This window comes from Pseudomonas sp. MS15a(2019), assembly GCF_013277805.1.
In the GTDB taxonomy this organism is placed as follows: Bacteria; Pseudomonadota; Gammaproteobacteria; order Pseudomonadales; family Pseudomonadaceae; genus Chryseomonas; species Chryseomonas benzopyrenica.
Genome location: NZ_VBTN01000015.1, coordinates 1 through 42,073, shown reverse-complemented (window position 1 = coordinate 42,073; position 42,073 = coordinate 1). Strand labels below are relative to the sequence as shown.

40 protein-coding genes and 4 pseudogenes are annotated in these 42,073 nt (G+C 57.0%); 16 read left to right on the top strand and 28 right to left on the bottom strand.

All coding sequences use genetic code 11. From position 1 onward, the window contains the following. Nucleotides 1–61: 61 nt before the first annotated feature. The 6 genes from FEZ61_RS21455 to FEZ61_RS21430 form a co-directional block, all read right to left on the bottom strand. Nucleotides 62–622, bottom strand: coding sequence for a hypothetical protein (locus FEZ61_RS21455; protein WP_064306882.1), 561 nt, complete (start codon nucleotides 620–622; stop codon nucleotides 62–64). Nucleotides 623–624: 2 nt separating this feature from the next. Next, entirely contained in the window at nucleotides 625–867 is a 243-nt protein-coding gene (locus tag FEZ61_RS21450) for a hypothetical protein (RefSeq protein WP_007163063.1), read from the bottom strand. Nucleotides 868–1,048: 181 nt separating this feature from the next. Further along, nucleotides 1,049–1,495: a hypothetical protein gene (locus FEZ61_RS21445; RefSeq protein WP_064306881.1), complete on the bottom strand. Its 447-nt coding sequence runs from the start codon at nucleotides 1,493–1,495 to the stop codon at nucleotides 1,049–1,051. Between the two features lie 41 nt (nucleotides 1,496–1,536). Beyond that, a complete protein-coding gene (locus FEZ61_RS21440; RefSeq protein ID WP_064306880.1) occupies nucleotides 1,537–1,800 on the bottom strand; it encodes a hypothetical protein in 264 nt (87 codons plus the stop codon). 204 nt (nucleotides 1,801–2,004) lie between these two features. Beyond that, nucleotides 2,005–2,337 (bottom strand): hypothetical protein, encoded by a 333-nt coding sequence (locus FEZ61_RS21435; protein WP_064306879.1) that lies wholly within the window; start codon nucleotides 2,335–2,337, stop codon nucleotides 2,005–2,007. Next, complete coding sequence (locus FEZ61_RS21430) at nucleotides 2,322–2,588, bottom strand: hypothetical protein (RefSeq protein WP_156522258.1); 267 nt, start codon at nucleotides 2,586–2,588, stop codon at nucleotides 2,322–2,324. The genes FEZ61_RS21435 and FEZ61_RS21430 overlap by 16 nt, the downstream gene beginning before the upstream one ends. A gap of 238 nt (nucleotides 2,589–2,826) precedes the next feature. Here FEZ61_RS21430 and FEZ61_RS21425 point away from each other — a divergent pair, with 238 nt between their 5' ends. Further along, the gene (locus FEZ61_RS21425; protein WP_064306878.1) at nucleotides 2,827–3,042 is read left to right on the top strand and encodes an Imm31 family immunity protein; all 216 of its coding nucleotides are present in this window, start codon (nucleotides 2,827–2,829) and stop codon (nucleotides 3,040–3,042) included. A 123-nt stretch (nucleotides 3,043–3,165) separates the two neighbouring features. Here the strand turns inward: FEZ61_RS21425 and FEZ61_RS21420 are convergent, their stop codons facing one another. The 4 genes from FEZ61_RS21420 to FEZ61_RS21410 all read right to left on the bottom strand — a co-directional run bounded on the left by FEZ61_RS21420 (nucleotide 3,166) and on the right by FEZ61_RS21410 (nucleotide 9,711). Beyond that, on the bottom strand, nucleotides 3,166–5,031 hold the full coding sequence (locus FEZ61_RS21420; RefSeq protein ID WP_173150407.1) for a phosphoadenosine phosphosulfate reductase family protein: 1,866 nt from the start codon (nucleotides 5,029–5,031) through the stop codon (nucleotides 3,166–3,168). 300 nt (nucleotides 5,032–5,331) lie between these two features. Beyond that, nucleotides 5,332–5,622: a response regulator gene (locus tag FEZ61_RS24280; protein ID WP_256326438.1), complete on the bottom strand. Its 291-nt coding sequence runs from the start codon at nucleotides 5,620–5,622 to the stop codon at nucleotides 5,332–5,334. Between the two features lie 18 nt (nucleotides 5,623–5,640). Next, a complete protein-coding gene (locus tag FEZ61_RS21415; protein ID WP_201973644.1) occupies nucleotides 5,641–9,102 on the bottom strand; it encodes an ATP-binding protein in 3,462 nt (1,153 codons plus the stop codon). Between the two features lie 234 nt (nucleotides 9,103–9,336). After that, nucleotides 9,337–9,711, bottom strand: coding sequence for a response regulator (locus tag FEZ61_RS21410; RefSeq protein WP_074584842.1), 375 nt, complete (start codon nucleotides 9,709–9,711; stop codon nucleotides 9,337–9,339). Nucleotides 9,712–10,117: 406 nt separating this feature from the next. On the opposite strand from FEZ61_RS21410, the gene FEZ61_RS21405 reads away from it, so the two are divergent. The 3 genes and pseudogenes from FEZ61_RS21405 (at nucleotide 10,118) to FEZ61_RS21395 (ending at nucleotide 12,524) form a co-directional block, all read left to right on the top strand. Continuing rightward, nucleotides 10,118–10,486 (top strand): response regulator, encoded by a 369-nt coding sequence (locus FEZ61_RS21405; protein ID WP_074584843.1) that lies wholly within the window; start codon nucleotides 10,118–10,120, stop codon nucleotides 10,484–10,486. Nucleotides 10,487–10,527: 41 nt separating this feature from the next. Further along, the gene (locus tag FEZ61_RS21400) at nucleotides 10,528–10,821 is read left to right on the top strand and encodes a hypothetical protein (protein WP_074584844.1); all 294 of its coding nucleotides are present in this window, start codon (nucleotides 10,528–10,530) and stop codon (nucleotides 10,819–10,821) included. Nucleotides 10,822–10,884: 63 nt separating this feature from the next. After that, a pseudogene (locus FEZ61_RS21395) lies at nucleotides 10,885–12,524 on the top strand (methyl-accepting chemotaxis protein). 569 nt (nucleotides 12,525–13,093) lie between these two features. Here FEZ61_RS21395 and FEZ61_RS21390 read toward each other — a convergent pair. The 4 genes and pseudogenes from FEZ61_RS21390 to FEZ61_RS21375 form a co-directional block, all read right to left on the bottom strand. Continuing rightward, the gene (locus tag FEZ61_RS21390; RefSeq protein ID WP_143008544.1) at nucleotides 13,094–13,447 is read right to left on the bottom strand and encodes a hypothetical protein; all 354 of its coding nucleotides are present in this window, start codon (nucleotides 13,445–13,447) and stop codon (nucleotides 13,094–13,096) included. Between the two features lie 225 nt (nucleotides 13,448–13,672). Beyond that, a pseudogene (locus FEZ61_RS21385) lies at nucleotides 13,673–14,292 on the bottom strand (tyrosine-type recombinase/integrase). Nucleotides 14,293–16,601: 2,309 nt separating this feature from the next. Continuing rightward, nucleotides 16,602–16,880 (bottom strand): hypothetical protein, encoded by a 279-nt coding sequence (locus tag FEZ61_RS21380; protein ID WP_143008545.1) that lies wholly within the window; start codon nucleotides 16,878–16,880, stop codon nucleotides 16,602–16,604. Nucleotides 16,881–17,525: 645 nt separating this feature from the next. Then, nucleotides 17,526–18,626, bottom strand: a complete 1,101-nt coding sequence (locus tag FEZ61_RS21375; protein WP_256326430.1) for a DUF1173 family protein — start codon at nucleotides 18,624–18,626, stop codon at nucleotides 17,526–17,528. Nucleotides 18,627–19,980: 1,354 nt separating this feature from the next. On the opposite strand from FEZ61_RS21375, the gene FEZ61_RS21370 reads away from it, so the two are divergent. Next, nucleotides 19,981–20,220 (top strand): hypothetical protein, encoded by a 240-nt coding sequence (locus tag FEZ61_RS21370; RefSeq protein WP_074584847.1) that lies wholly within the window; start codon nucleotides 19,981–19,983, stop codon nucleotides 20,218–20,220. 68 nt (nucleotides 20,221–20,288) lie between these two features. Here FEZ61_RS21370 and FEZ61_RS21365 read toward each other — a convergent pair whose 3' ends face one another. After that, a complete protein-coding gene (locus FEZ61_RS21365) occupies nucleotides 20,289–20,477 on the bottom strand; it encodes a hypothetical protein (protein ID WP_074584848.1) in 189 nt (62 codons plus the stop codon). 228 nt (nucleotides 20,478–20,705) lie between these two features. Here FEZ61_RS21365 and FEZ61_RS21360 point away from each other — a divergent pair, with 228 nt between their 5' ends. Further along, nucleotides 20,706–20,939, top strand: a complete 234-nt coding sequence (locus tag FEZ61_RS21360) for a hypothetical protein (RefSeq protein WP_074584915.1) — start codon at nucleotides 20,706–20,708, stop codon at nucleotides 20,937–20,939. Between the two features lie 11 nt (nucleotides 20,940–20,950). Continuing rightward, complete coding sequence (locus FEZ61_RS21355; RefSeq protein ID WP_074584849.1) at nucleotides 20,951–21,502, top strand: hypothetical protein; 552 nt, start codon at nucleotides 20,951–20,953, stop codon at nucleotides 21,500–21,502. A 7-nt stretch (nucleotides 21,503–21,509) separates the two neighbouring features. Here FEZ61_RS21355 and FEZ61_RS21350 read toward each other — a convergent pair whose 3' ends face one another. Then, entirely contained in the window at nucleotides 21,510–22,202 is a 693-nt protein-coding gene (locus tag FEZ61_RS21350) for a thermonuclease family protein (RefSeq protein WP_242455213.1), read from the bottom strand. 209 nt (nucleotides 22,203–22,411) lie between these two features. Beyond that, on the bottom strand, nucleotides 22,412–23,047 hold the full coding sequence (locus tag FEZ61_RS21345) for a hypothetical protein (protein WP_074584851.1): 636 nt from the start codon (nucleotides 23,045–23,047) through the stop codon (nucleotides 22,412–22,414). A gap of 121 nt (nucleotides 23,048–23,168) precedes the next feature. Between FEZ61_RS21345 and FEZ61_RS21340 the strand changes: the two genes are divergently transcribed. The 4 genes from FEZ61_RS21340 (at nucleotide 23,169) to FEZ61_RS21325 (ending at nucleotide 25,988) form a co-directional block, all read left to right on the top strand. Continuing rightward, nucleotides 23,169–23,651 (top strand): hypothetical protein, encoded by a 483-nt coding sequence (locus tag FEZ61_RS21340; protein WP_074584852.1) that lies wholly within the window; start codon nucleotides 23,169–23,171, stop codon nucleotides 23,649–23,651. A 171-nt stretch (nucleotides 23,652–23,822) separates the two neighbouring features. Further along, nucleotides 23,823–24,089 (top strand): hypothetical protein, encoded by a 267-nt coding sequence (locus FEZ61_RS21335; RefSeq protein ID WP_074584853.1) that lies wholly within the window; start codon nucleotides 23,823–23,825, stop codon nucleotides 24,087–24,089. Nucleotides 24,090–24,215: 126 nt separating this feature from the next. After that, on the top strand, nucleotides 24,216–24,680 hold the full coding sequence (locus FEZ61_RS21330; RefSeq protein ID WP_074584854.1) for a hypothetical protein: 465 nt from the start codon (nucleotides 24,216–24,218) through the stop codon (nucleotides 24,678–24,680). A gap of 141 nt (nucleotides 24,681–24,821) precedes the next feature. Beyond that, nucleotides 24,822–25,988 carry a hypothetical protein gene (locus FEZ61_RS21325; RefSeq protein ID WP_074584855.1) on the top strand — a complete coding sequence of 389 codons (1,167 nt, stop codon included), beginning with the start codon at nucleotides 24,822–24,824 and terminating at the stop codon, nucleotides 25,986–25,988. A 62-nt stretch (nucleotides 25,989–26,050) separates the two neighbouring features. On the opposite strand, the pseudogene dnaE2 reads toward FEZ61_RS21325, so the two are convergent. Next, a pseudogene (gene dnaE2, locus FEZ61_RS21320) lies at nucleotides 26,051–26,440 on the bottom strand (error-prone DNA polymerase); the annotation flags it as partial. Nucleotides 26,441–26,638: 198 nt separating this feature from the next. Here dnaE2 and FEZ61_RS21315 point away from each other — a divergent pair. Further along, complete coding sequence (locus tag FEZ61_RS21315; RefSeq protein WP_169886981.1) at nucleotides 26,639–26,791, top strand: hypothetical protein; 153 nt, start codon at nucleotides 26,639–26,641, stop codon at nucleotides 26,789–26,791. A gap of 2 nt (nucleotides 26,792–26,793) precedes the next feature. On the opposite strand, the pseudogene FEZ61_RS24655 reads toward FEZ61_RS21315, so the two are convergent. Further along, nucleotides 26,794–27,633, bottom strand: a pseudogene (locus FEZ61_RS24655) (methyl-accepting chemotaxis protein); the annotation flags it as partial. Between FEZ61_RS24655 and FEZ61_RS21305 the strand changes: the two are divergent. Next, nucleotides 27,547–28,311: an ATP-binding protein gene (locus FEZ61_RS21305; RefSeq protein ID WP_081347984.1), complete on the top strand. Its 765-nt coding sequence runs from the start codon at nucleotides 27,547–27,549 to the stop codon at nucleotides 28,309–28,311. The pseudogene FEZ61_RS24655 and the gene FEZ61_RS21305 overlap by 87 nt on opposite strands. An 898-nt stretch (nucleotides 28,312–29,209) precedes the next feature. On the opposite strand, the gene FEZ61_RS21300 is transcribed toward FEZ61_RS21305, so the two are convergent. From FEZ61_RS21300 to FEZ61_RS21285, 4 genes are all read right to left on the bottom strand, one after another. Beyond that, entirely contained in the window at nucleotides 29,210–29,911 is a 702-nt protein-coding gene (locus FEZ61_RS21300) for an SOS response-associated peptidase family protein (RefSeq protein WP_074584858.1), read from the bottom strand. 213 nt (nucleotides 29,912–30,124) lie between these two features. Beyond that, a complete protein-coding gene (locus FEZ61_RS21295) occupies nucleotides 30,125–31,351 on the bottom strand; it encodes an HD-GYP domain-containing protein (protein ID WP_074584859.1) in 1,227 nt (408 codons plus the stop codon). 85 nt (nucleotides 31,352–31,436) lie between these two features. Continuing rightward, the gene (locus FEZ61_RS21290) at nucleotides 31,437–33,062 is read right to left on the bottom strand and encodes a methyl-accepting chemotaxis protein (RefSeq protein WP_074584860.1); all 1,626 of its coding nucleotides are present in this window, start codon (nucleotides 33,060–33,062) and stop codon (nucleotides 31,437–31,439) included. Nucleotides 33,063–33,106: 44 nt separating this feature from the next. Further along, the gene (locus tag FEZ61_RS21285) at nucleotides 33,107–33,367 is read right to left on the bottom strand and encodes a hypothetical protein (protein WP_143008548.1); all 261 of its coding nucleotides are present in this window, start codon (nucleotides 33,365–33,367) and stop codon (nucleotides 33,107–33,109) included. Nucleotides 33,368–33,725: 358 nt separating this feature from the next. Between FEZ61_RS21285 and FEZ61_RS24650 the strand changes: the two genes are divergently transcribed. Continuing rightward, a complete protein-coding gene (locus tag FEZ61_RS24650) occupies nucleotides 33,726–35,039 on the top strand; it encodes a methyl-accepting chemotaxis protein (protein ID WP_173150405.1) in 1,314 nt (437 codons plus the stop codon). Between the two features lie 58 nt (nucleotides 35,040–35,097). On the opposite strand, the gene FEZ61_RS21275 is transcribed toward FEZ61_RS24650, so the two are convergent. Continuing rightward, the gene (locus FEZ61_RS21275) at nucleotides 35,098–35,667 is read right to left on the bottom strand and encodes a hypothetical protein (RefSeq protein ID WP_173150402.1); all 570 of its coding nucleotides are present in this window, start codon (nucleotides 35,665–35,667) and stop codon (nucleotides 35,098–35,100) included. A 481-nt stretch (nucleotides 35,668–36,148) separates the two neighbouring features. Here FEZ61_RS21275 and FEZ61_RS21265 point away from each other — a divergent pair, with 481 nt between their 5' ends. Both FEZ61_RS21265 and FEZ61_RS21260 read left to right on the top strand, forming a co-directional pair. After that, a complete protein-coding gene (locus tag FEZ61_RS21265) occupies nucleotides 36,149–36,790 on the top strand; it encodes a chemotaxis protein CheB (RefSeq protein ID WP_173150400.1) in 642 nt (213 codons plus the stop codon). Nucleotides 36,791–37,512: 722 nt separating this feature from the next. After that, the gene (locus FEZ61_RS21260) at nucleotides 37,513–39,381 is read left to right on the top strand and encodes a diguanylate cyclase (protein ID WP_173150398.1); all 1,869 of its coding nucleotides are present in this window, start codon (nucleotides 37,513–37,515) and stop codon (nucleotides 39,379–39,381) included. A gap of 455 nt (nucleotides 39,382–39,836) precedes the next feature. Here the strand turns inward: FEZ61_RS21260 and FEZ61_RS21255 are convergent, their stop codons facing one another. The 4 genes from FEZ61_RS21255 to FEZ61_RS21240 form a co-directional block, all read right to left on the bottom strand. Continuing rightward, complete coding sequence (locus FEZ61_RS21255) at nucleotides 39,837–40,106, bottom strand: hypothetical protein (protein WP_064309075.1); 270 nt, start codon at nucleotides 40,104–40,106, stop codon at nucleotides 39,837–39,839. Nucleotides 40,107–40,198: 92 nt separating this feature from the next. Then, the gene (locus FEZ61_RS21250) at nucleotides 40,199–40,567 is read right to left on the bottom strand and encodes a response regulator (protein WP_064309076.1); all 369 of its coding nucleotides are present in this window, start codon (nucleotides 40,565–40,567) and stop codon (nucleotides 40,199–40,201) included. Nucleotides 40,568–40,746: 179 nt separating this feature from the next. Next, on the bottom strand, nucleotides 40,747–41,124 hold the full coding sequence (locus FEZ61_RS21245) for a response regulator (protein ID WP_064309077.1): 378 nt from the start codon (nucleotides 41,122–41,124) through the stop codon (nucleotides 40,747–40,749). After that, a complete protein-coding gene (locus FEZ61_RS21240) occupies nucleotides 41,121–42,014 on the bottom strand; it encodes an ATP-binding protein (RefSeq protein WP_064309078.1) in 894 nt (297 codons plus the stop codon). The genes FEZ61_RS21245 and FEZ61_RS21240 overlap by 4 nt, the downstream gene beginning before the upstream one ends. Between the last annotated feature and the right edge of the window lie 59 nt (nucleotides 42,015–42,073).

Below are 42,073 nucleotides of genomic sequence, written 5' to 3'. Positions count from 1 at the left end.
TCGCGCTTCTCTTTCCAGGTCAGCATCGGGGCGTTCGACGCTGGGCGCGCAGGACGGCTCTTCACGGTTGGAGCCAGAACGCGAGGTCGGGGTAGGTAGGCAACGGACGGTAAGGGGTAGCGCGGACGACGCAGAAACCGGCGTGCATCAAGCCATGTATGCCGATGTAGCGACGTGCCGCCAAAGCAAGACGGATGTCGCGGCCGCCACCGCTGTATTCCCCATCCAGGATGATGAGCTCATCCGGTACGCCCAGATGGCGGCCGGCAGCCCAGGCCCAGGCGGTGGCTTCTGGGTCGCTCGCCTGCAGAAGCGCTCGAAGTGTCGGGTGATCCGGAGGCAGCTCCGATACCGACGGATCGTGGAACACCTTGCCGATCGCGCGGTGGACGTCTCCGGACAGCATCGCGCGGTAGGGGGTCGGCACTAGCGCCAGGTGGCCAGCCTCGTGCAGCAGTGCCGAGATCGAGCACCGCGGATCCAGGTGCAGCGCCCCGGCAACGACCTCGATATGGTCGATGAAGCCCGATGCGCCCGGGCGCCACAGAACGGTGAGGCCGATATCTGCCAGGAATTCAGCGGCCTTCAGAACGTAGGGGCACCCAGCCGAAAGGGAGGTCATCGTTACTGCACGACGTGCAAGCCGAGGGCCTCAGCTTCGCGCTGCGCCACTTCCGCACTGTCCCAGCAGCCAATCCAGAATTCGATGTCGTCCTTTGGCGCGACTGCAAACGCAGGAACATCGGGCGTGCATTCGGTCTGGTGATAGATCACCACATCGACGCCAGCGAGGAGGTATTGAGCCATCTGCTCGCGAGATTCTGGGAACACCTTGGCTACATGTCTTTTCTGCACTGAATTGAGCATTGGTACCTCGTCCACCATCGCTGGTTTTAGTGATAGGAGCTGGCTTGGGAGTTGAAACGTCCGACCAACCTACTAAGTCGCCTGGCGCGCAGTGAGCCGCCCAAGCAGGCATCCTTGCATTGTGTTATTTCATCGCCGAAATGTCGCGCGACCTCACGCCAGCGATTCACCAGCCTGGCGCTCAGGGCGGCGCCGGGTGATCAGGTAGTTCCCAGCCAGGGAAGAGATCACCAGACCAGCGAACAGTCCGACACCGGTCAGATTGCGTAGAGCCGATCGCTAGGTCGGTGACGGTGCCAAGCAAGGCGTCCATCTCTGATCGATCCGGTACATGCCGAGGGATGCCAAGCCGCGTGCGCACCTGTTGGATCTGGAAGTCGCTGAACCCGAACTCGCGCGCCAGCTCGCCATCCGAGCGCTTTCCGAGTTGCGCTACCTGGTCAGGGCTCAAGACCGCCGGCGCCACGGTAGCGCGTGGAGGTGACGGGATCTCACGCTCCGTGCGCCATTTCCAGATCAAGCGTCGGTTGACCCCCAGTCTCTTGGCCAACTCGGCATCGGGTAGCGTTCCGAGAAGCTCGGCCACCTCGGCGGGCGGGCCATCGCGCTTCTCTTTCCAGGTCAACATTGCGTGGCCTTCAGCATTGGAAGGAGAACGCTCGGCCGGCTTCACGAAGAGCCGAGGCGTGCCATGACATCCTGTTCTATATGCACGAGATACCCACCCAGCAGGCTTGCCGCGGGCTCATCAATGGCCTCTGCATCCAGCAAGCCAACCAGATAGCCTTTGGCGATTAGCGCAGCCTCAGTGGCTGCGGCTGGCGTTGGGCTCGCCGATACCGCGGTAAGCTGGCGGTACCAATTTGCCTTGATACGCTTACTTAGCTCAGGAATCTGGGCTTGCCACGTAGCTTTAAACCCTTCAATGCCCATTTTTCTCTCCATTACGTCTGCAGATGCGGGTTCGCATCTTGATAGAGTTAACGGCCCATTAAGGCCTGTGGTAGGTACCTACATCGCGGAGATCTCGGCCAGGCATCAATGCCCTGCGCAACTAGGTCCCCAAACCGCCGCTGGCTTCATACCGGTGACTCGCCAACCTGGCGCTCGGGGTGGCGCCGGGTGATCAGGTAGTTCCTAGCCAGGGAAGATCATCAGACCAGCGAACAGTCCGACACCGGTCAGGTTGCCCCCCTGCAGACGCCAATGCGGCTGCTGATAGGCCATGGGACCGTCTGGCATCTGGATCGTCAGTGGCGGCTCGGGCAGCGTGATGGTCCAGGTACCGTCGAGGTTGCCCTCGGCTCTGCCTCTGACCTTGCAGCTAGACGCACCGTACGACTTCACGACCGCGCAGCGTTCCTTGTCCAGAAACACATCCACCGGATCCATGATCTGCATGGCGAAGCCGAGCCTCATGAAGAAGGCTAAGCACATGGCCGTCCAGACGATGCTCAGGAGAAAACGCATATCAAATCCGCCGTCGTGGCAGCAACGCGAGCTGCGAGAGCTGGTCGGTCGGTCGAACGCGCGAGGTTCCAGAGCAGTGCAATGCGCTCGGCGACCAGGTGGCGCGTCTCGTCGTCATGGCTGTAATTGTACGTTGATGTGCACAGTGCGACGTGCCCATTGTCCAGTCGTACGGTCCGGCCCTGGAATCCTGTCGTGCCCGCTGATAGGCGGATCAGATGCTCGATTTTCTGGCGGGGATCGATGGACATGACAGTTCCTACGTTCGATTGGCTGAGCTTGTCTTTAGAGGGCTAATGGCGACCCGCGAAGGCTGTGTCGGTATGGCTAAAGCATGGCACGAGCGCCCAGAATGCAAGGGGTGAATCCACGCCCCCAGACGGACTAGACTCCTGGGTCACTCGACCGGTCGGTGACACGTGCCAGAGCCCTTCGAATCGGTGAGTCGCGTTCCTGCGGCCGACTTTCTTCTGCGAGAGAATCAACCAGATGGCGGAAACCATAGGCTTTTTTCAGGAGGTCGAAATCTGCAACGCTGATCACGAACACTATGGGAAAAGGGGCGTGATCTTGGGTATCAGCGAAGAAGGCGAAAGGCTGTTCGGCTACGCTATTTTGATTCACGGCATGAAAACCACGACCTACTTCGAGCCGACCGATTTGGCGGTCACAGGAACAGAGTTCCCCCGAGAGCAATTCTATTGACGGGCCTCTCTGTCCTGCCGCAGCACTTCGGGCACCAGTCCACTTCGCCGCTGACTCCGACCCTTTGTTCACCCTGGGCGCCTCCTGAGCTGCCGTTTGACGTTTGTAGGAGAAGCGCCAAGCCTAGAAAGCCATCAGGTACTGGCCAGAGTCTGTCACCGCGGGCGCCGGCCGTTCGGCCGCCTGCGGCCGGGCAGCTGCAGCAAGCCTTTCGGCGGACGCCGCATACGCGCGCAGCCGCGCAGCCAGCGCTTCTGGATCGTTGAGTACGTCGCGCACGCCCGCGCGATGCAGCTGATTGCCAATCCGCAACATGCGATCCCAGGAAGAGTGCCCACCCTTCTTGAAAGAGACCACACCGAAGCGCGCCAGGTAGTGAACGACCTCTGAGGGATAGACGTCCGTGTGCGGGCCGTAATACTCGAGCGCGCGGTCGAGCTCGAATTCGTAGAACAGCTCCACCCCCTCGTCGTCGATATCGAATTCCTGGGTCTCGTTGACGTGGGTGTAGTAGACCCCGCCCTTGTTGATCACATGCTCGGCGCCAGCGGCTGCAGCGCTTACCGAACGCAGGCCATCATGGAAGCCGGTGAAATGGCGATCCGCGAAAGGCACCTGGATCGCCTGGCCGACCTTCAGCGCAGACCGCGGGTGCTCCTCGTAGGCCTCAGGAATCGTGTACCGGCGGCCGCGCTCGCAGATCTCGCGGTATTCGTTGAGCGCGGTGAACGGGCGCTGGTAGGCGTAGCGCCCCCAGTACAGGTCGATCGTAAGGATCTCCTTCATGCCCAGCAGCGTGAAGCGCCGCGGCTTGCGGTTGGCCATAGCCCAGTCGGCCTCATCGGCATCGATCGTCAGGGCATAGCGCAGCAGCTCCAGGCAGAAGTCCGGCGAATAGGCGTTGGCGGCGATCGTCAGGTAGCCGGTATCCGGATCGACAGTGCGCGACGCCCAGTTGCGGGCCGCTGGATCATAGTGGCGGGCCTTGAGGTAGTTGCGGAAGTCGTTCAGGGGCTTCATCCAACGATGCTTGCCCGACTCCTCGGCCAGCATGTTCTCCATGCTGCGATCGGTGCTCACGCGCAGGCAGCCCCAGCACCCATGACGGCTTCCGCACGAGGTCTTGCGCTCGGCGCCGCCGTCACGGATGAACACGTTGATCATGCATTCGCCGGCCGCGTCCCGGTAAACATCAGTGAGGCGCTTGAAGTCGGAATAGGTTTGAAAGCGCTCGTTGGTGACTTCAGCCAGGAAGCAGAAGATGTCCTCGGTGGTGAAGTCGGCGATCGGACTCAGCACCCAAGTCGGGGTCTCGCCAGGCTTGGCCGTGTTGACAGGGACATCGGCGCGCTCGCCGCGGGCTTCCATGTTCCGCTCGCGGGCCGCCGATTCGTCCCGGCGGGTGCCGATCAGCAGGACCAGGTCCTCGTCCCGGAAAGCCTTGCCCAGTTCGGCCTTGATCTTGGCGCGGATCTGGCGTTTGGTGCGCTCCAGCGGCGCCTTCTTCAACTGCTGCTGGCATTTGGCGCTGTTGCCCGGAAGGCTGGCCACCGTACGGCCGCCGATCATCGACACCAGCCAATTTTCGGTGAGGTTCGGCCGGCAGATCCACACCCGTACCGGCAGCGCTTTGGCCTTGGCATAGGCGCGAAGGGCCTTGATCTCGCCCTGGGCATAGGCGTGCACCACCGGGTTTTCCATCAGGGTGTCGCTGTTCATGACGTGCAGCTCGGGGACGGCGAACCCCTCGGCCTGCAGCTCTTCCATCGCTCGCAGGGCTAGCGCGACCATGACGCTGCTGTCCTTGCCGAAGGACGATGCGGCCACCAGGTGCTTGCCCGCCTGCAGCAGACTTTTCACTACCGCGACCGCGGCCCGCACCTTCTCTGCCAGGGAGGCCTCCACCAGCCGCGCCGGCGCCGTGATATCCAGGAGGCTGATGGCCTGTTTGTCAGCGGGGCGGAAGAGGGTAGGGGCGACGTGCTGCATGGCGGTAGCTCGAAAGTCTTGAGGTACCTTCAAGCTACCGGCGATCTCCAGAATGCAAGTCTGGTGTCAGTTTCCGACCCAAAGCAGCCGCTCAGGAGCAAAGTCTTTTGCCCCAAAGCTGTTGGCGTAGTGCAGCTAGCGGCTAGAAAGTGCCTCCACCTTCGGCTTCGGATAGCGAAGGGTATCTGTGCCATTTAACGCAGCAACAGACCTCTGTTACATCGTTCAGCTTCAATGATTACCGTCGATGAAAACAATTTTCTGACGCCTCTAGATCTGTGGTGGCCGCATCCCATAGCATCAGCCTTGGTCCTGATTTTCCAATATATCTCTGATACGCGCGCCCAGTACCTCAATCGCGAATGGCTTCTGCAATAGGTGCATATCCTGGCCTAAGAAGCGCTGCACATTTGTAGCGTCCTCTGCATAACCCGTGATCAGTAGTACACCGATACCCGGCCGCTGACGTCGAATCTCTTCGACCAACTCTCTTCCACCTATGCCGGGTAGGCCTACGTCAGATATCACCAGATCAAGTCGAGGCTCGCGTTGCACAACCTCTAAAGCGCTCTGTGCATCCTCAGCCTCAATAGCGCTGTATCCCAGGTCCTACAGAACTTCCATCACAAGCAGGCGAACACCAGGCTCATCCTCAACCACCAGCACGCGCTCGCCATGCCCAGGCAACGTTCTATTGCTGACTTTGGCGGTGTCGGCTGCCTCGCCCTGATAGCGAGGTAGCAGCAGAGAGATCTTCGTTCCCTTGCCTAGCTCACTGTGGATGTCGATGTAGCCGCCGCTTTGCTTCACAAAGCCATACACCATCGACAGGCCCAGCCCTGTTCCTTTGCCTTGCGGCTTGGTGGTGAAGAACGGCTCGAAGACCTTCAATAAAACATCAGGTGCAATGCCGGTGCCCGTATCTATAACGGACAACTCGACGAACTCACCGACCAAACGCTCCCCCGCAATAGATAGCTGCGGATTACGTACATTGGCTGTACAGACCTCAAGGACTCCGCCCTGAGGCATGGCGTCCCGTGCATTGATACAGAGATTGAGCAGGGCATTTTCCAGCTGATTGACATCGCTACAGGTCGGCCACGCCTCAGTACTCAGGTTCAAACGCAATGGCGTATTTTCATTCACAGTGCGCTGAATCAGGTACTCCATACCTGTCACCAGCCGGTTCATATCGATGCGCTGCATATCAAGGGCCTGGCGACGGCCGAAACTCAGCAGCCTATGAGTCAATGCGGCCGCGCGCTGGGCAGAGGCAATAGCGATACCGATGTAGCGCTCGGCGCGCGGTTGGTGACCTTCAAGGCGCCGCTGCAGCAATTCCAACGAGCCCATGATCCCCGTGAGCAGGTTGTTGAAGTCGTGAGCGATGCCACCAGTCAGTTGGCCGATTGCTTCCATTTTTTGGCTCTGTCGCAGAGCTTCCTTTGCTTGCTCAAGCTCGACACTGCGCTCTCGCTCCGCGGTGACATCCCGGGCGACGCAGTACAACAAACCGCCTTCCGGCACCGCAGTCCAGGACAGGGTACGATAGGTGCCGCTACGAGTACGAAATCTGTTCTCGAAATTGAAGGTGGGAGCACCAGCCGCTAATGTTGCGACCTCACTGCGCGTACGCTCTTTATCGTCGGGGTGTTCCAGCCACTCGGACGTCTTGCCGACGATTTCATCGACTCTCCAGCCTAACAGCCGCGTCCAGGCTGGGTTGATACTGACCCAGATACCCTGACTATCGGCGATACCGATCAGATCGTGACTGTAAGCCCACATCTGATCCCGCTCACGGGTCCGCTCGCGGACGCGAATTTCCAGCACCTCATTGGCCTGACGCAGTGCATTAGCGGTCTCCCGGCGCAACCGGGCGAGGCGCATGGCACCCTCTACACGAGCGATGAGTTCGCGCGCACTAAAGGGCTTGACCAGATAATCGTCGGCGCCGGCGGCAATGCCCTCGATAGACGCTTCCTCTCCTGCTCGAGCGGACAGCAGGATGATGGGCACTTCGCTGGTAAGCTCATCGGTTCGTAACGCCCTGATCACGCCGAAACCGTCCAACACCGGCATCATCACATCAGAGAGGATAAGATCAGGCAGAGACTCTTGGGCGGCATCGACGGCCGCACGACCGTCTGCAACGGCTAACACCTGATAGCCCGCTTCACGCAGCAGCCGCTCGACGTAGGCGCGCATGTCGCTGTTGTCATCGGCCAGAATGATCCGCTCGCCCTGTCCTACACCGTTACCTTGGCTATCACCAAGACTCGGCGATGTCAGATCAGTGCCCTCCGAGTCCGGTAGCCAACGAAGCGCTTCGGCTACAAAGGTATCGGCACGGGTCGCGGTCGAGACTTGCGCACGCGCAGGAACACGGCTTCCATCTGGCAAGTGACCATAGCCGAAAGGCATCAAGACTTCGAAGGTAGTGCCTACGCCAATCTGGCTTGATACCCGAACCTCACCGCCATGTAACTCGGTCAGATCTTTAACCAGGGCCAGCCCGATACCCGTTCCTTCGTGAGTCCGCCCGATTTGACCTTCGATACGGTGGAAGCGATCAAACACTTTACCGAGTTCGCTATAGGGAATGCCCACACCGCTATCAATCACGCTCAGTACGGCCAGATCCCCCTTTCGCTCCAAGCGAACCCTTACGCCGCCTTCCAGCGTGTACTTAAAGGCGTTGGAAATCAGATTCAGGACGACTTTCTCCCAGAGCTCCTGATCGATCCAGACCGGCTCGCCAAGGCTTTCGCAATCGATACGGAAATCGAGCCCGGCGCGGCTCATGGCGGAGCGAAAACTGCTGGCCAGCTCTGCCGTATAAACCGCCAGATCCACCGGTGCGAAGCTTGCTCGCATGCGTCCAGCTTCTATGCGCGAAAAGTCGAGTAGCGAGTTGACCAAACGCAGTAGGCGCTGCCCATTACGTTGAATAAGTTCGAGCTCATGCCGTCCTACCGCCGGGCTACCCCTTGCCTCATCCGGCCGTGCCAGCATGTCTTCCAAAGGCCCCAGCATCAGGGTCAAAGGCGTGCGAAACTCGTGGCTGGCATTGGAAAAGAATGCGGTTTTCGCGCGGTCCAGCTCCGCCAGTTGCTCAGCACGTCTACGCTCTTCTTCATAGCGTTTAGCGTTGCTGATCGCCGTACTCAAATGCCCCGCCGCGCGGACAAGCAGGCTTTCGTAATCGGCATCAAATCGGCGTCGCGGACTCAGGCCGGAAACGAGGTAGCCATAAGGCTCTTCGCCAAGCGGGCCCACGATCGGTATAACGAGAGCTTCTTCTACTGGTTCTGGCCACGGCAAACCTGCCAGCCGCCCATCGTGTTTACCGTTGAGGTCCCCGTCCAGGCAGGGTCCGGTACGAGCATCCGCAAAAGGCCAAGGCGTCTCCGTTTCATTGGCAGAGACGTGAAGCGGCGCCAGTTTGTCATCTTCTGCAAGACCGGCTACCGCCACTCGCCTGAGATCGCCGGTGGCGGCATCGCGCAGATAGGCCAGGCAGAATGGAGATTCCTCAGGCAAACCGTGCAGTGCCTGCACGGCCGCAATGCAAGCTTCGCTAGCGTCCCGCGTGCTTGAAGTAACCTCAGACACATGACGAAGCAGGCGCTCACGTCGCTCCGCTAATACCCGATAGGTCGTCTCGGTCACGGCCGTGAATATGCCCTCTACCTCTCCACTCTCACCGCGCACCGGACTGTAGCTGTAGTAGAAATAGCACTCTTCCACATAGCCAAACCGATTCAGCGGTAGCAGCTGATCCTCGGACCAAGTCGCCTCACCGGTTTCCATCACGTGGTCGAACATGGGTCCAATGATGTCCCAGATCTCGGCCCAGACCTCTGCACCGGGTCGTCCTAGCGCCCAGGGGTGCTTGCGACCTGGGACGGGACTCCAGGCATCGTTATAGATCAGCGCCCTTGTCTCACCCCAGTAAAGGACGATCGGAAAGCGCGAGCCAAGACAGATGCTTACCGCCGAGCGAAGCGCCGTCGACCACGTCTCGATGGGTCCAAAAGGCGTTTGCGACCAGTCTTTTTCGCGCATGAGCGCAGCCATTTCGCCTGGTACGTTTAGAAAAGCCAGGCGAGAAGGAGAGGTAGGCAAGGGAGAGACCTGCTGGAAATGGGGGAGTCGGAATTAGATGCTTATCACGATAAAGAGATAGATTTTAGTCTGGGCCTACGGCTTTGTCTGACCAATCGGACAGGCTGTGGCAGCTAGGCGATCGCTATCTCGTAGCGTCCTTTCAGCAAGTCCGTCTGAGCAAATCTCAAGAAGCTATAGCCGGGGTAGCTGCTCTTTGACAGCCGTTTCCATTTGCTGGAACGTCCAAGGCTTTGCGATAAACGACGCGTTTGTCGGCATCGGCTGGTTCTGCAGGGGGGAGTACCCGGAAGTGACAAGGACCGGCAAGCCTGGCCACCGATTCGCAACGGCTACCGCGAGGTCATGGCCATTGAGTCGACCCGGCATCATGACGTCAGTAACGACCAATCCCAGCTCGCTGGCATGCCCTTCCAGGTAACTCAGACCTGCATCAGCACGATCAACCGCAACAACGTTGGCCCCAAGATCGCGCAGCAACTCAGTCAAGAGCTCTAACAGCAGCGGTTCGTCCTCTACAACGAGAACGGCAACCTGAGGGCTTGTCATGGAAAACACCAGAAATTATGGGGGCAGCCAATAGAGTGCTAGCAGGCGACAACGTTTTCACTCAGGTGACGGGTGGAGCCGGTCACCTGACCCACTGCGATCAGCGGTCTGGCGGCTGATTCTAAGCTCGTCTTGGCTGGCTGAGAAGATAGCTCCAACAGCCGACGACCGCAGGCCCCATTCTCGCCGCTTCGCTCAATCACCTCCGGCGAAAAATCCCGAAATAAGCAGAAACATCCAGCGTCCAGAACCGCTGCGGAGTATTGTGCGCGTCTTCAGCGCGGCAAGCGGGTTGCGGCTATCCCCCGAGGGCATCCATGAGGGGGATAGGAGCCAAGGCGGGCCGCCCCCGATAGAGGCCGTCCTATTGGCATCGGCTCAACTTCCTTAAAATCGCGGCGGTCACATGCTTAATCTGTCGAGCTTCCGAATCGTTGTCGTGGAAGATAACGATACCCTTAGCAGCATTCTTGAAGACTTCTTTGCAGATCGCGGAGCAAAGGCCGCCCACTTCGATAATGCGGATGACGCGTTGGTGACTATTCTTCAAGAGGGCAAGCCCGACCTGCTCATCACCGATCAACTCTTGCCGGGGCAGCTTAAAGGAACCGATTTGGTCCGATTGCTGCTCGGTCGATGGCCCGATCTGCCAACCGTCCTGACCACGGGATACGGCTACGAAATTGGGCGAGACCTACCGGCACAGGTGGTGTATTTGCAAAAGCCGTGGTTGCTCGACGCGCTTGAAAGGGCGATCGCTGACGCCTTTCGCTAACCTATCTTGGATGCTTTCCAGATGTCGACTCTCGCCCTCACATGAATCTTCCATTTTCTTTCGACCCTGAGGCAGCTTATGACTTGGTCCCCTTGGAGGGTGACCTTGGGCTGACGAGTCGAATCATCGCTGGAAGTCTGTTCATAGCACGGCATGGCATGTTGGATCAGGTGAGGGCATGGGGTGAGATCAGGGAGCAAACGCTCTATCTGACCGGTACCGAGATCGTGATCGGCCAACTGCTGGGTGCCATCCTGACGCTTACCCGAACGCAGGCCACCTTCAAGCTGGTCCGGATCGCTGATGCCGCCGAGCGGCCATCAAGTCTTGCTTAGTCATGCCGTTACAGCGGCACTAGGGTTCAAACCCCTCTCGTAGCCACTCAAGCAGGACATCCCATGGTCTGGTTCAACAACCTTGCGCTAGCGAAAAAACTCGCCATCGCTTTCGGCCTCTGCACTCTGATTACCCTTGGCATTGGTGCCGTGGGTATGAAGGGGATCGGACCCTCAATTCCCTGCTGGATTCAGTCCTCAACAACAACCTTCGGTCCATCACACAGCTCAACGACGCCAAGAGCAACGTCATCGCTCACAACCGGGACCTTTTCCGCCTGATGTCGATGTCCTATGCAGGCGCCCCTCAAGATGAACGGGACCGCGTAAGGACATCACTGATCGCCAATAAGGATGAGGTGGAAAAGCCGTTTTCCACGTATCGCGCAACGCCACTGGAGGGCGATGAAAAGGCGGCAGGTGACGCGTTCGAGCGGGATTGGAAAATTTATTTAGCGGGCGTGGACGCAGCCTTAGGTCTGCTCAAGGCGAATGATGTTGCCGGGGCGTCTCGCGTGATTGACGAACAAGCCCAGCCCAACTATCGCAAGCTCATGGCGTCGTTCAAAATCATGGTCGAATCCAATCAACGCCAAGGTCGCGAATCAGGCGCTGCTGCGATCAGCACCTACCAAGAAGCGTTTTGGTTGCTGGGTGACGGCTTGGCGCTTGCCGTGCTGTGTGCGGTAGCCTTGGGCATCGTCATTACACGTCTCATCGTCGCTCCGATCCGCGAGGCTGTCGCCAGCGCCGAACGCGTTGCTCAGGGAGACCTGACTCACCCCGTCCTCAGCAGCCGTTCCGATGAAGCTGGCCAACTGCTACAGGCATTGGGCTCCATGCAAAGCAGCCTGAAGAGTACTGTCCAGCAGACGGATAGCGCGGCAACACAACTGGCCGCGGCAGCTGAGGAACTTCATGCAGTGACCGAAGAGACGGCAAATGGTCAGCTTCGTCAGCATAGCGAAGTGCAACAGGCCGCTACTGCCGTCAACGAGATGACCGCAGCCGTTGAAGAGGTGGCACGCAATGCCGCTACCACTTCTGGCGCATCGCAGCAAACGAGTCGCGAAACCCAGAATGGACGTCACCAGGTACAACAGGCGGCGCACTCCATGACCGAAATGGCTGGCGAGATCAGCGACTCGACTCAAAAGGTGCAAACGCTTGAAGTTCAGATCCGTGAAATCGGTCAGGTGTTGGATGTCATTCGCGGTATCGCCGAACAAACAAACCTGCTGGCGCTCAACGCGGCGATCGAAGCCGCACGGGCCGGCGAGCAAGGGCGGGGTTTCGCTGTGGTAGCTGATGAAGTTCGGGCGCTGGCACATCGGACGCAAGGATCGACCGGTGAGATCGAGCGCATGATGAACACCGTCAGAACCAGCGCGGAGGATACGGTCAATGCAATGCATAAAAGCAAAGCCTTGGCAGACGACACTCAACAGCGTGCGCACCAAGCGGGTGAAGCCCTGGATCGAATCGCCAGCGGTGTAGCTGAAATTGAAGAGCGCAATTTGGTCATCGCGAGCGCGGCCGAGGAGCAAGCCCAGGTCGCAAGAGAAGTGGATCGCAATCTGGTGAACATCCAGGATCTGGCCACTCAGACCGCGACTGGCGCCCAGCAAACAGCTGCATCCAGCCAAGAGCTTTCGCGTCTCGCCATTTCTTTCCAAGGTTTGGTAGCCCAGTTCCGTTACTAAAAGATCCACTGAGCTATTATAAATAGATCAGCCGTGTTTCATTATTAAGCGCTTTGGATTAAGCGCTTTTTTATGAATTAGGGTTTTGGATCGGCCGGATTGAAAAAAATGGGTCTACGCAGGAGAATGTCTTTTGAGCGTAATAGAAAACTAAATAGCATTCGCATTATCACTGTGGTGGTTCTTTTTCTCGCAAATATTGTTATCGTCGCCTCACTCGTCACAGGGTTAATGGGCTTTTGGTAATGATTGCATTTTCTCAGCGCTCAAATACTACTCTTGTGGTGCGGATGCCAGGAAGGTATTGATTGATTAAGAGAGGTCATGGCGACTAGTCGTTTGCTGTGGCTGCGCACGGGACCTACTAACATGACCCTTCACCCTTGTATGGGTAAGCGTTTCCTGTGAAATCGTGCGCTAGACGTCAAATGCAACGAATTTTATCTCTGAAACACACGCTTTTAACTAACGTGGTCTATGCTTGCTGCTTGGGCTCGTCCGGCCCCCAAGGTGTTGAGCCAAGGCCTATATCGGAATATGGGCCTTTTCTTTGCCTGCGCCATCCTCATTCACAATCCTCTTGCCAAAAGCGCTGTATCGGCTTCTAACGGGAGATTTGATCCTTTGCGTCTTAATTCATTGACGGCATGCAAGATGATCATATTGGTCTGACCAAGATCGTTCATCACTGACCATTCAATAACTCGATAAACCATGGCAGGAACGGAAGGGTCAACCAAGCAGACGAGCCAGCCGTCTGCGCGCCATTCCAGAAAAGATTTTACTGGAGGATCCAGTGCCTCAAGCCGCGCTCTGAGACTATCCATAGCGAACCCCATGACAGGTGTGCCCATTAGTAGGCTAGATGACAATACGCAGCACGCAATCAGATGACGCGCGAATTCTAGAATCTGATTTGCCATCCTTTTTATCCTGCAAAGCGGTAAGGCGTGTATCAGCGGCTAGGGCATCAAGGTCATTGCAAATCCAAATGTCTGATCGACACAGGAAAGCACAGGTTTTGCGGCCAGTCGGCGTGCTCGAATAGGGCTGTTCGAAAAAGGCGGTTTCGGCGATCAGTTATTGGGCCTAAACGGCAGCTATAGGTCGGATGGCGACGGCCCCGCGGCCGTCGCCAGGTCATGCAGCTAAACCTGTGTCTGCTCGGCCATCTCCAGAGCATCGTCCACCTCGATGCCAAGGTACCTGACAGTGCTTTCCAGCTTCGTATGGCCCAGTAAGAGCTGAAGGGCCTAAGGTTCCTTGTGCTGCGGTAGATCAGCGACGGCTTGGTTCGCCGCAGGGTATGGGTTCCGTACAAGGCTGGATCCAAACCAATCGCTGTCACCCAGGCTTAGACGATCCGTGCGTACTGTCGGGTGGAGATATGCTCAGAGTGGGCAAGCCTACTTGGGAACAGGAAATTCTCGCTTCGAAGCTTGGCATGGCGTATCCAAGCCTCCACCGCTGAGCGTGTTTGCTCTGTGATCTCAAACTGCACCGGACGATGAGTTTTTAGCTGCATCACGATAGCTCTCGGTGATACGTGCTCCCCGTGGGCTATGTCCCGCACGCGCAGCCTGGTGAGGTCGCAGGCGCGCAGCTTGCTATCGATCGCTAGGTCAAAAAGAGCCAAGTCCCTGATTTTCTGCGCAAGCTGGAGTCTGACGCGGATAGCCCAGATATCCCTAATCCTAAGCGGGGCTTTCTGACCAACGAGCTTTCCCTTGTTCCAAGGCTCGTGGCTAACGACTGCTATGGCTTTCATGGCTTTTACTCCTCAGTGAGGGAGTACAAGCATGGGCCCGACTAGGGGACGGAGCTATCCGTCCCATCAGCCGGCCGCCGAGGTGGAAACGACCACAAACGCCCTTCAGTTTCGGATAGCGAACCTGGTGACAGATATGACCACTAGCGGGCTAGGCGATGATGCGTGGTACGCAATCAGATGACATGCGAATTCTAGAGTCTGGTTTGCTATCGCTTTTATTGCTGCAAAGCGGTGGGGCACATATCAGTGGACGCTTGGTCTCACTGCTTGCATGGACTGGCCCGATCTAGCATAAAATTTGATCTTCCTTTCACCATCGTGAACCGCCCTTGCTTTACAAGTTTCTGCAGCTCTATTTTCGAGTCATCATCCATGACCCACGGCTAACCGGAGCGCTAGCGCTTTAGATTGGGCGCCCGAGGGTTGTTACATTTGATCAAGCGCTCAAGCAGATATGGTTCAGGGCAATCGTTTGCAAGCGCTGACTTGATCCCGGAGGGGAACTTGATCCAGAGCAAGCCCAATACCGTTGCCGGTGAACCATATGACGGGGTTCCGCCGTCCAGCTCAGAAAGCTCCTTTTTGGTACCCCAAAAGCACAAAAGGCTCGCTAGTGCGGGCCGTTAAAGAATGCAGAAAGTGGGACGATAACCAAGCGTGGATCACGCATTGGAGAACGTGTCGTGGAAAGCTTCTTACCTATACCAGATAGCCCGTCGCGGCAATACCTGCTCTGCGTGCATCGCCACCTCAATGCCCGTCTCCATGAGCTTCACCGATTAAGGATGGATGATCCTAAGCTGGCTAAGATTCTCCGAGAATTCGAAGATCTCACTCAGCTCATCAAGGAATTGGTAGAGGAGGTAGCGATAAGACTAGCGACTGAGCACATCTCCCCTACATAGCAGGAAAGCTTCCCACTGAAAAAATTGCTTAACGCTTACGCTTGATCGAAGCGTACCTAGCGCAGGTAGCCTAGACGCATCGATCGTATAAGGATGAAGCCATGCGTTATGAAGTTGAGCAAAGGTTGCATGCCTACGTCCAGGCGTTTTTTCCATCCGATTTCGAAGTGACCCTTAGACGAAGCCTTCATGATCCGGATGATCGGGTCCTTATCGTTCGAAACCACATTAGCGGTAAGACAGCCTCTTATAATGGGTCAGCATTATCAATCCTTGACATCTGCTCGATGGGATCCATTGCGGCCAGTATCCGCGGTGAACTTTGCCCGTAGCTACTAAAAAGCGTACATGGCTCACCGATTGCGTGCGACAAAGGATGAAGCGGAAAGGCGAAAGCAGAAGACTAGCAATGAAAAGGTCGGCGCTAGTCATGCCGCCACGAATTAGAAGGATAGAAGGCATGGGAAGGGCTGTGCCATCCATAGCGCGCGCTCGGACTAAACGCATCAAGCAGATCACTGCCAAGGCCGCCACCCGCCACATTTGTTCACAGGACTGGCGCCGGACAACCAAGGTTGCTTTAACTGCCCAGAAAACGCCAGCGCCTGCGGTGAAGGCGAACGTAATTGCGGCCGGCGCCAAGATTAGTCGCAATGGAGAGGTAGCCGCATTGCAGGACGCTTACGGTGAAGTCAGGACAGATAGACCCAGCTAGTCTCAGACCGAGCAGCAGGAAGAAAGCTGGTTGGCTCTACGCCCAGAGCCCCGCTAGAAAGCGATGAGCATAGGTGGAGGCGATAAAGACCGCATCCAGGGTTAGCATCACCGCTAGCTTCTCGTGGCTAACATATCGACTCCTACGAAATTGTAGATAGCCGCTCGCAAATATAATCGTCTTTATGGATTGTCTGCGCATCAAAGGAGATTGTGAGTGCGCGATTGTTGGAGGGCGAATACAAGTGCGCGAAGATAGCGCCATCAGGAGCGGGTGGACTTACTAGCAACGTATAGTTAATGAGTTTGCATGACAATTTACTTGCTAATTGTTGCGAGTGGGCAAGCGTATAATGAGGGCTCATATACATTACCTTGGTCTTTTTTTAAGAAAATTTCTAGTGCGACACATTCATCGCTATATCATAATCTTAGGTGGGCTGCAGCTTTTCCAGTAGTCGATCAATAGTCGCGCGGCTAAACGAAGAATAGCACTCTTTAATATCAATCACATGCCGCCGCTGGGCAGACGCAAGACTCCTATTAAGCTTTTCAAGAATAGCAAATACATGAGGCTGCTTTAAGCGCGGATGTTCAGGCAATTCCGAAGGTTTTGACCATGCTGTAATAATGGATATATTACTGCTTGCGCAATGGCTCTCATGCATGCTAGTTATCTCTGGTCTTTTATGAGTCACTCATTAAGTGATAATTGCGCTTTGGTAGCATGAGCTCACCATTCAATTCCTGGATGCGATTCGCTTCACTAGTAAGCCTAGTTTTTACTTCTTCGACTAAATTAAGAACTCTCGCTGTAATGTACTCGAAGTGACGTAATTGCTGCTGAAAGTCAGGACTTCTAACGTCCATAGCACGCAGTTGGTCAATTTTTTGTGACAAGAGCACATGAACGCCAAGTAAATACTTTCGATCAAGAGATGCAGGTATAGGAAAATAAAGAGTCATCGATGAGCTCCCGAGCAGTACCTATTGCTGTAAAAGATATCGTGTTAGCGAGGACCACGTTCTACCACTAGTCGCCGACAAGCAATTTCTCGATTGGTCGTTTACCGGTTGACAGATGTAAAAATTTTACTTCCATGAGGCGTGGTGCGTATTTGGGTCCTAATTGCAGAATTTATGTGAATTTAAGGTGAAATTTCCAGATTCAAGATTCTTTGAGCTAATCCAGCTACATCGACAGATCGATTTTTTGCTCCTTGCAATCAGACGAGCGGGCGTATTGACCTCTCTTGCATTTGCCGCGCTCATTTAGGTGGGCACAGTAGCGCTCCGCAGTGACCAAGTCGCTGGAGACGTAGCCGATCTTGGAAGCGAGCAGACGCCGGTGGCAGCTAGGGCATCAAAGTCATCGCAGATCCAAGTGTCTGATCGACATGGGGAGCAAAGGTCCCGTAGCCAACGGAGGTGCTTGACTAAGGCAGGTCGGGAGAGACGGTTTCGGCGATCAGTTGGGGGCCTGAACGGCAGCTATGGGTCGATTGCTGTCATTGGCTAATTTCCGTTCAATTGTTTCCAGAATTTCGCAGCAATTTCGGAAACCGACAGTGAGCCCGGACGTTTGCGCTGCTAGCCCGGTTTCGCGTTGACCTATCTGGAAGACACGTATGCCGCGGGGAACGCCGGTATGTGTTCTCCCCGAGGGTCCTGGGTCGCGTCCCAGCGCCACGAGCCCGTCTTGCCATACTCGCTGCAGCACCACTGTTCTTTCGTGCCGCGCCGTTCCAGGTACTGCGGTGTGGCCATGCCGAAGACCTCGAGCGCGAAGTCCTGCTGCATGTCCAGCAGCCAGAAGTCTGGGAAGACGGCGCATTCGTCGGCGTCGTAACGCAGCGGCTTGTCGAACTTGCGCCTCTCATCCCGCAGCTTCTGCTCGACCTTGCCTTCCAGGTCTGAATCAAGCGGGATCCACTGCTCGCTCACCTGCATCAGCGCCACCTCGAGCACATCCGCCTGGTGGGCTTTGGCCGGGCGCTGCGCGATTTGAGCGATAGCGATCACCCGGCTTCCCCTGCGCCAGGCGCCCAGCTCCCGTCCGAATCGGCGAGAGGCGGTTTCCCATACGGCAGGGGGCAGGTAGAGCGTTGGCATCCCGAATGGCCCAGTCACTGGCAATCTCTCCGGCGAGCCGCTGTGGCGCTCCTCGTCGTACCTGGCCAGGGGACTGACGACGACCAGCCGCCAGTTGCGTGAGGCCGCGTTCGTCGCGATCTCGCGGTTGGCCGCCTCGCGCCGCTTCTCTTTCTGAGCGGCCAGCAGCAACACCTGGTCGAGCTTGATGCGAGGGGCTACCGACACCCGCCCGGCGCATTCGTGAAGCAGGTGAGAAATCAGCTCCCCATTACGCTTTCCCGCCATTGCCGGGTACCAGGTGGTGAGCCGGCTTTCCGACCAGAGAAGATGCAGCAGGCCCAGAAGCGTCATGGCCGGCTTCTTCACGCCCGGGGCGGCCGGCGGGGAGGGGGTCGCATCCGCAGCTTCCCCAGGCGTTTGCTGCCGTACGCCCCGGGCGAGCCTCACCTTCATACCCCCGTCGGCGGTTTCTTCCACCACGCCGACGGCATAGCCCTGCAGACCAGAGCGCTGCGGCGCTGCTGCATAGAAGCGACAGTCATTGGCATGCTCCGGGCCGCTGTGAGGGTAGCGGGCTAGGTGGTAGCCGTCCGATCCTTCGCGCAGCTTGATCGTCACCTTTCGCTCGCCGCTCCAGGGCATCCGCACAGACCGTGTTCCCGGCCGTAGGCGCGTTCCAGGACGCGCTTCCAGGCCGCGGCGTACTGAGGATCCGTTTGGAACTCAGGGGAGTATGACTTCCCGCCCAGGGTGATCCGATAGCGGTTGTAGAGCATAGGCGTAGGCCTCCAAGCCAAGGTGGTAGCTATCTCCTCACCGCGGCCCGATAGCGAGTGTCGCCGGCCAGCCGCGCTGAGGGAGAGATCCCTGTCAGTACAGCACGGCAGCGGCCTAGGCAAACGCCGGATTGACCTCGCCTTGGGCGTGAACTCCTCAGTTCTCGCTGGCGACCAACAGTGACGCTAGTCCCGGTACTGAAGCCCGACCGCGGATCGGCAGTTGCGATGCTCCAGGCTGCCAGCCTTGTACGGCCAGCAGGCGCGGTCCTTCATGCTTGGCGTCTGGCGCACCACCGTGACCTTCGTCGGCTGCGGGGGCGCCTCTTCTGGCGCCAGGCTTCGAGGGGCTTCGCTGAAGCTCACTACGTTATCGGCCCCTCGTGGCGTGAAGTTTCGGTCGTTGAAGACGGTCTGCTTGCCGACCGCCACTGCCGGCGGCTGGACGTTCGAGGGTGGGGTCGCCGCGGCTGACGCATTTCCTTCCACGGGTGAAGGCGTAACGCGGCGGACCGTGCCGCGGACGGTATCGACCGGCTCTGGGGCAGGATGAGCTGCAGCCTCGGCGCGAAGGGCGGGGCGGTCAGTAGCTACGGATGTCGATGGACCTGGCAGCGCCCGGCTGGCCAGCTCCAGGGCAGCGAATGTCGCGAGGCCGCCGACGGCAAGGCACACGACTAAAGCGACCGGCCGCGCCCTACGCGGCTTCTGCACCAGCCAGTCAGGCGCATCATCAGGCTCAGCACTCATTGCCATGTTCAAAAGTCCTTTTTCCTTTGCATCCAGGGCGGCCCCGGCGGTGTCACTCTGCTACTGGTGCCAGGGTAAACGCAGCTGGCGCCCAGACCTGGCCCTCCTTCGATGTGCGGTCCCTGACAAGCGATAAGGTGCCCGGTGTTTGCGTTTTCCAGAAGGCCGCTAGCCTAGGAGGCAATTCCATCAGTATTGAGCGAGCGCAAGATGAACAGGCACCCCAAAGTCCTACAGGAACTGTTCGCGGAGCGGGAGCGTGCGGTTGCCGCCTTGGTTGACGGAGAGCAGATTGCCGCCGCAGATCTCGAGGGACTAGATTACTTGGGCCGGTTCAAGGTGGCCAACGAGCACTTGCACCTGTGTGACGCGTCTGCGCGGAGCGCGCTGCTCAGTTACACCCATCATTTCGTCGCTTCCTGCGCACGCCATCAGGAGTCGAACTGATGGATCACACCACACGGATCGCATTCCTCACCGAGTTACGAGACCTCCTCCAGCGATACGACGCGGAGATTTCCATCGACTATGACGACTCTAGCGATTTCCATGGAGTCACCGGTGAAGCCATGAGTGTCAGCATGGGCAAAGCTGACCGGTTTCACGGTCGCCCGACTTTCACGCTGGGGGAGGGATGGGGGATAGAACCCGACAGCTTGTCCCGACTGTTGGAATCCTCCGAGTGAGCATGATCCCGGAGCTGTGGAGTGCTCGACCAGCACCGTCAATCGGTGTTGGGTACCAACGGCCTGAATCAGTCCTTCCAGAGATATTTTTTGCGCCAGCCGGGATAGATTTCCTTCGTCAGGCAGTCGTCCTGAACGAACACCTGAGCACGTAGGTCGGCGTTCCTCTCGGCAATTTCCAGCAAGTCACGTGGAGCGCCATCTGCCTCTCGATAGATGGGAGGGTAGCCGTTTCGGGTCAGGATGTAGGTAGCCATAGCTTTGCCTTTCGTTGGTTCATAGGAGGGAGCTCAATAGCGGCCGCAGGGTATGTAGCTGGGGCGCCTCGTCAAGGGGAACGTGCTCAAGCTCAATTTGTGAGTAGCTGGGAGCAGCAGCCGGCGACCTGCGCGGCTAGCATCGAGCCGCAGCCGGTACCGAGTTGCATTTTTCAAATGCTCGATAGCGTGGAACGGATCTCCCACAACTCGCGAGGCATTCGGAACATGGCTACCCAGAAACACTTCGACGCCGCGGCCGAGCGGCTGCTTGGCAAAACGGCCTACCAGGGCCTGCTCGCGTCAGGTTATTCGCGGCCGGACTTCTGCCGCGAAATCGCGCAGCTGGCGTTCATCGGTCATCTACCCGACTCGGCAAGCACACAGGACGATCTCGTGCTGATCCGCCAGGTCGCTGAGCGGCTGTGGAAAGGCGCCGGTGTTACTGGACTGGACGAGTAGGAGGCCTGGCAATGGACGACATCAAGAAAGCGGAGAGAAAGCGCTTCGAAACGGCCACCCAGCAGGCGGACTGGAACGCTGTGGTGCAGGGCAACCCCACCAACACGGTGCCGGTCTGGATCTACTCGGTCAATCCGGAGCACGGCGCCCGGTTGGTCACGCAGCTCTCGGTCGAGGGCTACCGCGCCGCATGCCAGCGCGGCGGACTGCCGCTGCCAAAGGGCATCCAGGCGTGGGACGTGCTGCAATACGCCCTGACCGGCTACGAGGCGGCGAAGGATCACGCGGCGCGCCTGGCGCTGCACGAGGAACTCGCTGGCGCCCTGCTCACCTACGCCAGCCACACCAAGACCTGGGGCATGCTTCCCCCGGTAGGCCAGGTGCAGGGCATCCACGTGGTGATCGGCGATTGGAACACCCGCAAGGCCGGCCGCGTCTTCAAACCGGCAGCGGTCGTGGGGCGTGAGCTGCTCAGCCGTCCGGACGTCGTCGCCCTCCTCGACCAGCTGATCGCGGCCCATACCGCGAAGCATCCGGCAGAAGGCCCCATCCGGGCCCGCTAGTCACCAACTACCGGCAGATGGCTTCGCACGGCACCCCGTCGTGGTCGCCATCGATCCGGCCGTTGCCACAGTGCTGCAGCTGATACTTCGCCTCCGCACAGCTCGTCATCTGCCTGCAGGCCTTCAGTGGTGTGCAGCTGAAGGATCCCGCGGTGCTGGTGCCATCCGAACCGCCAAATTGAGAGAAGGACGCGGGTCGCTTCGGCGGTACTGCCGCCGGCGGCTCGCCCTCTCCAGCTTGCGCATCTTGTCGCTGATCACGCGCGGCGCGGCGCCACTCCCACGGCGGTACCCGCTCCGCCTCCGGTAGCGCCCACAGGCCACGCTTCTGCGCCTTGGCCTGCGCTTCCAGGTCCAGCAGCGATCGATCCTTCAGGTATTGGCGATAGACCCACGCGGCGCCCTGGCGCACCTGCTCGGCATTCACGTCCGTATTGCCCTGGTACACGCGGGCCACCCGGCGGCCGTATCGGTCAGTGTCCTGGACGTCCCGGCGAACATCCTTCGAAAAGACCATGCCCGCCAAGGATTGTTGGGCGCGGTTGCCGTAGGGCTGTTTGCTCTCCGGGGTATCGATTTCCGCAAGCCGGACCTTGATCTGCTGCTTGGCGCTAGTGAGGCACGTCAGGGTGTCGCCGTCGTGCACGCCCACTACGCGGCAGTCGATCGTTTCGGCGAAGGAGAGGGTAGGGAGGGTCAACGCAAGGGCTACTGCTAGCTGCCGAAGCATATGAGGTCTCAGATCCGTTGTAAGAGGGTGAGGGCCGGTATCACCGGGCGGGCGCTGCCGCGTTTCCGTACTGCCGGTGACGCCGACGCGGGAGTGTAGCGGCGGCAAGGATGACTGGCAGGCCCTATGCGGGGGAGAAGCAGACAGAGGAGCGGAAGGTGGCTATGAGCGGCGGTGGGCTAGCGGCCGTGGCCACCGTCAATGGCGTTACCGCCGGCGGCCATCTTCTTGCGATTGGGGCGCTTATACGCAGGAATCTGGCGCTTCAGGCGCAGCTCCCTCACCTTGCTGTAGTGCAGGCCGTGCCTCAGGCCAATTGCCCGGTCGCTATCGGTGCCCAGCTCAGCCAGTAGCGCCTCGCTCAGTGGCTGTTCGACCTGCAGCTTTGGAATGCCGCGCCGTTTGCGTTCGCGGTACACCAGATCGTCAGGAATCCCGAACCGGTGAGCCAGCTCGGCGTCTCGCAACTTGCCCAGTAGCGGCACGGCCTCCGGGGGCAGACTGTGCACCCGCGGTGCCCGCTTCGCCGGGGCCAGGCCCTGGCGCAGGCGCATCAGGTAGACCGCGCGCCGGCTGATGCCGAGCCGCCTGGCGACGGTCGCATCGGGTTCCTGTCCAAGGAGGGCGAGGTTCTCCGGGCTCCACCGGAACAACGTCTCGCGCTGGAAGCCGCCCTGCTTCAGGTCGTAGGGCGCGATGGCCAGCGACTGCCGCTTGCGCGCCACGGTCATGCGCGACATACCCCACCGGTCGCCCAGGGCGGTATCGCTCTCGGTGCCCAGCAAGGCAAGCATCTCGTCCGTCCAGATCTTCATCGCAACTCACGGGATCTGCAGCACATGCCAGTCTAGCGGCATGCCACCAGGCGGACCACGACGGGCCTTGCGTTTTCCGGATCGGTGAGAGGGTAGGCCATCACCTGATGGAGACACGAACATGGTACCGGTTGAACAGCTCAAAGCCGCGGTGGAACAACTTCCGAAGTGGAGCCCGCAGATCACCAGCCAGGTAGGCTGGGTCAACTGGCGCCAGGGCTTCCAGATCAAGGCGCTCTGGTACGGGAATTGTTCGCTCCTGTGCTACCTCGACTTCAAGGACAGGGTTGCCCGGGACGACACCTTGGCCACCGCCTTCAAGCGGTTCGCCGCGCCCGGCGCTCGGCCGCGAGTCATCCATGGCCATGGGTGGTCCTGCCTCGACTACTCGTTCCAGTCGGACCACTTCGTGTCCATCAACGAGCTGGCGGAAATTGCAGATGCCAAGGGTTATGCGTACACCGTCCTATACGTCCAGGAATGTGCCGGTGCTCGGCCGGTCTTTGCGACGCTGGGTATCCCGCTGGTACCGGGCGAGATGGGCAAGGAATGGGTGGGCGGCGAGTTCATTTCCTACGCCTGTCCCGCCGGCCAGAATCTGTAGTCGTCTGCCACGTCTGCTGCGTGATAGATACCTGCCAGCGCCGGGCGGTGCGGTACACCAACGCCCGGCGAGCCGTAATCTGTAGTCGTACTCTGCGTCACCTGACGACCTGCTGCAGGCCATGCCAGCACCGCGCGGTATCATCGCGCCTCAACTCGTGAGGCGTGCGCAATGCTGGTGATCCATCTGGAAAGTGGTCGAGTAATCAACCTGGAGCGCTCGGTGAGCACCGTCAACGCGTACGGTATCTGGGAATACCACCGGAGCCAGAGCTCCAGTATGTGGGTGCCCGACTACACCCCCTACCGCCATCTCGCCGTCAAACCGCCGGATCCAGCCATTGGCCAGAAGGTCACCGTGGCTATCTGCAAGCTCGGCGCGCCAGAGGAAGAGTGGAAGCCGTTCAGATCCGGGATCGCAGGATTCGACGGGATCTGAAAGCGGTCGCAGTAGGCGAGTCAGGCTACCCCGGTGCGCCAGCTGCTGAGCCCCTCGCGGCTTGCGTATCTGAAGACCTATGGGACGTTGGTCAGCATCACTCAACGATGCTGACGGAGCTTCCCCATGCAGACCCTCAATACCTCCTCGACTCCGGCTCTGCCGCTACAGCTGTGCGTCCACCGCTATTGCTCTAGAGCCGAAGACCCGGTCTTCCAACAGCTGCTTGTGATTTGGAACCAGATGGCGTCGATCCTCGCAGCGGCGCCGGCCGACACCATTGCCAAAGTCGACAGTGAGTCCCTGTTCGTTGCGCCGGTGGGTGGTGCTCTGGCAATGTTCCTGTCCGCAGACCTCAGCCCAACGGCCGTCGACGGCAACATCTTCCGGCCTGGGGATTTCGACGGCATCGGTGCTGATGAGTTTGCCGAGCTACAGGGCGCTTTGGAGCGCTGGATAACTGCGCCAACGTACGACACGCCCTGCACCCCATCGCACCTTGCAGACGTGCTGGCCGCCAACTACCAAGAACCAGCAGCACCACGCGAATGGAAGTGGTCGGGCGAATACGAGAACACTTACGGCCAGTAGATCTATCGGGCGCCGCGCCAGTGTGCGCAGGCGTCGCGCTACTGTCGCAACCCTCCAAGCGGCGATGAGCGCCGGCCGGTATAGCTTAAGTATCTTCATCGGTATACTGTATCCGAACGCAGATACTCCGGGATACTGGCCATGGCCGCGAGACGTCCACTCTTCAAACGCACCGCTCTGGCGGAGTCATTGGTTAGAGAGCTGGCAGGCGAGACCTTCCACGATCATAGCTCAGGGCTCTTCCTCGCGGCGCCGCGGCGCACCGGCAAAAGCACCTTCCTCAAGAACGACCTTATTCCTGCCTGCGAAGCCCGTGGTTGGCTCGCTGTCTATGTCGACCTGTGGGCGGACAAGCAGAACGATCCCGCCGACCTGATCGCGGGCGCCATCGGCGAGGCCTTGGCCGAATACGAGTCTGGCTTGAGCAAGGTGGCCAAGAAGGCCGGCATTGAAAAGCTCAACCTCCTGCGCACCCTGAGCTGGGACTTCACCCGGCCGCAGCTGCCCGCCGGTACTACCCTGGCGAAGGCACTGGAAGTGCTGCGCACCGTATCAGGTCGCATGATCGTGCTGATCATCGACGAAGCTCAGCATGCACTCAACAGCGAGGCAGGCGTGGCAGCCATGTTCGCCCTCAAGGCTGCCCGCGACCAGCTCAATAGCGGCGAGGAGGAAGACGGCGTCCGGATGGTCTTCACTGGCTCCAGCCGAGATAAGCTGGCCAACCTGGTGCTCAAGAACGGCCAACCCTTCTACGGTGCCCGGGTCTCCGAATTTCCTCGTCTTAGCCGTGACTATGTCGAGTTTGTCACCGAGCTGTGGAACGGCAGTCTCGCCGCGCACAACCAGTTCGCGATCGAGGACGTGGAGTACGCCTTCGAGTTAGTCGGCCGCAGGCCGGAAATGCTGACAGCGCTTCTCTCTGACACGCGTGTGATCCTGGGCGAGGCCGGCAACCTGGGCGAGCTGCTGCGTGAGGGCGCGCTGAACCATCAGCAGGGCGTCTGGAACGACTACGAAAGCGCCTGCAACGACCTGTCAGCTCTACAGCGTGCTGTCCTGGAGGTGATCGCCGAGCGGGCCTTGCGCAAGCAGTCTTTCGCACCGTTCTCGTCAGAGACGCGCGAAGCGATCAACCGAAAGCTTGAGGAGGCGCAGGCAGCGCCGAATGCCACAAAGCCCAATGTGCAGAAGGCCCTCGAAGTGCTGCGTGAGCGAGAGCTGATCTGGAAGGCTAACCGCGGCGAGTATGCGCTGGAAGACAGTGCTATGGCTGAGTGGTTGATAGGTGATAGGAACGACGCCTGAAGCGAAGGACGCCCAGCGTCGACCCATAAGTACAAGAGCGCCTGCTGCCACCGTATCAAACGTCAGTAATGCGCAGGATCGCTATGCAGTTGGTATCTACCCAGCTCACGCGGGTAGTCGGCCTCCGATTCCCGGCGGTTATGCTCGAAGTCCACATTGATGTCCGGAGGCTCATCTCGCTCGTGGCTGATGAAGCGCTCGAACAGCAGGTTGATCCGGATCGGATCCAGCTCAGTGATACGCAGGGCGAAACAGACCGCCGAGTTAACGGCCGAGCCGCACCCCTGGCAGAGGATTCCCAGCTGCAGTGCGACGCGGACGAAGCCGTGCACGGTTAGGAAGTAACTCTCGTATGCTTTATCGACGATCAGCTGCAGCTCTATCTCGATCTGAGTACGCAGGTGGTCTGGCAGATCCTCCGGCCAGCGCCAGGCGCAGCCCTCCTCAGTGAGTACACAGCCAGGTGGCGGCGTATGCCTCCGGTACCACCTCGCTGGGTATTGGTAGCGCGGCTTGGTCAGGCTAAAGGCGCAGCACGCCCGGTGCGTCGCCGAGCCCTACACCTTTCGGGTACCCGCTGGTGAAAGCGAGGCCGATGCCGCCGAACGGGTGCGCCCCTGCTGGAGGAACTCCAGGGTCCCACCCTGCTGGTGGCCAACGGCGCCCTGATCCGCAGCCTGCTGGTGGCCATCGGTCTGGCCAGCCCGGAGGTGGCGACGCGGATGGTCATCCACCAGGGCCGCTGGCTGGAACTGGATGCGGCCTGTTATGCGTGGTACAGCGCCCCAGGCTGGGACGCCTAGCCTTAACTCAGCCGGCGAGCGAACAGGCTGACCGCGCCCACCACCTGGCGGGCGCCTTCCTGGATCTCGGTGATGCGCACCCCGGCGTTGCTGGCTAGGTGCAGCCCCTGCTCCGCCTGCTGCCGGCTGGCCGCCATGTTGCTGACCGCTGTCTGCGCCAGTTGCTGGTTCTGCTGCACCACGCCGACGATCTCTTCGGTGGCCTTGCTGGTGCGCCCGGCCAGTTGCCGGACCTCGTCCGCCACCACCGCGAAGCCCCGCCCCTGCTCGCCGGCCCGGGCGGCTTCGATGGCGGCGTTGAGCGCCAGCAGATTGGTCTGCTCGGCGATGCCGCTGATGGTCTTGACGATGGCGCTGATCACCAGCGACTGCTTGCCGAGGTCCTCGATGCCATTGGCGGCGACCTGGATCTCGTCGGCGATGCGGGTCATCACCGCGACCGTGTCCTGCACCACCGCCGCGCCCTGGCGGGCACTTTCGTCGGTGGTCTGGGAGATGTCGAAGGCGACCCGCGCGGCCTCGGCCACCGCCAGTTCCTGTTCCACCTGCTTGGTGATGACGGTGGCGAACTTGATGACCTTGTACAGCTCGCCGCGGGTGTTGAGCACCGGGTTGTAGGAAGCCTCCAGCCAGACGGTACGACCATGGCTGTCGATGCGCTTGAAGCGACTGGCCACGTAGTCGCCGCGGTTGAGCCGCTCGCAGAAGGCGCGATAGTCGGCCGACTCGGCTTCTTCACGGCTGCAGAACATCCGGTGGTGCTTACCGACGATCTGCCCCAGCGAATAGCCTATGCCCTGCAGGAAGCGCTCGTTGGCGGTCAACACCTCGCCGAACAGGTTGCGGAGAGTTTGGACCTGGAGCCGGGAGATTACCTGTCCCTCTGCGTGATCGACACGGGGAGTGGCATAGCCCCCGAGTTCTTGAGTCGCATCTTCGATCCGTTCTTCACGACCAAGCCGGTCAGGGAGGGTACCGGCCTGGGCCTGTCGATGATCTACGGTTTCGCCGAGCAGTCCGGCGGCTGGATCAAGGTCGATTCGACCCTGGGTGAAGGCACCACGATGTGCTTGTACATGCCGCGGCGCAACGAGCATGCCCCGTCAGGTGATTGCCCCGGTGAGACAGCAGCGGAGCCGGAAACGAAGGGGCGCGGGGAGGTGGTGCTGGTCGTGGAGGATGAGCCGGTGCTGCAGATGCTGACCACCGAGATCCTTGGCGACCTGGGCTACACCACGCTTGAGGCGTCAGGAAGCGCGGGCGGGCTGGAGATCTTGAACTCTGATGGCCGGATTGATCTACTGATCATGGATGTGGGCCTGCCGGGTCTCATGAATGGTCGGCAGTTGGCCAAGGCCGCTCGGGAGGTGCGCCCGGAGCCCAAGGTGTTCTTTGTCACCGGCTTCGCTGATACGGCCTCTCAGGACGAAGGGCAGCTCAGAACTGACATAGAGGTGCTGACAAAGCCCTATTCGGTAGACGCCTTCGCTGCTCGAGTCGACAGGCTGTTGGGCGGTTGAGGGGGCATAGCCCCTAAGCCGGACAGCACGGTACTTCAGGCAACGGGCGGGCTATCGCTGCCTTCGGCGTTTGTGCCTTCCGTGGCTCCTAAAAATAGACCACGTGAGATGGGCCGGTCTGGATCTCATAGCTCTAGCCGGTCGCGATGATCATTGCTACCGGTGATGAGGGATCGGAAGTGGGACTAGCGACCTCTTTTTGACTGATTCTCGAACGTTAGCCTGTCCCGACTATCCCAACCCATATGGAGGTCGAACATCAGCGCGTGAGGTGGTTCGAGTAGCCCTAAGCCCGTTGAATACTACCGCGGCCTTGTAATTATCGGATTAGACGATCTAGTCATCACTAGGATAAGCCGTGGAGCAAATAGTAAGTCAGGTGGAATGCTTTTTAAGCCTGGGCTAACCTCAATCGTGTTCCTCTATCTATTTCGTCCCAAACGGTGATAGGTTAGAGTTGGACTGGTCCATCCTTCCAAGCCTAACCTATCACCTTGATCAGCTCGGAGAATTGAAGGGTAGAAGTGATGAGGAATTCTCTACTCGAATACGGGCGACCCAACCAGCGGTTACAGAGAAAATGTCCGACAAAGAGTCCCAGCTCGCTGTTTTGATCCTCTTGGCTATCATCATAATTACGGGTATTGTGCTGCTCTCTGTTGTGCTGGACTTTTAGTAAAGCTCGTGCCCGACTATTTCTGGCCCGTTCCTCCAAATCGATAGCCAGGCTTGGGCCAGGCCCCATCTCACAGAAGCTTTTTATGACTTTCGCTAGGGACGGCACCTTTACCATATGCCTACCACTTAGAGAAATGCCTAAGTCGCTTCTTGTGTAAGCCAGCCTTGAAGTAAGTGCTGAGGTGTGGTGAGTCAGTCACTACATGATCCAATTTTAGCCTTAATCGAGATCTTCGCTTTTAGGCTTCACTAGATCTTGCCCATCGTGCTTGACGCTATTAACTACGTTACTGACGGGATGCCATTTAAAAACATCTGGTTGAGCCAGACATTCTTGAATGATTTCCACAAGACGCTCTTCGGAAGTGTCAGGATCCATCCATTCCCGAACTAATTCTGCAGAAAGTATTAAGGGGGAGCGGTCATGAATATCAGCCATACTGCCTTTAGACTCTGTGGTAACGATTACAAAGCCATCGCCGTCGTATGGCTTCAAGGCTCTTTCTCTCAAATAGCCAATTGCAGCAATAAATAACGGCTTCTCGGATTGTAGGTTGAAATAGTAATGCTGTCTAGCCTTTCGACCTTTGCAGCAAGCGTACCATCCATCTGCAAGAATCACTGCACGTCCATTTTTCCAAATCTCACCAAATATTTTGCTCGAGGCTGCGGTTTCCATTCTGGCAGTAATTGTAGAAGGCCAGTTCTTTTCACGAACCCAAAAAGGCCGCACGCCCCACGTCAGGGCCTCCATTTTTGCGACACCTTCTTCTACAGTCAAGATGCCTACTCGATCACCTGGAGATATATTGTAGCGCTTTGAAGTGCAGAGGCCTGCTGGAATCTTCAAACTGGTCATGTCAAGACCTAGGATTTTCAGATACTCGCTTATACCCCGCGACTGCACGAATCGGCTACACATTTTTGACTCCGATACTGGAAGATGAAGGCAGGCGCAATATCAAAATTTCGTACTTGAAATAATTATATTACTTTCAGTTATATGGTTATGCGGGTCAGGCTTATCGATTTTATCTACTTATTTATTTTGCAAAGCTCACGATGTGCCTGTAGCAGAATTTCCCGGAGGCAGAATTTAACTCTGAGTGCAAGCGTAGATCTATTCAACTCCTACCTATTTACTTCTCTCTTGTTCTTGCTGCCATAATTTATCAAGGTTCCGAAACCCCCAATTTTCGGCCTTTTCACGGCAGATGATCTTTTCACCACCTGGTGCACGTGCTAAATCCAGCAATCGTTGTGGTAACGGTATACGGGACCGAGCGGAGAAAAAGATCCGTATCTTAGGCGTTAATAGATTGTCGGGATGCTGGTCGACTACAACAGCTAGTTGATCGTTATTTAATCGTACCAATGAGCCTATTGGATAAATACCTAATGTCTTTATAAAAGCTTGAAAAACGTTAGGATCGAAATGACCTTTCCACTCAGCCATCTTCCGAATCGACTCTGCAGGACTCCAAGCTTGCTTATAAGGTCGTGCGGATGAAATAGCATCATAGACATCGCATACGGCTGCGATTCGTGACAGTAGGCTAATTTCGTTACCTGTAAGTTTATCTGGATAGCCGCTTCCGTCAAACTTTTCATGATGATGCAAGCAAACATCAATACTCTCTGCCGATGCCTGCCATTGCTGCAGCAGTGCAACTCCTTGCTTAGCATGACTTTTCATAATCAAAAATTCTTCGTCAGTCAGCTTGCCAGGTTTATTAAGTATTTTCAGAGGCACAAGCATTTTGCCTACATCATGAAGTAACCCTGCAGTGCCCGCTGCCCGTACCTCTCCGGCCGTTAGATTTAATTGACGTGCGACAGCTGTCATCAATGCGCAGACAGATACCGAATGAACAAATGTGTATTCATCTGCAGAGCGCAAGCGTGCCAAGCTTATTAATGTGGTAGGGTGGCGGAGAACTGATCCTGACACTTGCTCAACGACCGCATCCGCGTCACCCATTGAAATGGCCTTGCCCAGCCGAGCATCATTAAATAGCCGTGTGACTTCCTTTTTTACGTCAGTAAGGACTTTAGCAGCTCGCGCCAACTCCTGGTCACAGCTAATTATGTTAGAAACTTCGATATTAGTGACCGTGCCCGATTCTAATACATAGGGAATGGGCTGAACAATTAGCTTAGCATCAATAGTATCAATGCAGCCAATCCCTCGAGCTGTATCAATCCATACTGCCTGCACGGCACTTTCTTGAATACGTTGCAGGTCGGTGTTTTGCTCCAATAGAAAGCCGGTCCTCCAGAACGGATGGTCGACCCAGCTTCCCTCAAATTTCTGGATAAACATGCCAAGCTGAACGTCATCACGGCCAATTTTCTTTAGCATTCTTGCGTGTTTAGATTATATAAAAAATTTGGGGAGTATTTCACGTCAACACCTTTCGCTGACTTCCTGCTTGGTAGTACACGCTTTAAAGGGTAAACCGCCGAATCTGGCTGTCGAGCTCGGTTGCCAGTACCGAAAGCTGCTGACTCGCTGCTCGTGTTTGTTCGGCACCTGCGGCTGATTGCACCGAAAGGTCGCGGATGCGTACCAGGTTACGGTCGACTTCCCTTGCCACCTGGGCCTGTTCTTCGGCAGCACTAGCAATCACTAGGTTGCGCTCGTCAATGTCTGAGATCGATTGAGCAATGGCTGTCAAAGCAGCACTGGCAGACTGTGCCTGTCCAAGCGTCTGATCAGCCTGCTTAGCGCTCATCAGCAAGGCTTCGACGGTCTGACTTGTACCCTGTTGAATGGTGCCGATCATGCCCTCGATCTCGCGTGTGGATTCGCCGGTCCGATGCGCGAGCGCCCGGACCTCATCGGCCACTACGGCAAAACCACGGCCCGCATCGCCCGCTCTGGCAGCCTCGATGGCAGCGTTGAGGGCCAGTAGATTCGTTTGATCGGCAACGGAGCGGATAACATCAAGCACCTGAGTAATGTTGCGCGTTTGATCAGCCAGCTGACGCGCATTGTCGCTGGCATTGACGACGTTTCCAGCCAGGACCGTTATGGCGTCCAAGGTATCTACGAGCAAGGTCTGACCTTGGCGAGCGGAACCGGCAGCCCGACGTGTCTCAGACGAGGTAGCGGTAGCGTTGCCGGCGACCTCTTCCACCGCCTGACTCATCTCCGTGACGGCAGTGGCGGCCATTTCAATTTCGTTGTTTTGCTGGTGTAGCCCATGGGTGCTTTCCCGCATAACCGCGGTCATTTCTTCCGCGGCCGAAGCAAGCTGAGTAGCCGAATGCCCCATGTGTTCAAAGGTGTCACGTAAGCTTCCCTGCATCTGGTGCATGGCCTGCAACAGTTGCGCCGCTTCATCCCGACCTCGGGTATCGAGTGCTTGGGTGAGATCACCGCTAGCAATAGTCTTGGCAGCGGCGACTGCCTGGGCAAGAGGACGTACCAAGCTCAACGTCAACCGCCAGGCAAGCAGTAGGGTTATGCCAAACGTCAATGCAATGACCAGCCAGGTGACCGACGTTGCGCGGTGATAGGTCCGGGTCGACACCTGCATTGCCGAATCGACCGCATCTTTGTTGATCTGGCGTAAGGCTTCAGTGCCTTCATTCATCTTGGCGCCTAGCTGCGCCATGGCAGCCTGCACCAAGGCACGTCCATCATCCAGTCGGCCTGCTGCGATCAATTCGGCAAGCTGAAGGGTGTATTGCATATAGTCGTGATGAACTTTTCGCAAAACGTCAAAGATTTGCTGCTCGCGTTCTGAGCTCACGAGCTTTTGATATCGATCAAAGCCTACGCGTACCTCGGCACCAAACGCTTCGATTTTCTTGCGCGTCGTAGCAACGGTGGCGGCGTCTGGCATCGCAAGAAGGCGAAGGACCTCAATACGCGTTTGGGCTATCTGCAACGCCAGTTGATTGGCTTCGATGATACTGGGGACGCTATTGCTCTCAACGATTTCTTCTTGATCGCGAAGCTGACCAAGCTGATAGAGACTGAACAGGCCTAGCGCAGCTACTAGGACCGCCAAGAGGCCGAAACAGAGCAGGCTTCGTGTTGCTACACCGAAGGAACGCAGGTTCATGACGTGGTACCTATTGGAAATTACCAGCTAATCGGCAACGTCGATCAAGGCTTTAGGTCACGTATCGTCCGTTTATCAGCAAGCTCTACCCCACCAAGAGAATCCGTTGCCAGCCTCACGGCGATTTCAGCAATCAGCTCATGGGCTTGTCTGGCCTGCGCTTCGAAAACTGCCAATGTGATTTGTAGAGCGGGATCATCGAGCTTTAAGGTTCGCAGCTGATCCAAGCTAGCGGTAAGCTGCCTATGGATCGACAGCAGGTATTCCCGACTTGGATGATCTGGGATATCTGGGAAATGGTTCATAGTAGCTCTCATGTGAAGCCAGAGGCGCCGTATTGCTACCTGATAGTTTTCAAAAAAAAATTATATTCAATAAATGATTGTAGGATAATTTTACTCGGCATTTCTTGGCAATGAAATTTGGGCGGTTGCCATTCATCCTTCGTTATAGACCGCTGGGCAGATTTCCCCTTCAAGGATCGCCGCTTCGGTCGATTAGCGTAATAAACTCCTTTTCCTATCTAGGCCCGCTACTTATGAAGAAAGCGCGTCTTCTAAGGCAGAGCAGTAGCGGATCTGCTTCTGCTATTAGCAGCCTTTGCCTAGTACCTAAGTGGCCTATAGATAGGCTAACAACTTCTTTGAACAAGGCGAGCTAAATATGTTTAACAAACACCTGAAGGCCGAGTTAACAGCTGCCCTTGAGCGCTTAGCCTCGTTTGATCGCTTAAAGCAGGGTTTGGATGAGGACATGATAGGCATTGAGCTTACACCCGAGGCACGGATCAAGCGTGTAAATGCCAATTTTGAACAGGAAGTAGGTATCCCTGCTCATGAGGTGATAGGACGTCTGTTCGCTGAATTGATGCCAGATCATGTAAAAAACGAAGAAATGAGTAAGCGTTTGATCCAGTGTCTCTCCAAAGGAGAACATTACAGCGGCGCAGTGCGACTCTCGGGAAAAGACGAAAAGGAAATATGGTTGCGCGGTATCATGCAGCCTCTTACTGAAGATTGCGGAAAGTTAAAAGGCTATCTTTTCTATTGTAATAATCTTACTCGAACGATTGAAGCGTCGCGCGAGCATGAAGGACTCCTCAAAGCACTGACACTGTCTACTGCAGTGATTGAATTCAATTTAAAGGGTGAAGTCCTTAACGCAAACGAGCGCTTCCTGGACTCTATGGGTTATCGTCTTGCTGCGATCAAGGGGCAGCATCATCGTATGTTTTGCCATTCCCAAGAGGTTCACGCTCAAGCGTATGCAGACTTTTGGGAGCGCCTGCGTCAAGGTCAATTCTTTACTGGCCGATTCAAGCGAATTGATGCCTGTGGTCGCGAAGTTTGGTTGGAGGCCTCCTACAATCCAGTATTTGACGGCCAAGGAAATCTTTACAAGATCGTAAAATTCGCATCAGTCATAACAAAACAGGTGGAACGCGAACGATGCGTTTCAGAAGCCGCAAGGCTTGCTTATGAGACCTCGCTACATACTGATCAAACAGCACGACTGGGTGCATCAGTTGCTCAGGAAACGGTCGAAGTGATGACCAGCCTTTCTCATCAGATGAGAGACGCGGTCGTCGGAATCGAGGCGTTGGATAAGCAGTCGCAGGCAATAGGAAGTATCGTCAAGACAATTAGCGGTATTGCAGAGCAGACTAATCTTTTAGCACTGAATGCCGCCATCGAGGCCGCACGCGCCGGTGAACAGGGCCGTGGCTTTGCGGTGGTTGCTGATGAAGTCAGGCAACTGGCTTCGCGTACCACAAAGGCTACAGAAGAGATTGTCAGCGTCGTAAAGCAAAATCAGAATCTTGCGGAAAATGCAGTAAAATTGATTGAGGCAGGTCAACTGCAAGCAGAGCATGGACTTTCACTCGCGGGGCAAGCTGGGCAGGTTATTATCGAAATTCAAGACGGTGCACAAAAGGTCGTGGGCGCAGTCGGCAAGTTCGCCAACCAACTCCAGTGAGTTAACTAGGTAATACTTGCATGTAAGGCGCTAATTCTAGGGCCTTATTTTTATCCATCTATAGAGATAGGTTCTCACGAGAAGTGCTCGCCGCAACATAATCGTTAAGCTCTAGCTTCAACTTCTCAACGTATCTTTTTTTGGCTAAACATTCAAGCGCAAATTGTACGGGGTAAGGTGCCGGCAGAGCGCCAGGGCAGGTAGTATCTAACATATAGGCTTGCATCAATTGTTCAGAAATGCCCAGCAACATTGCAGCCTTTTGATAGGTCAATCCAGCCTCGCCAAGTAGTCTAGCTAGAGTTTCTGGAGACTCATCATGATTTGCCGAGTCGGGAGTGGCATAAGCAGTATCTTTTAAGATCTTTAAATTGTCTAGCTCTGTGGGGCTATAGATGTCCCTACCAATTCCCTTGCTTATAGCCCATAAAATCTTATCTATTCCATCTTTTGTAGCTAAAGCTTTTCGTGGATCGCCGACCAGCGGGAGAAGGGTAGCTATATTGATCTTAAGGAAGAACTCTACTAGCGCATTTGTTTCATCGCGATCCAATGCCTGATAAAAAAGCGTTTCTGTATCGGTAGTTACAAGCTCTACTTTAATACTTAACAGAGCTGATTCGATCACGATGGTCGTCCGTGCAAAAGGGCTATTGACACTCTATTCTATAATACGCTAGCCCTCTTGGAATAACTGTTATTACGCTACATTTTATTGCAGTAAGCCCTATTCCACATAAACGCCAGTTGAACGGGTCGTGCTGATAGGCACGTCCACAGGCATCCTGGCTGCGCTAAGCCAAGTGCTTAGGCAGCTGCCAAGCGACCTTTGACGCCGCAGTTTTTACAACCATGGACATTGGCAATCACGTCAGCTCGCTACCGGAAAGTTTGGCATCCTATACACATCTTCCTGTGAGGTTCGCCGAGACCGACCAACCGATAAATAAGAACCACGTGTATGTTGCGTCGCCAGATCACCATCTTTTGCTACAGTCGGGAACGATGCAGCTGGTCCGAAGCGCTAAGGAAAACTACACCTGCCCCGCTATCGATCCAATGTTTCGGTCTGCTGCCATCAGCTACAGACGAGGCGCTGCAGGGGTGATTTGACGGGTGAGCTCGATGACGGCGTGGTTGGATTGCAAGCGATCAAGGCCTATGGTGGGCTCGCATTTGTACAGGATCCTGTGACAGCTGACGCGCCGTCGATGCCCGAGAGTGCGCTTCGTTATGTGACGGTCGATTTCTGCCTGCCCCTGGGCGAGTTGAGTAAGGCCATCGTGCACGCACTCCAGGATAGGCGAGCGGATGATTCCGCACTTAACAAAAGTAGCCTTACTGAGCCATTTGTTACGGAAAACAAGCTGACCTATGACCCAAGTGCAGGAGGCGGCGCCGCGCTCGATGGCATCGGCAAGGTCTCGGGGATGACCTGCCCAGAGTGCGGAGGCACGCTGTTTAAGCTTGGATCCAGTCCGTTGCGTTTCCGGTGTCATACCGGACATGCCTATACCTCTGCTTCCTTGCTCAGTGCGCAGGACGAGTCTATTGAAGAAGCCCTATGGGTAGCGATTCGGGCATTGCACGAAAAACAGCTATTGCTTGAAAACTTTGCGCGAAGCAGCGAGGCGGCCAGACGAAGCCAAGCAGTCGAGGAGTATGAGCTTGCAATGAAAGGGGTCGAGCAGCATAAGGCAGCCTTGCAAGCGTTGATAACGAAGTTGCACTTTCCTTACCAAACCAATTAGTACCTTTCTTAAAGCCGATGTTCGCCCCTCAACCCGCATCTGCGGCGCCTGGATGACTCTTATTTTTGGCTCTAGACCGCAGCCCTTTCTGATACATGACGCGAATCTTCCCCTACCAGGCGGCAGGCTAACTAGCGCGATAGTAGAAGGTGCGCTAGCTCTGCGGGACGTCAAGGATCGGAGTTTCCTCAAGCCTGGAAAGCCCGTGTTGGTAGATAAGATCGATAACGACTAGCAGTCCGTTGGTTTGCTCTACACAGACGCCTTCCACGTCTCGAACCGCCGCGATGTAAGCGCCTGCACGATGAAAATGTAGCTCCAGCTCGCATACGTCTCGGGCGTCCTCCAAATCTGCAATGTAGCGTGCGAGTGACGCGGAGAGCCGGGCTCGTTGACTGGCAGAAATCGGCATCGCTTTCCCCTGGAAGTCAGGCAACCTAGTCGGATAAATACATGAATAGCCTTGGCGCTAGCGACAACGCGTAGTGCTCAGTAAGGCGTCGCAGCCAGCCAGTAATCCATTCACATCCCTCGGACCGCAGGCGGTCGTTACCTCACGCCCGCTGAGGGTCGAGGCGCTAAACGTGCCAGTCGTTGCTGCTTTATAGTATGACTACTCTAAAAATTCACTAGGGAGGTTGTTGGTGACAGACTGCTCCGTCGAATCCACAGGCGTAAATGTCCCCCCAGATGAGTATGAGCGGCTTGCCTTGTTGCGAGCGATGAAGCTGCTGGATACCGATCCGGAACCGGTTTTCGACCGTATCACACGCCTTCTTGCGCATAGCCTTTCGACACCAATCGCGCTGTTCTCACTCGTCGATGAGCATCGGCAATGGTTCAAATCCAGAGTCGGCATGGACCTGATCGAGACCGATCGCGACGTGGCGTTCTGCGCACACGCAATCATCGACTCTGCTCCATTGGTCGTGCCTGATGCCGAGCGCGATGAGCGATTTGCCCTTAGCTCCTTGGTGAGAAATCACCCGCACGTTCGCTTCTATGCGGGCGTACCCATTCGCACGTCAGGCGGGTTGGCCTTAGGTACGCTATGTGCAATGGATTCCAAACCCCGCATACTTACAGAGGCCGAGCTGATAGTCCTGCAGGACCTGGCGAGCTTAGTCACGCGTGAAATTCAACTGCGCGAGACCGTTCTACTTGCAAGATCTGAGCTTGATCGCGCTGATGCGATGCTTACGGCGAGCGACGCGCGCTTTCGTGCAGTCTTCGAGCACGCTTCGGTTGGCATAGGTCTGCTGGCCAAAGATGGCGTTTGGCTGAGTACGAATGACGCGCTGTGCCAGCTGGTGGGGTATAGCCGTGATGAGCTACGCCAGATGACCATGCATCAGCTGACCCATCCGGACGACGTTGCGTCTGAGCCGACAGCAGATCAAGGCGCGTGCTACGCCACGACGTCCAAAGCGGAAAAGCGTTATCTGCATAAAAACGGCGAGTCGATCTGGGTCAGCGAGAGTATCAGCCGAAAAAATACTGCCGCAGGCGAGCTTGAGTACTACATCGTCGTCAGCACTGACATCCAGGCGAACAAAGCGGCAGAGGCGGCGCTAGCAACTGTTCACCATGAGTTAGAGGTGCGGGTGCGGGCCCGTACACAGCAGCTATCGGAAGCTAATAGCGCACTATACGCAGTGATTGAGCGTCAGCAGCGCACGGAGCAGCAGGTGCGCGACCGCGAGGCAGAGCTGGCCTCAGTTATCGAGAACGCCAACGACGCATACATCGGCATGGATCAGGTGGGTCGAGTAACCGCTTGGAACAAGGTGGCGGAAGAGACGTTTAGCTGGGCAGCTAGTGAGGCAATCGGGAACACCTTGCACCAGCTAATCATACCCGCGGAAATGCGAGAAGCGCATCGTCAGGGAATGGCACGCTATCTTTCGACCAGTGAGGCAAGAGTGCTCAACCAGCGCTTGGAGTTGCCAGCGGTACGCAAAGACGGAACAGCGCTGGTAGTGGAGGTTCGGATTCGCGCTCTAAAGATCGGTGAGCACACACAGTTCAGCGCATTTCTACACGATATTTCGGAGCGCAAGGCTTTAGAGGCGCGGCGCGAACATGAGGCCAGGCACGATGCGCTCACCGGCCTGCCAAATCGACGTGCGCTTGACGACCTGCTTCCGTCGGCGTTGACGCGCGCAGACCGCAACCAATCGCCATTGGCGCTGGTATTCATCGATTTGGATGGTTTTAAAAACGTCAATGACACCCTCGGGCACGAGGCGGGGGACGAACTGTTACGCATCATCGCGAACCGTTTGCGCGACGGTACCCGCGCCTGCGACGTTGTCGCACGTTTGGCAGGCGATGAATTTACTGTTGTGCTGGAGGGTGTTCCGCAGGGGCTGGTCGACGCAAGAGCGGTTGCGTCCAAGTTACTAGCGAGCATCGCTGAACCGGTTGCGCTCCATGGAGGTACAGCCAGCGTGCATGCCAGCATAGGGATTGCGCTTTATTCGCCGAAATCCGATAAGAGTTCGACCGAGCTGATACGGGAAGCCGATAGCTGGATGTACACGGCGAAGCGTGCTGGAAAAGGCAGAATTTTCCCGACTACACCCGGGTAGGGTGCAAAGCGAGCGCCAGAGCCATCGGCGCCCCTTGCATCAAACTCCTATCTGGAGGAGCTGCTTGTCGGGCTGGAGACGCTGCGGCGTTGCCAGCGGATGAGCGGCTTCGTTTTATGACAGCTGGCGAGAGTCATAAGGACATCGAATGGGCCTTATCGATGACACGCTACCTATGCTTCTGACAGATGCCTATAGCTCTTCCGCCTTTGCCTAACCTTGCGATTTTCTTCTCACTGACGTCCTACGCTATTGATCTAGAGCGCGCGCACAACTTGCAGACGTTAGACCTGCATCACAAACGGCTTGAGTCCTACCTGATGGCCCTGCGCGATGCCTCAGCGCTGCCAGGTGAGGATTTGCGGAAGCTGAATGAGCTTTTCACCACACTCTATCGCCAGCAGTTCAGCCACTTAGGGGGGGCAGGGCACGCTTTGATGCTAACCCTTCGATGGTCAGTCGTTGCGAAGTGACAACGTGAAAATGGCGCCCGTACGCTCCAGTACCAACTGATCGGTCTGCAGATGGCCAATGGCGATGGTTGTATTGATCAGATAGAGGACTTGCTCCCGCATCTCGCCCATTGCTCGCACCGTATCCAGTATCCCGTTGCGGGAGACGAATAGATATCCGGCGATCAACCGGCTGGTACCGGCAATGCCGGGTTCATGTGGCAAGACGTCGTAGGTGGCGAGAGGGTCGAACTGGAAGGGAAGGGTAGGCATGAAGCTAGACGTGTGGAGACTTCAACGGCTAAAGATAGCGCAGGCGCTACCGGTTCATCTCTTTGATGCGCTGGGCGGTAGCTCCCCGCACATTATCGGAGCACGTCAGCTATCGCGTTTTCCAAGGTCTCACTGAGCCATGGCTTCTGCAGATAGACAACATTGGGCGGTAGATCCTTCTGAATGTCGTAGCCGTAGCCCGTCGTGATGATGATCGGAAGAGAAGGCCAGCGGCTGGTCAGCAGCTGCGCAAGATCGGCACCTGTCAGTTGGCCGGGTACCAAATGGTCGGTGATCAGGAGGTCGGGTTTGCCCGAGTTGAGAATGTCAACCAAGGCGTCATCGGCATTGGGAAAGGCCTTACATTCAGCGCCGCGCTCCCGCAGCACGTCCTCTAAAATCTGGCACAGCAAAGCATCATCTTCTACCACGGCAACGCGGAAGGAGTTCAGGTTGATCAATTAGGATAGGCCTTCAGATAGGAGCGGCCACTCTATCAGGCCTGCCTAGGGTTGTGGATAAGTAGGCAGACAAAAGAGCGATACACAGCGACAAGGCGAAATTTTTCGTTCGCCGTGTATTGGGTTGCAGTGCCCAGCGGGACCCTTAGCTTGGTGTCATTACCTTTAGCAAAGAGAATTTAGAAACAGGCCGGGAGCCGTGCCCTAACCGCATCTTCGATCTGCTGGTAAGACCATGGTTTGCCCAAGAAGCTAGTGTTGGCCGGTAGTTGGTGAGTTTGAGCGCCAGAAAAGCCTGAAGTCAGCAAGACTGGCAGCTCAGGCCAACGCAGAAACACGAGGTGTGCCAGCTGATAGCCGTCTAGGCGGCCCGGCATAAGGATGTCAGAGATAACCATCGTCACCTCCGACGCATGGCTTTCCAGGTACTCGAATCCAGAGTCGGCCCGATCACACTCGGTAACCACCGCGCCCAGATCTGCAAGGATGTCGCAGATCAGCTGGCGAACCAGCGGCTCGTCTTCAACAACGAGGATGTGCGGGTGTGAATAGGTCATTTGGGTACGTGTCTAAAGAGCAGCAGGGGATCATACGTGTTTGAGCCATGCGTTTGGCTTAAGTTGTTACCAATAGACGAAAGGTTATGTATCAAGCACTTGGCGCACCTTGATTGCGAGGTTGCGCAGTGTGAACGGCTTAGGTAGCAAGAACATGCCTCGGTCCAGGCTGCCGTTGTGAACGATGGCGTTGCATAGCCGACCTCGCTATACATCTTGAGATGGCCATAGGACTGGGCGACGAAGCCGTAGACCTGGGACAACCCCCGGCCGGTGCCGCGGCCGACGGGCTTGGTGGTGAAGTAGGGCTCGAATACTCTCATGAGCGTCTCGGCGTCGATACCGGTGCCGGTGTCACTGACGGCTACCATCACGTATTCGCCGGCCGGCACGCCTTCCTCTAGCGCGTAATGATCATCCAGGTAGACGTTGCCGGTCTCCACGGTGATGGCGCCGCCTTCCTCCATGGCATCCCGCGCATTGACGCAGAGATTGACCACGGCCTGTTCGAGGCTACTGATGTCCGCCTGGGTGAAACAGAGGCCGGCATGACGGATGATTTCCAGCTGATAGCTGCCGCCTAGCGTTCGCTGCAGCAATTCTGACAGGCCGCTGACCAGACGGTTGAGGTTAATGACCTCCGGCACGAGCGGCTGCTGGCGGGAGAAGGCGAGCAGACGATGGGTGAGCTCGGCTGCGCGATTGGTACCTTCAAGGGCCAGGTCGGCGTAGCGCTGGATGTTGTGGTCGCCGCGCGCCAGCTTGGCCATCAGCATGTTCAGGCCGCTCATGATGACGGTGAGCATGTTGTTGAAGTCGTGGGCGACCCCGCCCGTGAGCTGGCCGACTGCTTCCATCTTCTGTAGCTGGCGTACCTTGTCTTCCGCCATGCCGCGTTCATGGCGTTAGTTGCTGAGATCCTGATTCGAGGGCACCTCTAAAAACACAC

Coding starts and splice junctions, on each gene's coding strand:
- FEZ61_RS21455 (WP_064306882.1), bottom strand. CDS start 622: ATGACCTCCCTTTCGGCTGGGTGCCCCTACGTTCTGAAGGCCGCTGAA.
- FEZ61_RS21450 (WP_007163063.1), bottom strand. CDS start 867: ATGCTCAATTCAGTGCAGAAAAGACATGTAGCCAAGGTGTTCCCAGAA.
- FEZ61_RS21445 (WP_064306881.1), bottom strand. CDS start 1,495: ATGTTGACCTGGAAAGAGAAGCGCGATGGCCCGCCCGCCGAGGTGGCC.
- FEZ61_RS21440 (WP_064306880.1), bottom strand. CDS start 1,800: ATGGGCATTGAAGGGTTTAAAGCTACGTGGCAAGCCCAGATTCCTGAG.
- FEZ61_RS21435 (WP_064306879.1), bottom strand. CDS start 2,337: ATGCGTTTTCTCCTGAGCATCGTCTGGACGGCCATGTGCTTAGCCTTC.
- FEZ61_RS21430 (WP_156522258.1), bottom strand. CDS start 2,588: ATGTCCATCGATCCCCGCCAGAAAATCGAGCATCTGATCCGCCTATCA.
- FEZ61_RS21425 (WP_064306878.1), top strand. CDS start 2,827: ATGGCGGAAACCATAGGCTTTTTTCAGGAGGTCGAAATCTGCAACGCT.
- FEZ61_RS21420 (WP_173150407.1), bottom strand. CDS start 5,031: ATGCAGCACGTCGCCCCTACCCTCTTCCGCCCCGCTGACAAACAGGCC.
- FEZ61_RS21415 (WP_201973644.1), bottom strand. CDS start 9,102: ATGCGCGAAAAAGACTGGTCGCAAACGCCTTTTGGACCCATCGAGACG.
- FEZ61_RS21410 (WP_074584842.1), bottom strand. CDS start 9,711: ATGACAAGCCCTCAGGTTGCCGTTCTCGTTGTAGAGGACGAACCGCTG.
- FEZ61_RS21405 (WP_074584843.1), top strand. CDS start 10,118: ATGCTTAATCTGTCGAGCTTCCGAATCGTTGTCGTGGAAGATAACGAT.
- FEZ61_RS21400 (WP_074584844.1), top strand. CDS start 10,528: ATGAATCTTCCATTTTCTTTCGACCCTGAGGCAGCTTATGACTTGGTC.
- FEZ61_RS21390 (WP_143008544.1), bottom strand. CDS start 13,447: ATGGCAAATCAGATTCTAGAATTCGCGCGTCATCTGATTGCGTGCTGC.
- FEZ61_RS21380 (WP_143008545.1), bottom strand. CDS start 16,880: ATGACTCTTTATTTTCCTATACCTGCATCTCTTGATCGAAAGTATTTA.
- FEZ61_RS21370 (WP_074584847.1), top strand. CDS start 19,981: ATGGATCACACCACACGGATCGCATTCCTCACCGAGTTACGAGACCTC.
- FEZ61_RS21365 (WP_074584848.1), bottom strand. CDS start 20,477: ATGGCTACCTACATCCTGACCCGAAACGGCTACCCTCCCATCTATCGA.
- FEZ61_RS21360 (WP_074584915.1), top strand. CDS start 20,706: ATGGCTACCCAGAAACACTTCGACGCCGCGGCCGAGCGGCTGCTTGGC.
- FEZ61_RS21355 (WP_074584849.1), top strand. CDS start 20,951: ATGGACGACATCAAGAAAGCGGAGAGAAAGCGCTTCGAAACGGCCACC.
- FEZ61_RS21345 (WP_074584851.1), bottom strand. CDS start 23,047: ATGAAGATCTGGACGGACGAGATGCTTGCCTTGCTGGGCACCGAGAGC.
- FEZ61_RS21340 (WP_074584852.1), top strand. CDS start 23,169: ATGGTACCGGTTGAACAGCTCAAAGCCGCGGTGGAACAACTTCCGAAG.
- FEZ61_RS21335 (WP_074584853.1), top strand. CDS start 23,823: ATGCTGGTGATCCATCTGGAAAGTGGTCGAGTAATCAACCTGGAGCGC.
- FEZ61_RS21330 (WP_074584854.1), top strand. CDS start 24,216: ATGCAGACCCTCAATACCTCCTCGACTCCGGCTCTGCCGCTACAGCTG.
- FEZ61_RS21325 (WP_074584855.1), top strand. CDS start 24,822: ATGGCCGCGAGACGTCCACTCTTCAAACGCACCGCTCTGGCGGAGTCA.
- FEZ61_RS21300 (WP_074584858.1), bottom strand. CDS start 29,911: ATGTGTAGCCGATTCGTGCAGTCGCGGGGTATAAGCGAGTATCTGAAA.
- FEZ61_RS21295 (WP_074584859.1), bottom strand. CDS start 31,351: ATGCTAAAGAAAATTGGCCGTGATGACGTTCAGCTTGGCATGTTTATC.
- FEZ61_RS21290 (WP_074584860.1), bottom strand. CDS start 33,062: ATGAACCTGCGTTCCTTCGGTGTAGCAACACGAAGCCTGCTCTGTTTC.
- FEZ61_RS21285 (WP_143008548.1), bottom strand. CDS start 33,367: ATGAACCATTTCCCAGATATCCCAGATCATCCAAGTCGGGAATACCTG.
- FEZ61_RS24650 (WP_173150405.1), top strand. CDS start 33,726: ATGTTTAACAAACACCTGAAGGCCGAGTTAACAGCTGCCCTTGAGCGC.
- FEZ61_RS21260 (WP_173150398.1), top strand. CDS start 37,513: ATGAAGCTGCTGGATACCGATCCGGAACCGGTTTTCGACCGTATCACA.
- FEZ61_RS21255 (WP_064309075.1), bottom strand. CDS start 40,106: ATGCCTACCCTTCCCTTCCAGTTCGACCCTCTCGCCACCTACGACGTC.
- FEZ61_RS21245 (WP_064309077.1), bottom strand. CDS start 41,124: ATGACCTATTCACACCCGCACATCCTCGTTGTTGAAGACGAGCCGCTG.
- FEZ61_RS21240 (WP_064309078.1), bottom strand. CDS start 42,014: ATGGCGGAAGACAAGGTACGCCAGCTACAGAAGATGGAAGCAGTCGGC.